This is a genomic window from Pseudomonas sp. R3-41, assembly GCF_054161485.1.
In genome coordinates, this window is sequence record NZ_CP096421.1 from 6,723,975 (window position 1) to 6,781,645 (window position 57,671).

At 61.0% G+C, this 57,671-nt stretch carries 41 protein-coding genes, 3 tRNA genes, 4 rRNA genes and 1 pseudogene (2 of these 49 cut by a window edge); 16 read left to right on the forward strand and 33 right to left on the reverse strand.

Annotated elements, in window-relative coordinates; genetic code table 11:
• Together M1D99_RS29000 and M1D99_RS29005 are read left to right on the forward strand one after the other, a co-directional pair.
• On the forward strand, positions 1 to 3,391 hold the 3' portion of the coding sequence (locus tag M1D99_RS29000; RefSeq protein ID WP_458131189.1) for an amino acid adenylation domain-containing protein. The gene continues 164 nt to the left of window position 1, outside the view; only the last 3,391 of its 3,555 coding nucleotides appear in the window; its start codon lies off the left edge, out of view; its stop codon occupies positions 3,389 to 3,391.
• A 32-nt stretch (positions 3,392 to 3,423) separates the two neighbouring features.
• Complete coding sequence (locus M1D99_RS29005; protein WP_434573159.1) at positions 3,424 to 3,888, forward strand: SRPBCC family protein; 465 nt, start codon at positions 3,424 to 3,426, stop codon at positions 3,886 to 3,888.
• A gap of 664 nt (positions 3,889 to 4,552) precedes the next feature.
• On the opposite strand, the gene M1D99_RS29010 is transcribed toward M1D99_RS29005, so the two are convergent.
• Positions 4,553 to 6,433, reverse strand: coding sequence for a methyl-accepting chemotaxis protein (locus M1D99_RS29010; protein WP_186709998.1), 1,881 nt, complete (start codon positions 6,431 to 6,433; stop codon positions 4,553 to 4,555).
• A 254-nt stretch (positions 6,434 to 6,687) separates the two neighbouring features.
• Between M1D99_RS29010 and M1D99_RS29015 the strand changes: the two genes are divergently transcribed.
• From M1D99_RS29015 to M1D99_RS29025, 3 genes are all read left to right on the forward strand, one after another.
• Positions 6,688 to 7,188, forward strand: coding sequence for a sigma-70 family RNA polymerase sigma factor (locus tag M1D99_RS29015; RefSeq protein ID WP_411387447.1), 501 nt, complete (start codon positions 6,688 to 6,690; stop codon positions 7,186 to 7,188).
• The gene (locus tag M1D99_RS29020) at positions 7,178 to 8,179 is read left to right on the forward strand and encodes a FecR domain-containing protein (protein WP_458131190.1); all 1,002 of its coding nucleotides are present in this window, start codon (positions 7,178 to 7,180) and stop codon (positions 8,177 to 8,179) included. The genes M1D99_RS29015 and M1D99_RS29020 overlap by 11 nt, the downstream gene beginning before the upstream one ends.
• A gap of 85 nt (positions 8,180 to 8,264) precedes the next feature.
• Positions 8,265 to 10,769 carry a TonB-dependent siderophore receptor gene (locus M1D99_RS29025; RefSeq protein ID WP_434573163.1) on the forward strand — a complete coding sequence of 835 codons (2,505 nt, stop codon included), beginning with the start codon at positions 8,265 to 8,267 and terminating at the stop codon, positions 10,767 to 10,769.
• 152 nt (positions 10,770 to 10,921) lie between these two features.
• Here M1D99_RS29025 and M1D99_RS29030 read toward each other — a convergent pair whose 3' ends face one another.
• Positions 10,922 to 11,995, reverse strand: a complete 1,074-nt coding sequence (locus M1D99_RS29030; RefSeq protein ID WP_458131191.1) for a fatty acid desaturase — start codon at positions 11,993 to 11,995, stop codon at positions 10,922 to 10,924.
• A gap of 100 nt (positions 11,996 to 12,095) precedes the next feature.
• Here M1D99_RS29030 and M1D99_RS29035 point away from each other — a divergent pair, with 100 nt between their 5' ends.
• On the forward strand, positions 12,096 to 13,100 hold the full coding sequence (locus M1D99_RS29035; RefSeq protein WP_458131192.1) for an AraC family transcriptional regulator: 1,005 nt from the start codon (positions 12,096 to 12,098) through the stop codon (positions 13,098 to 13,100).
• Between the two features lie 181 nt (positions 13,101 to 13,281).
• Here the strand turns inward: M1D99_RS29035 and M1D99_RS29040 are convergent, their stop codons facing one another.
• Positions 13,282 to 13,968: a Crp/Fnr family transcriptional regulator gene (locus tag M1D99_RS29040; RefSeq protein ID WP_458131193.1), complete on the reverse strand. Its 687-nt coding sequence runs from the start codon at positions 13,966 to 13,968 to the stop codon at positions 13,282 to 13,284.
• An 87-nt stretch (positions 13,969 to 14,055) separates the two neighbouring features.
• Between M1D99_RS29040 and M1D99_RS29045 the strand changes: the two genes are divergently transcribed.
• Positions 14,056 to 14,580: an Mpo1 family 2-hydroxy fatty acid dioxygenase gene (locus M1D99_RS29045; protein WP_186709988.1), complete on the forward strand. Its 525-nt coding sequence runs from the start codon at positions 14,056 to 14,058 to the stop codon at positions 14,578 to 14,580.
• Positions 14,581 to 14,871: 291 nt separating this feature from the next.
• Here M1D99_RS29045 and M1D99_RS29050 read toward each other — a convergent pair whose 3' ends face one another.
• The 5 genes from M1D99_RS29050 to oscA form a co-directional block, all read right to left on the reverse strand.
• Positions 14,872 to 15,861 (reverse strand): sulfate/molybdate ABC transporter ATP-binding protein, encoded by a 990-nt coding sequence (locus M1D99_RS29050; protein WP_047700099.1) that lies wholly within the window; start codon positions 15,859 to 15,861, stop codon positions 14,872 to 14,874.
• 3 nt (positions 15,862 to 15,864) lie between these two features.
• Positions 15,865 to 16,734: a sulfate ABC transporter permease subunit CysW gene (cysW, locus tag M1D99_RS29055; protein ID WP_024618577.1), complete on the reverse strand. Its 870-nt coding sequence runs from the start codon at positions 16,732 to 16,734 to the stop codon at positions 15,865 to 15,867.
• Positions 16,735 to 16,747: 13 nt separating this feature from the next.
• Positions 16,748 to 17,566, reverse strand: a complete 819-nt coding sequence (gene cysT, locus M1D99_RS29060) for a sulfate ABC transporter permease subunit CysT (protein WP_013692011.1) — start codon at positions 17,564 to 17,566, stop codon at positions 16,748 to 16,750.
• A 172-nt stretch (positions 17,567 to 17,738) separates the two neighbouring features.
• Positions 17,739 to 18,752, reverse strand: a complete 1,014-nt coding sequence (locus M1D99_RS29065; RefSeq protein WP_458131194.1) for a sulfate ABC transporter substrate-binding protein — start codon at positions 18,750 to 18,752, stop codon at positions 17,739 to 17,741.
• A gap of 136 nt (positions 18,753 to 18,888) precedes the next feature.
• Positions 18,889 to 19,071: a sulfur starvation response protein OscA gene (gene oscA / locus M1D99_RS29070; protein WP_003186967.1), complete on the reverse strand. Its 183-nt coding sequence runs from the start codon at positions 19,069 to 19,071 to the stop codon at positions 18,889 to 18,891.
• 481 nt (positions 19,072 to 19,552) lie between these two features.
• Between oscA and M1D99_RS29075 the strand changes: the two genes are divergently transcribed.
• Positions 19,553 to 19,936, forward strand: a complete 384-nt coding sequence (locus tag M1D99_RS29075) for a DUF6124 family protein (protein ID WP_458131195.1) — start codon at positions 19,553 to 19,555, stop codon at positions 19,934 to 19,936.
• 295 nt (positions 19,937 to 20,231) lie between these two features.
• Here M1D99_RS29075 and dibA read toward each other — a convergent pair whose 3' ends face one another.
• A complete protein-coding gene (gene dibA, locus M1D99_RS29080) occupies positions 20,232 to 22,139 on the reverse strand; it encodes a phosphodiesterase DibA (protein WP_458131196.1) in 1,908 nt (635 codons plus the stop codon).
• Positions 22,140 to 22,284: 145 nt separating this feature from the next.
• Here dibA and desA point away from each other — a divergent pair, with 145 nt between their 5' ends.
• Positions 22,285 to 23,469, forward strand: a complete 1,185-nt coding sequence (gene desA, locus M1D99_RS29085) for a delta-9 fatty acid desaturase DesA (protein WP_186709980.1) — start codon at positions 22,285 to 22,287, stop codon at positions 23,467 to 23,469.
• Positions 23,470 to 23,790: 321 nt separating this feature from the next.
• Entirely contained in the window at positions 23,791 to 24,780 is a 990-nt protein-coding gene (locus M1D99_RS29090; RefSeq protein ID WP_186709979.1) for a GGDEF domain-containing protein, read from the forward strand.
• 270 nt (positions 24,781 to 25,050) lie between these two features.
• Here the strand turns inward: M1D99_RS29090 and M1D99_RS29095 are convergent, their stop codons facing one another.
• From M1D99_RS29095 to gabD, 3 genes are all read right to left on the reverse strand, one after another.
• On the reverse strand, positions 25,051 to 26,265 hold the full coding sequence (locus M1D99_RS29095) for an HDOD domain-containing protein (RefSeq protein ID WP_434573185.1): 1,215 nt from the start codon (positions 26,263 to 26,265) through the stop codon (positions 25,051 to 25,053).
• A gap of 133 nt (positions 26,266 to 26,398) precedes the next feature.
• On the reverse strand, positions 26,399 to 27,676 hold the full coding sequence (gene gabT, locus M1D99_RS29100; RefSeq protein WP_092204970.1) for a 4-aminobutyrate--2-oxoglutarate transaminase: 1,278 nt from the start codon (positions 27,674 to 27,676) through the stop codon (positions 26,399 to 26,401).
• 171 nt (positions 27,677 to 27,847) lie between these two features.
• Positions 27,848 to 29,290, reverse strand: coding sequence for an NADP-dependent succinate-semialdehyde dehydrogenase (gene gabD / locus M1D99_RS29105; protein WP_434573187.1), 1,443 nt, complete (start codon positions 29,288 to 29,290; stop codon positions 27,848 to 27,850).
• A 349-nt stretch (positions 29,291 to 29,639) separates the two neighbouring features.
• On the opposite strand from gabD, the gene M1D99_RS29110 reads away from it, so the two are divergent.
• Positions 29,640 to 29,716, forward strand: a tRNA-Arg gene (locus tag M1D99_RS29110).
• A gap of 231 nt (positions 29,717 to 29,947) precedes the next feature.
• Here M1D99_RS29110 and M1D99_RS29115 read toward each other — a convergent pair.
• The 4 genes from M1D99_RS29115 to M1D99_RS29130 form a co-directional block, all read right to left on the reverse strand.
• Positions 29,948 to 30,565: a hypothetical protein gene (locus M1D99_RS29115; RefSeq protein ID WP_434573188.1), complete on the reverse strand. Its 618-nt coding sequence runs from the start codon at positions 30,563 to 30,565 to the stop codon at positions 29,948 to 29,950.
• Positions 30,562 to 31,134: an RNA polymerase sigma factor gene (locus M1D99_RS29120; protein ID WP_434573190.1), complete on the reverse strand. Its 573-nt coding sequence runs from the start codon at positions 31,132 to 31,134 to the stop codon at positions 30,562 to 30,564. The genes M1D99_RS29115 and M1D99_RS29120 overlap by 4 nt, the downstream gene beginning before the upstream one ends.
• Before the next feature lie 169 nt (positions 31,135 to 31,303).
• Positions 31,304 to 32,980, reverse strand: coding sequence for a vWA domain-containing protein (locus M1D99_RS29125; RefSeq protein ID WP_186709974.1), 1,677 nt, complete (start codon positions 32,978 to 32,980; stop codon positions 31,304 to 31,306).
• 155 nt (positions 32,981 to 33,135) lie between these two features.
• Positions 33,136 to 33,717, reverse strand: a complete 582-nt coding sequence (locus tag M1D99_RS29130; RefSeq protein ID WP_434573192.1) for a hypothetical protein — start codon at positions 33,715 to 33,717, stop codon at positions 33,136 to 33,138.
• Between the two features lie 388 nt (positions 33,718 to 34,105).
• On the opposite strand from M1D99_RS29130, the gene M1D99_RS29135 reads away from it, so the two are divergent.
• The 4 genes and pseudogenes from M1D99_RS29135 to M1D99_RS29150 all read left to right on the forward strand — a co-directional run.
• The gene (locus M1D99_RS29135; RefSeq protein ID WP_162493981.1) at positions 34,106 to 34,729 is read left to right on the forward strand and encodes a CsgG/HfaB family protein; all 624 of its coding nucleotides are present in this window, start codon (positions 34,106 to 34,108) and stop codon (positions 34,727 to 34,729) included.
• A gap of 29 nt (positions 34,730 to 34,758) precedes the next feature.
• Positions 34,759 to 35,118, forward strand: a complete 360-nt coding sequence (locus M1D99_RS29140; protein ID WP_077506509.1) for a DUF4810 domain-containing protein — start codon at positions 34,759 to 34,761, stop codon at positions 35,116 to 35,118.
• Complete coding sequence (locus M1D99_RS29145; protein WP_116643461.1) at positions 35,115 to 35,768, forward strand: DUF799 domain-containing protein; 654 nt, start codon at positions 35,115 to 35,117, stop codon at positions 35,766 to 35,768. The genes M1D99_RS29140 and M1D99_RS29145 overlap by 4 nt, the downstream gene beginning before the upstream one ends.
• Positions 35,769 to 35,885: 117 nt before the next feature.
• Positions 35,886 to 36,164, forward strand: a pseudogene (locus M1D99_RS29150) (LysR substrate-binding domain-containing protein); the annotation flags it as partial.
• Between the two features lie 9 nt (positions 36,165 to 36,173).
• Here the strand turns inward: M1D99_RS29150 and M1D99_RS29155 are convergent.
• The 3 genes from M1D99_RS29155 to M1D99_RS29165 form a co-directional block, all read right to left on the reverse strand.
• Positions 36,174 to 37,487, reverse strand: coding sequence for an MFS transporter (locus M1D99_RS29155; RefSeq protein WP_458131197.1), 1,314 nt, complete (start codon positions 37,485 to 37,487; stop codon positions 36,174 to 36,176).
• 38 nt (positions 37,488 to 37,525) lie between these two features.
• Positions 37,526 to 37,699 carry a hypothetical protein gene (locus M1D99_RS29160; protein WP_186709969.1) on the reverse strand — a complete coding sequence of 58 codons (174 nt, stop codon included), beginning with the start codon at positions 37,697 to 37,699 and terminating at the stop codon, positions 37,526 to 37,528.
• A 154-nt stretch (positions 37,700 to 37,853) separates the two neighbouring features.
• Entirely contained in the window at positions 37,854 to 38,414 is a 561-nt protein-coding gene (locus tag M1D99_RS29165; protein ID WP_186730674.1) for a YbhB/YbcL family Raf kinase inhibitor-like protein, read from the reverse strand.
• Between the two features lie 139 nt (positions 38,415 to 38,553).
• Here M1D99_RS29165 and M1D99_RS29170 point away from each other — a divergent pair, with 139 nt between their 5' ends.
• Complete coding sequence (locus tag M1D99_RS29170; RefSeq protein WP_186709967.1) at positions 38,554 to 40,086, forward strand: FAD-dependent oxidoreductase; 1,533 nt, start codon at positions 38,554 to 38,556, stop codon at positions 40,084 to 40,086.
• A gap of 205 nt (positions 40,087 to 40,291) precedes the next feature.
• Here M1D99_RS29170 and pgaD read toward each other — a convergent pair whose 3' ends face one another.
• From pgaD to M1D99_RS29240, 14 genes are all read right to left on the reverse strand, one after another.
• Positions 40,292 to 40,798, reverse strand: coding sequence for a poly-beta-1,6-N-acetyl-D-glucosamine biosynthesis protein PgaD (pgaD, locus tag M1D99_RS29175; RefSeq protein WP_434573199.1), 507 nt, complete (start codon positions 40,796 to 40,798; stop codon positions 40,292 to 40,294).
• Complete coding sequence (gene pgaC, locus M1D99_RS29180; protein ID WP_434573201.1) at positions 40,795 to 42,150, reverse strand: poly-beta-1,6-N-acetyl-D-glucosamine synthase; 1,356 nt, start codon at positions 42,148 to 42,150, stop codon at positions 40,795 to 40,797. The genes pgaD and pgaC overlap by 4 nt, the downstream gene beginning before the upstream one ends.
• Position 42,151: 1 nt before the next feature.
• Positions 42,152 to 44,149 carry a poly-beta-1,6-N-acetyl-D-glucosamine N-deacetylase PgaB gene (gene pgaB / locus M1D99_RS29185; RefSeq protein ID WP_186710845.1) on the reverse strand — a complete coding sequence of 666 codons (1,998 nt, stop codon included), beginning with the start codon at positions 44,147 to 44,149 and terminating at the stop codon, positions 42,152 to 42,154.
• A 12-nt stretch (positions 44,150 to 44,161) separates the two neighbouring features.
• Positions 44,162 to 46,642 carry a poly-beta-1,6 N-acetyl-D-glucosamine export porin PgaA gene (gene pgaA / locus M1D99_RS29190; RefSeq protein ID WP_458131198.1) on the reverse strand — a complete coding sequence of 827 codons (2,481 nt, stop codon included), beginning with the start codon at positions 46,640 to 46,642 and terminating at the stop codon, positions 44,162 to 44,164.
• Between the two features lie 245 nt (positions 46,643 to 46,887).
• Positions 46,888 to 48,396, reverse strand: coding sequence for a YdgA family protein (locus tag M1D99_RS29195; protein WP_458131199.1), 1,509 nt, complete (start codon positions 48,394 to 48,396; stop codon positions 46,888 to 46,890).
• A 156-nt stretch (positions 48,397 to 48,552) separates the two neighbouring features.
• The gene (locus tag M1D99_RS29200; protein WP_434573205.1) at positions 48,553 to 49,188 is read right to left on the reverse strand and encodes an NADH:ubiquinone oxidoreductase subunit N; all 636 of its coding nucleotides are present in this window, start codon (positions 49,186 to 49,188) and stop codon (positions 48,553 to 48,555) included.
• A 177-nt stretch (positions 49,189 to 49,365) separates the two neighbouring features.
• Positions 49,366 to 49,481, reverse strand: a 5S ribosomal RNA gene (rrf, locus tag M1D99_RS29205).
• Positions 49,482 to 49,587: 106 nt separating this feature from the next.
• Positions 49,588 to 49,703, reverse strand: a 5S ribosomal RNA gene (rrf, locus tag M1D99_RS29210).
• Between the two features lie 157 nt (positions 49,704 to 49,860).
• Positions 49,861 to 52,752: ribosomal RNA gene (locus M1D99_RS29215) — 23S ribosomal RNA — on the reverse strand.
• 242 nt (positions 52,753 to 52,994) lie between these two features.
• A tRNA-Ala gene (locus tag M1D99_RS29220) sits at positions 52,995 to 53,070 on the reverse strand.
• A gap of 10 nt (positions 53,071 to 53,080) precedes the next feature.
• A tRNA-Ile gene (locus M1D99_RS29225) sits at positions 53,081 to 53,157 on the reverse strand.
• 123 nt (positions 53,158 to 53,280) lie between these two features.
• Positions 53,281 to 54,817: ribosomal RNA gene (locus tag M1D99_RS29230) — 16S ribosomal RNA — on the reverse strand.
• Together the 16S, 23S and 5S rRNA genes with 2 tRNA genes alongside form the textbook arrangement of a ribosomal RNA operon.
• Positions 54,818 to 55,445: 628 nt before the next feature.
• On the reverse strand, positions 55,446 to 56,666 hold the full coding sequence (locus M1D99_RS29235) for a CaiB/BaiF CoA transferase family protein (protein WP_434573207.1): 1,221 nt from the start codon (positions 56,664 to 56,666) through the stop codon (positions 55,446 to 55,448).
• A gap of 13 nt (positions 56,667 to 56,679) precedes the next feature.
• Positions 56,680 to 57,671, reverse strand: the 3' portion of a protein-coding gene (locus tag M1D99_RS29240) for an acyl-CoA dehydrogenase (RefSeq protein WP_458131200.1). It continues 190 nt past the right edge of the window; only the last 992 of its 1,182 coding nucleotides appear in the window; the start codon falls outside the window, past its right edge; the stop codon is at positions 56,680 to 56,682.

Below are 57,671 nucleotides of genomic sequence, written 5' to 3' on the forward strand. Positions count from 1 at the left end.
TCAGGTCCGCGTGGCGCTGCGCACGCTGCCCGACGAGGCATTGCCGCAACCGGTGCTGCTCTTTCGCGACGGGGCGCAGCGGCTGTTGTGCCAGGAAGTGATCGCGCCGCAACGCGATGGCAATGGTCAATCCTTGCGCCTGCGTACGCTGGCGACGCTGGTCGAAACCGGCGCACGACTGGTCAGCCAGTTGTCCCGGGATGAGACCTGCTTCGATGATTGGCCGACGGTACACGCTGACGCCGTTGACCAACCCCTGCTCGGGCTCGATGCGCTGGAGCCGCTGGCCTTCGAGCACGGCCTCAATCGACCGTCGGTGCCCTGGCTGCTGGCCGCCGCCGACGTGCCGGTGATGCACAGCATCGAACAGCGCCTGCTCGATGACGCGACGCAACCGGCCCTGTGGGTCGATGGGCAATTGATCGACTACAAATCCTTGCGCCGCCTGGCGCTGAGGTTGCAGCAGCCGATGTTGGAAATACTGCACCGAGCAGAACATGAGAAAGGAGCTGTTGGAGAGCCTGTGGGAGCAAGAAAAGCAGAACCTGTGGGAGCAAGGCTTGCCCGCGATGAAGACGCCGAGATTCCCAACCAAACCGCGTTATCGTTCATCGGGGGCAAGCCTTCCTCCCACAGGACTTCCTCACACAAAGTAATCGGCGTGTGCCTGCCCAAATCCGCGCACCTGTACGCGGCGATCCTGGCAGTGCTCGGCTGTGGGGCGGTGTACCTGCCGCTGGACCCGCAGCATCCAGCGCAACGTCGGCGCTTTATCCTGGAAAATGCCCAGGCGGACCTGCTGCTGCACGACGGCGACAGCGACTTGGGCGACCTGATGTTGCCAACGCTGAACATCCATCAGCTGCCAGCGCCCAAGCCAGGCATTCCGGCCTCGTTGATCCGCCGCACCGTGGATGGCGACGAACCGGCCGTGGCGATCTACACCTCCGGCACCACTGGCCAGCCCAAAGGCGTGTTGCTCAGCCACCGCAACCTCAGCCATTTCTGTGCCTGGTACGGCGACTACGTCGGGTTGCAGCGCGACAGTCGGGCGTTGCAGTTTTCCACCATCAACTTTGACGCGTCGCTGCTGGATATCCTGCCGACCTTCATCCACGGCGCCCTGCTGGTGGTGCCCAGCGAAGACCAGCGCCGCGATCCGCAACAATTGGTCGCGTTGATACAGCAACAGCGGGTCAGCCACGCCTTCCTGCCGCCTGCGTTGCTGAGTGTCATGCCCCTGGAGGCGCCGTTGGGCCTGGCGCACCTGATCACCGGTGGCGATGTCTGCGAGCCGTTCGTGATCGAACAGCTCGCACCACAATGCCGGTTCCACAACATCTACGGCCCGACCGAAACCACGGTGCTGGCGACCACCCGGCGCTTCGGTGTTGGCGACAACAACCGCAACCTCGGCGTGCCCATTGCCAATGGTCGGGTGCTGATCCTGGACGAACAACTGCAACCAGTTTCCCAGGGTGTTACGGGCGAGCTGTACATCGCCGGCCCGGGCGTCGGCCTCGGCTATCTGAATGATCCGGCGCTGACCGCGGCGCGTTACCTCAACCTGACGCTGCCCACCGGGCAAGCGTTGCGGGTCTATCGCACCGGCGACATCGGCCAGTGGACCGACAACGGCATCGAACTGTGTGGCCGTCGCGATAACCAAGTGAAGATCCGTGGCTTTCGGGTCGAACCCGAGGAAATCGAACACTGCCTGCGGGAAAGCCAGTTGTTTCGCCAGGTGGCGGTGGGGGTCGATGAACGGCGGCGGATCCTGGCGTTCCTGGTTCATCCCGAACAAGAGTGCCCCGGCGCCGCTCTCCAGGCCTTGCGTGAGCATGTACAGAACAGCTTGCCCAGCTACATGCACCCGGCCGCCTACGTCGAATTGCCCAGCCTGCCCTACACCAGTAACGGCAAGGTCGATCGCCGGGCGTTGCTCGCCATGGCGGTGCAGGTGCACGTCGACGGCCAACGCCGGCAGCCGCAGAACGCCTTGGAGACACAACTGCAGCACCTGTGGGCCGAGCTGCTGGAGCTGCCGGTCGACGACATCGCCACCGATGAAAGCTTCTTCAACCTCGGCGGGCATTCGATCCTGCTGTCACGATTGCTGCTGAGCATTCGCCAGGCATTCGGCCGCAGCCTGTCGATCAACCGCTTCATCGAAGCGCCGACGCTGATGACCTTGGCGAAGTTGCTGGACGATCCCGAGCAAGGCAGTGCGTCGAGCCTCAGCCCCCAGGCCTTCATCGATGCCGAGGCCGAGCTCAACCTTGACCCGCTGCCCATCAGTCAATGCGGCGATGTGCACAAGGTGGTAGTGACTGGCGCCAACAGTTTCCTTGGCGTGCACATCGTCGAAGCGCTGCTGGCTTGGGGTGCCACCGAAGTCGCCTGCCTGGTGCGTGCCAGCCCTGAACACAGCGCGGCCGAGCGTTTCTCCCAGGCCCTGCGGGACAATCACCTGACCCACCTGGACCTGGATCGCGTCAGCGTCTATGCCGCCGACATCACCCAACCGCAATTGGGTTTACCGGACGACGTCTATGCCCGCATCGACCGCACCTTCGGCGCGCTGGTGCACAACGCCGCCCACGTCAACCATGTGCTCGACTACGAGTCGTTGGCACGGGACAACGTGGAACCGATTTTCGAGTGCCTGCGCCTGTGCGAAGGGCGCAGCAAGAAAATCTTCAATTTCGTCTCCACGCTGTCTGCCTCCAGTGCCCTGGATGCCGACGGTCAGGTGCTGGAACAGCCGGCCGCCGAGACGCCGCCGATCTACATCAAGAACGGCTACAACCTGTCCAAATGGGTTGGCGAACGGATCCTGCAACGGGCCCGGGACCGCGGCGTGTGGGTCAATCTTTTCCGCCCCGGCAACATCAGCTTCAACAGCCTGACCGGGGTCTGCCAACCCCACAAGAATCGCTTGATGCTGATGCTCAAGGGCTCGATCCAGCTCGGCCAGGTGCCGGACCTGTCGCTCAATTTCGACCTGATGCCGGTGGACTTCCTGGCCCGCTTCATCGCCTTCCACGCCAGCCGCTACCAGCCCAGCCAAGCGGTGTTCAACCTGCATAACCCGCAACCGTTGAGCTGGGACGCTTATGTGGCGTCGTTCCGTGACAGCGGCCGGGAATTTTCCCTGGTGAGCGTCGCCGAGTGGCAACGGCAATTGGCTCGGGTCGATGCCGACAACGCGTTGTTTGGCGTGCTGGGTTTCTACCTCAACGGCTTCGAGGAAGACATCGGTGACATCTCACTGATCAGCCACGACAACGCCCGCGCCGGCGTGCGGCAGATGGGCGCCAGCTACCCGGAAAAATCCCCGGCCCTGCTGCGCCGCGGCGCCGAGTACCTCAAGGCCATCGACTTCATCTGAAACACCCTCAACCCAAAGCAAGGAGCAAGACCATGAGTGCATTTCAACCCGACACCCTGATCAAAAACCCACAAGCCTGCCAGGTCGAAACCTCGGTGGAGGTCGCGGCCGATGCGGCGCGCGTCTGGGACGTGGTGGGTGATTTTGGCGGCTTCAACCGTTTCATCCCGGCCCTGGAGCGCATCGAAATGACCGGCGAAGGCGTGAGGTCCCTGCGCAAGAAGTTCTTCGTCGATGGGCAGAACCTGGTGGTGGAGCAGCTCAACAGCCGTGACGACCAGGCCATGCACATGACCTGGACGCTGATCTACAACACCCTGGGCATCGACAACCTGTGGGCGGCCATGCGCGTCGAACCCTTGGCTGGCAACCGCTGCCGCGCCACCTGGACCATCATCGCCGACCACACCGACGCCCATACACCGTCGGGCTTCAGGGATTTCCTCCAGGGCTTCGCCGATGAGGCGATGGGGAATGTGCAGGGGATGTTCAAGTAGCGCCCATCCCTTGTGAGAGCGGGCTTGCTCGCGAAAGCGGTGGGTCAGTCAATGAAGCAGTTGGTTGGGCTGCCGTCTTCGCGAGCAAGCCCGCTCCCACAATTTGGTTCTGGGGTGGACGCAAGATCCAGGCTCACCGCAAATCCCCTGTGGGAGCGAGCCTGCTCGCGAAAGCGGTGGGTCAGTCAGTGAGAAGTTGGTTGGGCTGCCGTCTTCGCGAGCAAGCCCGCTCCCACAATTTGGTTCTGGGGTGGACGCAAGATCCAGGCTCACCGCAAATCCCCTGTGGGAGCGAGCCTGCTCGCGAAAGCGGTGGGTCAGTCAGTGAGAAGTTGGTTGGGCTGCCGTCTTCGCGAGCAAGCCCGCTCCCACAGTTTTGGTTCTGGGGTGGACGCAAGATCCAGGCTCACCGCCAATCCCCTGTGGGAGCGAGCCTGCTCGCGAAAGCGGTGGGTCAGTCAGTGAGAAGTTGGCTGTACTGCCGTCATCGCGAGCAGGCTCGCTCCCACAGTTTTGGTTCTGGGGTGGACGCAAGATCCAGGCTCACCGCAAATCCCCTGTGGGAGCGAGCCTGCTCGCGATGGCGCCAGCCCAGGCAACCCGTACCCGTGGCGAGGGAGCAAGCTCTCTCGCCACAGGGGATTGGGTCGGCTTGCGACTGAGGTCAGATCTTGAAGCTGTCCACCAGTTGCTTCAGGCGATTGGCCTGTTGGGACAAGGCATCGCAGTCCTTCAGGGTTTCATTGAGGTTGGCCACGCTTTGCTGGTTCAGCAGGTTGATGTGGCTGACGTCCATGTTGAGGGTTTCAACCACGGCGGTCTGCTCTTCGGTCGCGGCTGCAACCGACTGGTTCATGCCGTCGATCTCGCCGATGCGCTGCGTCACGCTGACCAGTCGCAGGCCGGCCTGGTTGGCCACTTCCACGCTTTCTTCGCTGGAGGTCTGGCTGGCGTTCATCGTGGTCACCGCTTCACGGGAGCCGACCTGAAGCGAGGTGATCATCTTGTGGATTTCTTCCGCCGACTCCTGGGTGCGGTGCGCCAGGTTGCGCACTTCATCGGCCACCACCGCAAATCCGCGTCCGGCTTCACCGGCACGAGCCGCTTCGATGGCCGCGTTCAGCGCCAGCAAGTTGGTTTGCTGGGAGATGCCCTTGATCACATCCAGGATGTGCCCGATGTTGTCGGTGCTGGCGTTCAGGGTTTCGATCTGGGTGCACGAGAGGCTGATCTTCTGCGACAGCTCGGTCATGGCCTGGATGGTTTTTTCCACCACCTGGCGACCGTCATCGGCCTGTTCGCTGGCACCGCTGGCCTGTTGCGAGGCATCGGCGGCATTGCGGGCGATTTCCTGGGTGGCGGCGCCCAACTGGTTGATGGCCGCCGCCACACTGTTGGTGCGGGCGCTCTGCTCATCCGAGCCGACGAGCGAAGCGTTGGATGAGGTCATCACTCGCTGCGACAGGTCATGCACCTGGCGCGTGGCGGAAGACACTTCCGCGATCGAGGCGTGAATCCGCTCCACGAACTGGTTGAACGACCCCCCCAACACCGCGAACTCATCCTTGCCCTGCACCACCAGGCGCCGGGTCAAGTCGCCTTCTCCCTGGGCGATGTCCTGCATGGCTCGGCCCATGGTGGTCAACGGGCGCATCAGCACCTGGATTAACAGGCTCAGCAGCAAGGCAATCGCCGCCACCGCGACAAACATCGCGATCAGCGCCGACGTACGGAACTGGCTCAACGGCGCGTAGGCCTTGGCCTCATCAATCGACAGGCCGATGTACCACTCGGCGTTCGGCAGGCCGGTCACCGGGGTGAACGAAAGGATACGGTTCTGGCCGTTCAGCTCGACCTCCTGGATACCCTTGCCAATGCGCACCGGCGTACCTGGGTAGATGTCCTTGAGGTTTTTCATCACGTGGTCCTTGTCGGGGCTGACGATCACCTGACCGTCGCCACTGACCAGGAACGCATGGCCAATGCCACCGAAGTCCACGGAGTTGATGATTTTCACCAGGGTTTCCAGACTCAGGTCGCCGCCCACCACGCCAAGCAATTCGCCGTTGTGCTTCACCGGCAGGGCCACGGTCACCACCAGGCCACCCACCGCCGCCAGGTAAGGCGGGGTCAACATGGTTTTATCGGCGCTCACTGCCTGTTTGTACCAAGGGCGCTGACGCGGGTCGTAGCCGTCAGGCATTTTGGCGTCCGGGCGTTGGGTGAAGACACCGTTGGCCTGGCCCACATAAGTGAATTGGAAGTTCGACGTCAGCGCCGGCTGATCCACCAGCCCCGGCAGATCTGCAGCAGTGCCCTGATGCGCGATGTTTTGCGCCAGGTTTTCCAATACCAGGATCCGCCCACTCATCCAGTTCTGGATGCTGCTGGCCGTCAGGTCGCCGGACTGCTCGATGGACGACTCCAGGCTGCTGCCAATGGTGTTGCGCTGCAAATAATCGTTGTAGAGCGTGAACAGGGCAAAAGCCAGGACCACCACACCAGAGGCGGCAAGAAGGATTTTGTGGCTGAACTTTAGATTCATCGATGGGGCTTCTTATGCAAGGAGTGGGGGTGCATTCCAGGTTGCAACGTTCCATGTAACAGCGCGGGCAGTCTTGTCACTTGCTCCACTTTGGTGCACGCATACTCACTCTGTCGGCAAGCTTGTACAAATAATTAGGCATTTGTACAAATAGTCGACAGGAGGCTCGCCGGGTTGAACGGTGGTTGCAAATTCGCCGGCGGCTGATGACAATGCGACACGTTATCATTCGTAACATCCAGGCCGTCGCGTCCATGTCATCTCCCGAGTTTGCAGTACAGGCGCTCTACAGCCAGCATCACGGCTGGCTCAACACATGGCTGCGCACCCGCTTGGGCAATGCCGCCGATGCGGCCGACCTGGCCCAGGACACCTTCGTACGCCTGTTGCAGCGTAGCGAACGCCCGGAGCTTCGGGCCCCACGCGCCTTTTTACGCACCATCGCCCAAGGCCTGGTGATCGACCATTGGCGGCGGGAAGAAATCGAACGCGCCTACCTCCAAACCATAGCGCACCTGCCGGAAGCCGAAACCCCCGGCGCCGAAGCCCAGGCCTTGATCCTGGAATTGCTCGAAGCCATTGCCAGGATGCTCGAAGGCCTCAAGCCGAAAGTCCGCAAGGCCTTTCTGTTGGCTCAATGCGAAGGCCTGACGTACAAGCAGATTGCCGAACAGATGGGCATTTCGTTGCGCTCGGTGGAGCGCTACGTCGCCGATGCGCTGTACCACTGCTACGTGTTGCGCTATGAAAGCTGAGCCGGCGGATCCCTTGCAGAGCCGCCGCAACGGCCCGTCGCAACAGGTCGTGAGGCAGGCGATCAACTGGCTGCTGCGCCTGCGCAACCACGCCACTCACCCCAGCCTGCGCCAACAGTGCGACACCTGGCGTGCCGCCCACCCTGAACACGAGCTGGCCTGGCAACGGGTGCAATCGCTGCACAGCGAAATAACCTCGAACCTGCGGGCCGTGCCCGGTGCCCACATCGCCCTGGACACCCTGGAAAACAGCGCCCAGCGCCTCAGTCGTCGCCAGGCCCTGAAGGTGCTGTCGGGCGTCGCCCTGATGGGCGGCGCGGCGTGGCTGGGCAAGGACCTGGGCTGGCAGTCGTGGAATGCCGATTTCGCCACTGTCACCGGTGAACGCCGAGGGTACCAATTGCCAGATGGCACGCGACTGGAACTCAATACCCACAGCGCCGCCGACCTGGATTTCACCGCCCAGCAGCGCCTGATCACCCTGGCCCGCGGCGAAATCATGGTCATTTGTGGCCGCGACCCCGGGCGCCCACTGCTGGTGAAAAGCCGCCATGGACTGTTCGAAGGGCTGGAGGGGCGTTTCGTCGTGCGCCAGGACAGCGACTGCACACGGCTGAGCGTCACCAGCGGGCGGGTGGTTATCCGTTCGCACCCAAACAGCGATGGCTCGCCCATCCAGGTGGAAGCCGGGCAAAGCTACTTGATCACCGCAGCCACAGCGACCCTGGCGCCACCGCTGGACATGGACGCAGGGGCTTGGGCAGACGGGTTGATCGTCACGCGCAACATGCGCCTGGCAGATTTTCTCAACGAAGTAGGCCGCTACCGCCCAGGCTATTTGAACTGCGCAGCGTCGATTGCCGACCTGCGCTTGTCAGGCGTTTTCCGCTTGGAGGACACCGACAAATTGCTCGCCGTCCTGCCACGCACGCTCCCGGTGCAGATCCGCTATCGAACCCGTTGGTGGATCACGGTGGAACGCCTGGCCTGATTTTTTTTGGCGGGTTTCAGGCCGGCGTCCGGCTAGGACAGTAAGCAACCCTTATCGGCCTTCAGCGACTCCAACGGAACCTACAATGACTGAGCGCGTACTTCTCAAGAACCCCTTCGGCTTCTCTTCGCAACCGGGCCTGTTGCGCCAGGCCATTCATGCCGCGCTATTCTCCACGGCGCTGGGGGTCAGCGTGGTGCCGATGCTCGCGGTGGCCGCACAAGACGGCGTGACCGCCAGCCGCCAGAGCTACAATATTGCCCCCGGCCCGCTGAGCGATGTACTGAACCAGTTCGCCCGCCAAGCCGGGATCACCCTGGCCAGCACCCCGGCGCAAACCGGCGGCGTCCAGTCACCGGGCCTCAAGGGCGAATACTCGCCCGACCAGGCCCTGAGCCAGTTGCTCAGTGGCTCGGGACTGGTTGCCGTCAGCCGGGATGGCAGCAGCTACGTGCTGCAAACCGAGACCGCTGGCAGCACCCTGGAACTGCCGAGCACCGACATCAAGGGCTTCGCCCTGGGTAATGCGCTGGGCAGCATGGAGGGCTACAACGCCACCCACAGCCAGGTCGCCACCAAGACCAGTACCGCCCTGCGCGAAACTTCCCAGAGCGTCTCCGTGGTGACCCGCGAGCAAATGGACGACCAGGGCGCGCAAACCGTGTCCCAGGCCATGCGCTACACCCCCGGCGTGCTGACCAACCCCTACGGCGCCACCCATCGCTACGACTACGTGGCGATGCGCGGCTTCAACGACGGCTCGGTGGATAACATCTACCTCGACGGCCTCAAGTCCATGGGCGACAGCGGCACCTACAGCTCCATCCAGGTCGATCCGTATTTCCTCGAGCGAGTCGATATCCTCAAGGGGCCGTCGTCGGTGCTCTATGGCCGCAGTTCGCCCGGCGGCCTGGTGGCGCTGACCAGCAAAAAGCCCCTGTACGAGGCCTATCACCAGATCCAGGCCACGGTCGGCACCCAGGGCCAACGGGGCATGGGCTTCGATTTCAGCGGCCCGGTGGATGACGACAAACGCATCACCTATCGCCTGGTCGGCCTGGCGGACACGTCCGATACCCAGTTCGACCACAACAAGGAAAAGCGCTTCGCCCTCGCGCCCACGGTGAACATCGACTTCAGCGAAGACACCTCGCTGACGCTCCAGGCCTACCTGCAGCATGACCCCGACGGCGGCTACCACGGCGGCATGCCGGCCGACGGCACCTTGCATCAGCGCAACGGCCGGCGAATCTCCGAAAACTTCTTCGAAGGCGAGCCGGGCGTCGACGGTTACGAACGCGACCAGCAGTCGTTCGGCTACCAGTTCGAGCACCGTTTCAACGACGTCTTCACCGCCCGGCAGAACTTCCGTTACCTGGACTCCGACGTCACCAACGATCAGGTCTATGCCTACGACTGGACCACCCCCACCAGCAACGAGCTGAACCGCTATTACACGGGCGCCGAAGAAAAACTCCACGCCTTCATCGTCGACAACATGCTGCAGGCCGAATTCTTTACCGGCGCGACCAAGCACACCGTGCTGATGGGCGCCGACTACCAGCGGCGCAAAACCGTGGTCGACTGGACCAGCGGCAGCCTCGCGCCGATCAATGCCTTCGACCCGGTCTACGGTAACTCGGCCATCACCTACTACAGCCCCACCAGCTACCTGCGGCGCCTGGAGCAGACCGGCGTGTACCTGCAAGACCTGATCGAAATGGACAAATGGCGCTTCTCCCTGGGCCTGCGCCAGGACTGGGTCCAAACCTCGGATGAGAACCGCATCGCCGAGTTCGGTCGCCCGGCAGGCACCGAGATCAACGACAAACGCACCAAGCTCACTGGCCGGGTCGGTGCGCTGTACCTGTTCGACAACGGCCTGGCGCCGTACATCAGTTATTCCGAGTCGTTCAACCCGAACTCCTATGCCGACAGCGCCGGCAATCCACTGGCGCCCACCGATGGCAAGCAATGGGAACTCGGCCTGAAGTACCAACCACCCGGCACCGATGATCTCTACACCGCTTCGCTGTTCCGCATCGACCAGGAAAACCTCGCGACCAAACTGCCCCAGGAAAACTTCTACCGCGCCGTCGGTGCCGTACGCTCCCAAGGCCTGGAACTGGAAGCGCACCTGCAGTTGACCGAACAATTCAAGGTGCTGGGCAGCTACACCTTCACCGACATCGAATACTCGAAATCGATGGTCAGTACCCTCAGCACGCCCACCAACATCATCGAAAACAAAGGCAACTCACCGACCCAGGCTCCGCGCCACATGGCCTCGCTCTGGGCTGACTACAAGTTCGACAGCGGCGCTCTCGATGGCCTGCGCCTGGGCGGCGGCGTGCGCTATGTCGGCTACAGCTGGGCCGATGCGGAGAACACCATGAAGGTGCCGTCCTACACACTGTTCGATGCCTCGGTGGGGTATGACCTGGGCAAGGTCGGCTTGAAAGGCGTGGATGTGCGCCTGAACGCGAACAACCTGACCAACGAAACCTACGTCGCTTCGTGCGCCAGCCTGAGCTATTGCTACATGGGCGAAGAGCGCAATGTGGCGGCGACCGTGAGTTACCAGTTCTGACCTGTTCCCGGTCTTGACGCATACCATTGTGGCGAGGGAGCTTGCTCCCGCTGGGCTGCGCAGCAGCCCCAAAGACCTGGGCCGCTTCGCGTCCAGCGGGAGCAAGCTCCCTCGCCACAGGTTTCGCGTTTCACCGCTCGAATCCGTATCGATCAAACCCGCACCGCACCCCCTTCCTCCCGCACCACACCCTCCTCCCGCACAAACCGATTCGCCCGCCCAAACGTACCGAAATCATTGAACCGCACGCCCATCTCGCGCATCACCTTATGGGCCACCGGCACCGTCAGTTGGCGAATGTAGAACGGCTCCTTCACCGCGAAATGATGAATGCCATGGCTGCTGCCGAAGTTGAAGCAGAACGCCTGCAACGGCCACAACCACCACGGGTTGAGCACCTGGGTTTGCTGGATGACATTGCCCGGCTCGATGTCGCCGTAGTAGTGCATGTTCGAGCTGACGAAATGCAGGCAAAAGGTGCGCAATACGTTCGGCCCGATGATCACCACCGCCGCGATGTCGATCACCTGCATCGTCGCCAGCGTGCTTGCCGACCAGTCAATTGAAGCGCCCATCAGGCTCGCGACGCCGTTGACCCCGTGGAAACCGAGGAACACATACCAGGCGCTCCAGTGCAGCAGCGCCAGCGGAAAATAAACCTTCAACGTACGCTTGAGGATGCTGCGCTTGTGCGCCCAGGTCTTGGCCCGCAGCAGGCGGATGAAGGCCGACATCACGTTGTCGCCGACCATCAGCAACCGCGCCAACCCCCAAGATTCGCCGTTGGTGATGGCCCGCTCTTCCATGTCAGCCTCGCTCCCGGACACCTTGTGATGGTTGAGGTGCAGGTGGCGGCGGATCCACGGGTTGATGGTGCTCGGCCGCGCCAGCCACACCAGGCCCATCATCAAGTTGTGGGGCAGGCGCTGTTTGCGAAAATACATGCTGTGGATCAGGTCGTGTTCCAGCTCATGGGTCAGGGACGCGAAAAACGCGTTGAGCAACAGGCACGCCCAGCCTGCGAGGTCACCGTTGAGGTAGAGCAGCGCCGAACCGATCATCCCCACCAGGGCGAACGCCAGGATGCCCGCACCCAGCGCATCCTGATGACGCAGAATCGGATAGCGCTGACGCAATTCCTCACCCCGGGCCAGGACCACCTGGCGAATATGGGCCGCTCGTTGTTGTGCATTCAATCGCTCGGGGCTTGCGCAAGTGCCGTGCATGGCTTACATCCTCTGTTAGAGATGTGCTCATCCTGCCGGGCGTTGTCCCACGGGGTGGTAGCCGTAAACGCCAACCTGTTGACCGCAAGCGCCAATCGTCATGACGGAACCGACTTCCCTCGCCAGCTGGACCCGCGCCCTGCGCAAACAGCTCGATGCGCTGGGCCTGGACAGCCATGCCTTGTGCGTCGAGGCCGGCCTCGACCCGCAATGGATGGACGACCCGAACGCCCGCTACCCGCTCTCGGCCACCACGCGCCTGTGGGCATTGGCGGTGCAGGCCAGCGGCGACCCGGCCATCGGCCTGCGGGTGTCGCGCTTCGTCAGCCCCACCACCTTCCACGCATTGGGTTATGCGCTGGTGGCCAGTGGCAGCCTGCGGGAAGTGTTCGAGCGGATCGTGCGTTATCACCCGGTGGTCAGCGATGCCCTGGCCCTGCAATTGAACCGTGGCGAAGACCGCTACCGCTTCAGCCTCAATGTGCCCCCGGGCCGGCCGGCGCCGGCGTTTGAAGCCATCGATGCGTTCGCGGCGATTTACGTGCGCACCTGCCGCAACCGCCTCGGCCGAGACTACGCACCGCTGGCGGTGTACCTGCGGCGTCCGGAACCGACGGACCCGAGCCCGTGGCACAAGGTGTTCCGCTCGCCAGTGCATTTTGGCGCCGCCCAGGATTGCCTGGAATTCAACCTCAGCGACTTCGACAGCCACCTGGACGACGCCAACCCGGAACTGGCCGAACACAACGAAACGGTGCTCGAACGCACCCTCGCCCAGCTCCAGCCACTGACCTGGGAGCGCAAGGTTCGCGCGGCCATCGAGGCGCAACTGCCCGAAGGCGAGCCCAGCGCCGAACGCATCGCCCAGGCCATGCACTTGAGCCTGCGCAGCCTGCAACGGCACCTGGCCGACGAAGGCTGCCGCTTCGACGCACTGCTCAACGAATGCCGGGAAAACCTCGCATTGCTGCACCTGCGCGATCCGCAATGCTCGCTGAGCGAAGTCAGTTATCTGCTGGGCTTTGCCGACGCCAGCAGCTTCAGCCGCGCCTTCAAACGCTGGACCGGCATGACGCCGGGGCAGTTCCGGGATGGGTTGCGGTAGGGATTTGGGTTGGTTGCACTGGCCCTATCGCGAGCAGGCTCGCTCCCACATTTTATCCGGGACGCACAAAAATCCTGTGGGAGCGGGCTTGCTCGCGAAGACGGCAGCACAGTCAACATCCCAGCCAACAGACCCACCGCTTTCGCGAGCAAGCCCGCTCCCACAGATGCGGGGCGGGACCTCAGGGCGTGGTCAGGGCCCGCAACCGCTCGATGTCGACGATCTCGATCTCGCCGTAGCCCAGGTGAAGAATGCCCTGGGCCTGCAAATCCTTGAGGATCTGGTTGGTGGTCTGGCGTGACAGCGAGAGCATCAGCGCCAGTTGTTCCTGAGGCAGTTGCAGGACCCGCCGGGCCGGTTCGATTTCGCCGTAGCCTTCGGCGATCATCAGCAGGCGGTGGGCCAGGCGGGCCGGGGCGGGCATCAGGCTCAGGTGTTCGAGGTTGATGAAGGTCAGGCGCAGTTTGTGGCTCATCAACAAGGCAAGATGGCGCCAGTGGATCGGCTGCTCCTGCAGGAAAGCCAACAACGGCGCCTGGGGCACGTGCAGCAGCACGCCTTGACCCACCACGACCGCATCATGGGTCCGTGGCTGGCCATCGAACAGGCAGATTTCACCGAACCAATGAGGCGCTTCCACGACGCTCAGCAACGCCTCCTTGCCCTGTTCGTTCACCGCGCCGACGCGCACCGCGCCTTCCAGCACGGCATACAGCCCGCAGGGTGGATCGCCGCGCTGGAACAGCCGGTGGCCCGGCGGCAAATGGCGCACCCGCGCCATGCCCAGCAGACTATTCTGTAACTCAGCAGGCAGATGGCTGTACCAGTGGCCCGCCATCAGGTGTGAGTGCCAGGGATGGGAATTCATGGAAACTCCGGGACAAGTGTCGGCTAACTGACAGAACGCCTGGTGATACCCGGGCATCATGCAGGCATCACCTCAGGAGGAACAACAATGAAAAGCCTCGTCGATCATCTCAGTCAATACGCCGCGTATCATCGCGACCCGCGCAACATCGCCAGCCACTTCATCGGGATCCCGCTGATTTTCGTCGCCGTCGCCGTGCTGCTGTCACGGCCGGGATGGCCAGTGGGCCCGGTGCTGGTGTCGCCGGCGCTGCTGGTGGCGGTGGCCAGTGCCTGGTTCTATCTGCGCCTGGAGCTGCGCCTGGGTGTGCTGATGACCGTGCTGCTGGGTCTCGCCGTCTGGCTGGGCCAAGTGCTCGCCGCGCAAAGCACCTCGGTGTGGCTGGGCAGTGGCCTGGGCATGTTCGTGGTGGGCTGGGTGATCCAGTTCGTCGGCCACTATTACGAAGGCCGCAAGCCGGCGTTCGTCGACGACCTCACCGGGCTGATTGTCGGGCCGCTGTTTGTGGTGGTGGAAGCCGGCTTCCTGCTGGGGCTTCGCGGCGAACTGAAGCGCGCCATCGAAGAGCGCGCCGGGCCGGTGGCGTTGCGCAACCAGCGTTCGGCGGCCTGACAACACTGCCATACCAGCCTGCCACCCTTGTGGAGCGCGAACCTGTGGGAGCAAGGCTTGCCCGCGATGGCATCGCCTCGGTCTATCAGCTACACCGAGGTGTTTGCATCGCGGGCAAGCCTTGCTCCCACAATGGATCTGCGTCGTACACAAATCTCCTTGTGGGAGCGGGCTTGCTCGCGAAGACGGCGGCACAACCAATATCGTCGTCAATTGACCCACCGCTTTCGCGAGCAAGCCCGCTCCCACGATAGGTCTGCGCCGTTCATAAATCCCGCGCTCGGGATGCCTTTAAAGGTTGGCGACTTTCTGCCAGACCTTCGGCTTGAAGAACAGCGTCTCACCCTTCGCCAGCCCCACCAGGCTGTCATGGTCCTTCACCACTTCCGCCTCGATCAGTTCGCTCTGGCCTTCCACCTTCAGGGTCACCCGAGTGGTAGCGCCGAGCGGGCGGATGTCGCGCACTTCGGCGGCGTGGTGGTCTTCCAGCTCCGAGCGCGACAGCGAGACTTCGTGCGGGCGGAACAGCACATGCCGGTCCTCACCCAAATGCAGGCGGTTCGAGTCGCCAAGGAAGTGATACACAAAGTCGCTGGCCGGGTTTTCGTAGACATCCCCCGGCGAGCCGATCTGCTCGATCACGCCCTTGTTCATCACCACAATGCGGTCGGCGACTTCCATGGCTTCTTCCTGGTCGTGGGTCACAAACACCGACGTCAGGTTGATGTCCTCGTGCAACCGCGCCAGCCAGCGGCGCAGTTCCTTGCGGACCTTGGCGTCGAGGGCGCCAAACGGTTCGTCCAGCAGCAGCACCTTGGGCTCCACCGCCAAGGCGCGGGCCAGGGCGATACGCTGGCGCTGGCCGCCGGACAACTGCTCCGGGTAGCGGTCGGCGAGCCAGTCCAATTGCACCATGTTCAGCAGTTCATGGACCTTGGTCGCGATCTGGCTTTCGTTCGGACGCTGGCCCTTGGGCTTCATGCGCAGGCCGAAAGCAACGTTGTCGAACACCGTCATGTGGCGGAACAAGGCGTAGTGCTGGAACACGAAACCGACGTTGCGATCACGCACGTCGTGGCCGGAGACATCCTCGCCGTGGAACACAATGTTGCCTTGGTCCGGGGTCTCGAGGCCGGCGATGATCCGCAGCAAGGTGGTCTTGCCGCAACCGGATGGCCCGAGCAGCGCTACCAGCTCACCGCTCTGGATGTCCAGGCTGATGTCGTCCAGGGCCCGGAAGGCGTTGAAATTCTTGCTGACGTTACGGACTTCGATCGACATGACTTATTCCTCCGCGGCGCTGGCGCGCAGGCGGTTGATTCGGTTTTCGCTCCACTGCTTGAGCAGCAGGATGAAGAGCGCCAGGATCAGCAACAGGCTCGCCACGGCGAACGCGGCCACGTGGTTGTATTCGTTGTAGAGGATCTCGACGTGCAGCGGCAGGGTGTTGGTCACCCCGCGAATGTGCCCGGAGACCACCGACACCGCGCCGAACTCACCCATGGCCCGGGCGGTACACAGCACCACGCCATAGATCAGGCCCCACTTGATGTTCGGCACGGTGACATGCCAGAACATCTGCCAGCCATTGGCGCCCAGCAGGCGCGCGGCCTCTTCTTCCTGGGTGCCTTGTTCCTGCATCAGCGGGATCAGCTCACGGGCCACGAACGGCACGGTAACGAAGATCGTCGCCAGCACAATGCCCGGCAGCGCAAACACGATCTGGATGTCGTGATCCGACAGCCACGGCCCGAACAGGCCCTGGGCGCCGAACATCAGCACGTAGACAAGACCGGCGATCACTGGCGACACCGAGAACGGCAGGTCGATCAGCGTCACCAGCATGCTCTTGCCGCGGAACGAATATTTGCTCACGCACCACGCGGCACTGACGCCAAACACCAGGTTCAGCGGCACCGAGATCAGCACGGCAATCACCGTGAGCTTCAGCGCCGACAGCGCGTCGGGTTCGAAGATCGCGGTGAAGAACGCCCCCAGTCCGAGCTTCAGCCCTTGGGACACGACGATGAACAGTGGCAACAGCAAGAACAGCGCAAAAATCAGCCAGCCGAGGCCGATCAATACGCGCCGCGACGTCGCACTGCCCCGACGGGCAGCGTTGGTGGAGGCTGCGGAAATAGACGATTGGGACATGATTCGCGCCTCCTTATGGGGTTTCGATGCGCCGCTGCAGCAGGTTGATCAGCAGCAACAGGACGAAGGAAACCACCAGCATCAGCACGCCGATGGAAGTGGCGCCGGTGTAGTCGTATTGGTCGAGCTTGACCATGATCAGCAACGGCAGGATCTCGGTTTTCATCGGCATGTTGCCGGCGATGAAAATCACCGAACCGTACTCGCCCACGCCACGGGCAAAGGCCAGGGCGAAACCGGTCAGCCAGGCCGGCAACAGCGCCGGCACGAGGATGTGGCGGAACACCTGCCACGGCTTGGCACCGAGGCAAGCGGCGGCTTCTTCGACTTCACGGGGAATATCGGCCAACACCGGCTGCACGGTGCGCACCACGAACGGCAGCGTCACGAAGGTCAGCGCCAGGGTGATGCCCAGCGGGGTGTAGGCGATCTTGAAACCCAGGTCAGTGGCGAATTGGCCCACCAGGCCGGTCGGCGCGTATAACGCCGTCAGCGCGATACCGGCCACGGCGGTGGGCAGGGCGAACGGCAGGTCGATCATTGCGTCGATGATCTTGCGGCCGGGGAAGGTGTAGCGCACCAGCACCCAGGCCAGCAGCGTACCGATCACGCCGTTGATGATCGCGGCGTACAGGGCGGTGCCGAAGCTGAGCTTCAAGGCCGCCAGCACCCGCGGCGCTGAGATGATCGCCCAGAATTGTTCCCAGGTGAGTTGAGCGGCATGCACGAACATCGCCGCCAGGGGGATGAGCACAATCAGGCTGAGGTACACCAGGGTGTAGCCCAGCGTCAGCCCGAAGCCGGGTATGACGGGGGATATGCGACGCGACATAAAGGTCCTTGGTTGAGAACGCGCTTACCGTGGCGAGGGAGCTTGCTCCCGCTGGGCTACGAAGTAGCCCCAGAAAACTCTGGGAGCGCTTCGCACTGGAGCGCCAGCCCGGTCCAGCGGGAGCAAGCTCCCTCGCCACAATGAATTACGGCCTGAATCCGACTAGCCCAGCTTACTGCGCCTGATAGATCTGGTCGAACACGCCGCCATCGTTGAAGAACTTCGGCTGGGCAGTTTTCCAGCCGCCGAAGTCCTTGTCGATGGTCACCAGCTCCACCTTTGGAAATTGCCGGGCGTACTTGGCGGCCACATCCTTGTCACGTGGGCGATAGTAGTTTTTCGCGGCGATTTCCTGGCCGGCCGGGCTATAGAGGTGCTTGAGGTACGCTTCGGCGATCTCGGCATTGCCCTTCTTTTCGGCGTTCTTGTCCACCACCGCCACCGGCGGTTCGGCGAGGATCGACAGCGACGGCACGACGATGTCGAATTTATCGGCGCCACCGTCTTCTTTCAGCGCCAGGAAGGCTTCGTTTTCCCAGGCCAGCAACACGTCGCCCTGACCGTTGTTGACGAAAGTAATGGTCGAGCCACGAGCACCGGTGTCGAGGATCGGCACGTGCTTGAACAGCGCCTGCACGTATTCCTTGGCCTTGGCTTCGTCACCCCCATTGGCCTTCAGGCCATAGGCCCAGGCGGCGAGGAAATTCCAGCGAGCGCCGCCGGAGGTCTTCGGGTTCGGGGTGATGACCGACACGTCGTTCTTGATCAGGTCATCCCAATCCTTGATGCCCTTGGGGTTGCCCTTGCGCACCAGGAACACGATGGTCGAGGTGTAGGGCGTGCTGGCGTCCGGCAGGCGTGTTTGCCAGTCCGCCGGCAGGGACTTGCCCAGCTTGGCGATTTCATCGATGTCACCGGCCAGGGCCAGGGTCACCACGTCGGCGCGCAGACCATCGATCACCGCCCGGCCTTGTTTGCCCGAACCACCATGGGATTGCTGGATCTTCACGCTGTCGTCCGGGTGCGCCCTCTTCCAGAAATTGACGAATTCGGCGTTGTAATCCTGGTACAGCTCGCGCGTCGGGTCGTAGGACACGTTGAGCAACTCGTAATCCTTGGCGACGGCGGAACCTGCAAAAACAGCACTGGCCAGCGCGGCCAGGGCATAACGACGAATGGACGACATGGTGAAAGCTCCTGGAATTCTGGTTTTCTTATGGCTTCTGGAAATTCGTTTGGCTTTTAGAAAGAGATCGCAGCCTTCGGCAGCTCCTACGCCAAGCCCCCCGTAGGAGCTGCCGAAGGCTGCGATCTTTTGGCTTTCAAGACGGCTTATGACTGGGTTGCTGCAAGCGGAATTTTTCCTTGCGCTCGATCTGCACCACCTGGGCGTTGTGCACGGTGATTTCCACTGCCCCAAAACGCAGGTCGCGCAACGCGCTCTGGATCTCGCGCAAGATGGTTGCTTCGTCCTGGCCGTCAACGCTACGTAGAGATGCGCTCATGCTGCTGCTCCTTTGAATGAATGCCTGGCAGTGGGCGGCACTGCTTGCGGCGTGGGAGCAATACTAGATAAGTGCAGATATTCTTAAAAAGACTATTTAAGAATTTTTATATAACCAAAATTACAGAACGTAGCCGGCGTCCTACGGCAGTAGTGATTGGGGACTTTTTCCCGGCCCAATCCTCGGAGATTTCCTTCAAGACGTAGGGCTGTGCATGAACTAGGCAGCGTTTCTGAGTGCCGCTAACCTCTGTTCGTCATCGCAAAAAACGGTGACACGGACGTGCAAGTCCGGACTGGTACGCAATTGGTTATGGCTATTGACCGAGCATTTTTTTATGCTCGCGTCCGTTATGGCAATTGTGCGTGGGAGGCCTTCGGGTCTGCCGGCGGTACCGGACCGGTCTTGCACACCTACGTACAGTTGCCACCTCTTCGAATGCAAGCGAAAGGATGTCGACCCCAACTCTGGTACATAAAATATGGTCAAGCATTCACCAAATCCACCGCAAAACGGCCACAAATCCCGCGTCCAAGCGCAGGAAGAAAAAAAGCTCGATGACGCCGCCACCCGCGCCCTCGACTACTACCTCAAGCCCAAGCCCGCCTCACCGCCCGAACCCGACAAAAACCAACTCTTCATCGTGTCCCCCCACATCGACACCGAAACCCTGCTCGCCAACGCCTCCGAAGACCTGCTCTCCATCAGCACCATCGCCGCCGACCTGGCTGATGACGTGGATGACTCGCGGCGCTGCGTCGCCCTGGCGATCAGCCGCATGGCCGATGGGGTTCAGTTGCTGGTTGAGCGGGCGTTGGATCATTTGGAAACCAAGGAGGCGGTGGCGCCTGGGGCCAAGGTGTAGAGCTTTGCATTGATGCAGGCTGAACCGGCGCCATCGCGAGCAAGCTTTGCTCCCACAGGGTTCCGTGTCGGACCGAATCTCAAGTTCAACACAAAACCATTGTGGGAGCGGGCTTGCTCGCGAAAGCGGAGTATCAGGCGACATGGATACAGACTGAACAGACGCCTTCGCGAGCAAGCCCGCTCCCACAGGGGATTGGGGGTGTTGCGGATATTTCGATCACCCCAAAAACAACTGTGGGAGCAAAGCTTGCTCGCGATGGCGGTGGGTCAACCAACATCAATACCACTGACGATCAAGCAATAACCGGCGCCCGCTCCCAATCCAACTGCGCCGCCGCGACGGGCCGGCCAAACCAGTAGCCCTGCCCCAGTTCACACGCCAGTCCAAGCAAAAACGCCGCTTGCTCGCGCTGCTCGATTCCTTCGGCGTGCACTTGCATCCCCATGCTATGGGCCAAGGCAATGATCACCCGGACGATCGCGGCGTCATCCTCATCCCACGGCAACCCCACGACAAAACCCTGATCAATCTTGAGCTTCTGTACCGGCAAACGCTTGAGCCGCAGCAGCGACGAATACCCCGTGCCAAAATCGTCGATGGCCAGCCGCACGCCCAACTCCCGCAGGCGATGCATCTGCTCCAGCGCCACCTCCGGGTCTTCCATCACCGCGCTTTCCGTCACTTCCAGCTCCAGACACGCCGGATCCAGGCCCGTGTCGTGCAACACCTGGGCGACCTGGTCATACAACTCACGACGGGCAAACAACCGACTCGATACGTTGACGGCGACGAACGACAGCGCCACACCCGCGTGTTGCCACCGGCACATCTGCCGACAGGCCTGGTCCATGACCCAGGCGTCGATCTGGGCAATCAGCCCGGTGCGCTCGGCGATGGGAATGAACTCGGCCGGCGACACCAGCCCCCGCGTCGGATGCTCCCAACGCACCAGCGCCTCGACACCGATCAAACGGCTGCTCGCCAGGTCGTGTACCGGCTGGTAATGAACACGCAACTCTTGCTGTTGCAGCGCACGACGCAGTTCGAAGGCAATTTCGACCCGTTGCTGGGCGTGGGCGGTGAGCTCTTCGGTGTACAGGGCGTAGCCGTCGCGCCCGGCGCTCTTGGCCTTGAACAGCGCCGAGTCGGCGTTGCGCAGCAATTGCCCGGCGCTGAGGGCATCACCGGGGAACAGGCTGATGCCGATACTGGCGTTGATAAACAAGGACTGGTCGCCGAGCTGCACCGGCTCTTTCAGTGCATCGAGGATACGCCGGGCCAAGGCCGCCGCCTGACCTGGCTGCGAGCAGTTTTCCGCGAGCACCGCGAACTCGTCACCGCCTAGTCGCGCCAGGGTTATACCCGGCGCAAACAGCCCGAGAAAACGCTCGGCCACGCCTTTGAGCAACTCGTCACCGACGTTGTGCCCAAGGCTGTCGTTGATGTTCTTGAAATGATCCAGATCCAGCAGCAGAAGCGCACATCCGCGCTTGTGAAGCTGCGCCGACGCCACGGCTTGCTCCGCGCGATCGGAAAACAGCAGCCGGTTGGGCAAGCCTGTCAGCGGGTCGTGATGGGCCAGGTGCGCCAGCTCATGCTCCGAGTCCTTGATGGCGCTGATGTCCGAAAACACCGCGACGTAATGATTGACCTGGTCGTCATCATCGTGAATGACACGAATCGTCTGCCATTGCGGATAGATCTCACCACTTTTAGGTCGGTTCCAGATCTCACCGCTCCACTCGCCCTGGCTGGCCAGGGTGGTAAACATGTCGCGATAGAACTCCGGCCCATGGCGACCGGACTTGAACAGATTGGGGCGCTGGCCCAGTACTTCGTCCCGGGCATAACCGGTGATCGCCATGAACGCCCGGTTCACATGCACGATCAAGCCATTGCGGTCCGTCACCAACACCCCTTCGCGGGTGCAATCGAAGACGGCGGCGGCCTGGCGCAGGCGCTCGCGATCGATGCCGTGCTCACCCTTGGCGAAAAACCGCGAGATTCGCGCCCGGGCCAGGAAGATAAGCCCGGCGCTGAGCAGCACCCAGGCATAACCGTTGATCAGCAGCCAGCGCTGCCTATCGACGAATTGATCGAAGAAACTGCTCAATAAATAACCAATCAGCTGCAGCCAGGTGACTGACAGCACGAGGTAAAGCAGCGCTACGCGCATGGCACTGCGTTGATAGGCAGGCATTCGGCCATCCATGTCCCTACAAAGTGATGGGATTATAGAGGAAGAAACATTCAGCCACTCTTATCTGAAAGGCCGACTGGTTTTATCTGTGGGGCTGGTGATAATGCAACGGCGGTTTCTATCTTTATCGAGGGCCCTACAGCCTATGTGGTACGAAGGTTTTCTTGGCTTGTCGGCCTGGTCACTGGTGGCAGTCACCCTGCTGATGACCCACGTCACAATCATTGCCGTCACGGTCTACCTGCACCGTTATTCGGCGCATCGCTCCCTGGAGCTCAACGCCGGTCTCAAACATTTCTTCCGCTTCTGGCTGTGGTTGACCACGGCGCAGAACACCCGCGAGTGGACCGCCATCCACCGCAAGCACCACGCCAAATGCGAAACCGAGGATGACCCCCACAGCCCGGTCATCAAGGGCTTGTCCACGGTGTTGCGCAAAGGCGCCGAGCTGTACCGCGCCGAGGCGGAAAATCCCGAAACCCTGCGCATCTACGGCAAGAACTGCCCCGACGACTGGATCGAGCGCAACCTCTACAGCCGCTTCCCGCTGTTGGGCGTGGCGATCATGGGCGTCATCGACCTGCTGCTGTTCGGCACCATCGGTATCACCATCTGGGCCATCCAGATGATGTGGATCCCCGTCTGGGCCGCCGGCGTAGTCAATGGCCTGGGCCATGCCGTGGGCTATCGAAACTTCGAATGCCGCGACGCGGCGACCAACCTGGTGCCCTGGGGCATCCTGATTGGCGGCGAAGAACTGCACAACAACCACCACACCTACCCCAACTCGGCCAAGCTGTCGGTGCGCAAGTGGGAATTCGATTTGGGCTGGGCCTGGATCAAGGTGTTCAGTTTCCTGCGCCTGGCCAAGGTCCAGCGCGTTGCGCCTATCGCCCACCGGGTCGAAGGCAAGGGCCACCTGGACATGGACACCGCCATGGCGATTCTCAACAACCGCTTCCAGATCATGGCGCAGTACCGCCGGCTGGTCATTGCGCCGCTGGTCAAGCAGGAACTGGAGAAGGTCGATCACTCGGTGCGTCATCAGTTCCACCGCGCCAAACGCCTGCTGTCGCGGGAGACCAGCCTGCTGGACGACCGTCACCATGTGCGCATCCAGAACATGCTCGAACACAGCCAGGCGCTGAAGGTGATCTACGAGAAACGCCTGGCGTTGCAGCAGATCTGGGTCAAGACCAGCAGCAACGGCCACGACATGCTCGCCGCCATCAAGGAATGGGTCAGCGAAGCCGAGGCCAGTGGCATCCAGTCCCTGCGGGATTTTGCCGATCAGCTCAAGACCTACTCGCTGCGGCCTGCCACGGCCTGACAACCACTGTGGTGAGGGCTCCTGTGGCGAGGGAGCTTGCTCCCGCTGGGCTGCGTAGCAGCCCTGAAACCTGCTGGCTCGGTGTGTCAGGCTCACTTGAATGGACAGCCTTGGGTCTGCTCCGCAGCCCAGCGGGAGCAAGCTCCCTCGCCACAGGTTCAACACTTGGTATCTGACTCGCTAAATCCCCCGCCCTTCGTCGCCTGAAAAGGAACTTCGTCCCAAATCCCCTATCTCAAAGAGCACTTCGCCATCCTGGCGGGCTTTGGAGAAAAGTGCGTGCGAACCCACAGCAGTGCACGCTCTTTGAGATTTGTGCCGATGGTCGACAAGAACCTGCAGGATTACTCCCTACCTCATTGGCCCGAGGCGGCCCAGACGCTCATGGCGCTGATGCATGCCCAGGGTGAAGTGGCGCGACTGAGCGAGCGCGAGCAGCTGTTCAGCTCGCTGCTGGTCAGCGTCAATGCCGTGCTTTGGGCGTTCAACTGGGAAACCCGGCAAGTGCTGTATGTCAGCCCCGCCTACGAGCGCATCTTCGGCCGTCCCGCCGGCCTGGTCCTGGCGGACTACAACGAATGGCGCGACGCAATTTACCCCGACGACCTGGAGTACGCCGAACGCAGCCTGGCCGAGGTGCTGGTGAAGGGCGCCGTCGAAGACCGTGAATACCGCATCATCGCCGGCGACGGCCAGGTGCGCTGGCTGAGCGACAAGTGCTTCATCAACCGTCAGGCCGAGCCCGGGCAACCCGTGATCGTGGTCGGCATCGCCGAGGACATCACTGAAAAGAAGCTGCTGGAAAGTGAACTGCAGCGACTGGCGACCACCGATGTGCTGACCCAGAGCAGCAATCGCCGGCATTTCTTCGAATGCGCCAACCGTGAATTCGAGCAGGCGCGGCTACAAGGGACGCCCATGGCGTTCCTGTTGCTGGACATCGATGACTTCAAGGTAATCAACGACACCTACGGCCATCAGGAAGGCGATACCGTGTTGCAGAAGATCGCCGAAAGCGGCCGATCCGTGCTGCGGCGCGGTGACCTGTTCGGGCGGATTGGTGGCGAAGAGTTCGCGGCAGTGTTCCCCGGCTGCCCCCCCGACATGGCCTTGCAAGTAGCCGAGCGCTTGCAACGGGAAATCCAGCGGCTGATGTTCCGCTGCGGCGAGCAGACCTTCGGCATTACCGTCAGCCAGGGGCTCACCGCCATTACTCCCGAGGACCAGTCCCTCGACAGCCTGTTCGCCCGCGCCGACGCGGCCATGTACGAGGCCAAGCGCAAGGGGAAGAACCGCATCATCGCGGCTTGACGCCAATCGCAGCTCAATTGAATCCAGCCATGCCACAGTGGTTTCAGGATGGATGCCAAATTCCGGCCATCGCCAAGCCCCTGTGGCGAGGGAGCTTGCTCCCGCTCGGCTGCGCAGCAGTCGTAAAATCAAACAACGCGTTCTGCCTGTCAGCATGCTGGGGGCCTGCTGCGCAGGCCGGCGGGAGCAAGCTCCCTCGCCACGGGTTCTGGGTTGTCTGGACTGACGCCATCGCGAGCAAGCTCGCTCCCACAGGGTTAGGTGGTGGGGCTACTTGCGGCGCAACCGCATCAATTCCGGCAAGCCGATCTTCAGCAACCGCGCCGTGCGGCCACGGGCCAGTTCTTCAAGGCCTTCATGGGCGGGCAGATGCGCCATCTGCGCCGCCATGTTCATCACCAAGGCTTCACGGGAATAAACCCCGCCACCCAGGCCGTAGACCGCCGCGATCAGCTCTCTGAGCTCCAACGGCAAACGCCAGCGGGCACGCAATGCCGAGCCGAAACTGGCACCGAATTTTTCCAGCGAATCGCCGACTTCCTCCGGCTCATCCAGCTCGCCACCGGCCTGCTTCCATTCCTCCAGGCAGCGCAATAACGCCAGGTCACCCAGGCGATGCAATAACCCGGCGCAGTAACAGCGCTCCTGCTCCAGGTCCAGCAAGCGGGCCATCGTCCGGGCGTACTCGGCGGTGTGCAGCGACAGTTCCCAGTAACGCTCAGCATAGTCCGCCAGGCACGGAACGCTGAGCCGGGCGCAACGCTTGAGGGTCAGGCCGAGGATCAGGTTCATGCTTTGCCCGGTGCCGAGCTGGTGCAGCGCCTGGGCCACGGTCTGCACCGGACCGCCGCCCTGATGCTGGGCAGCGCTGTTGGCCGCAGCGATCAGCACCGCGGTGATCTGCGGGTCGGTGCGCAGTTCTTCTTCGAGCAGTTTCAGATCCAGGCCGCCGGGGTTGAGGCTGCGCTTGATCGCCACTTGCACATCGGTCATCAAGGGCGCGCCTTCGGACAGGTCACGCCGACGCTCCAGAAAGGTGGGCAAAGTCAGTCCCGGCCCTGGAATCGGCGCGGCGTTGGAAGTGTCTTCACCACTCAGAAGCAGCCCCAGCAAACGTTGGGCCAGGCTCTCCCGGTTCAAGGGCTTGGTCAGATAGGCCGTCGGCGCCAGCGGCAAGACCTCGCGCACGCTGGCGCTGTCGTTACGCTGGCTCACAAGGATGAACGGCAACGCCGGCGTACGATGCTGTTGGCGCAAGCCACGCAGAATGCTCAGGCCATCGACACCTGACAGCTCCCAGTCGGCGATCACCAGGTCGTAAGGATTATGGGCCAACAGCTCAAGGGCCTGCCGCCCTTCGCCGCACGTGTCTATCCGGGCATCACAGCGCACACCTGACAACACCTGTTCAAGCAACTCCCTGGACGCCGGATCGGCCTCGGCGATCAGCACACGCGGTACAGCGGGTAAATCCACAGCAGTCATGCCGCATCGCTCCCTTGCAATACATGCACCTTAGACAATAACCGCCGTTCCAGACAGCTCGAAACGCCAGGGAGCGGAGGCCGGATATGAAAAAACCCGCCGAAGCGGGTTTTTTGTGGGTCAGCGCACAAACTCAGAGCTCGGAGAAGCACTCTTCGATAATCGCCAGGCCCTTGTCCAATTGCTCGTCCGGCGAGGTTAGCGGCACCAGCACCCGCAGGACGTTGCCGTAGGTGCCGCAGGACAGCAGGATCAGGCCCTTGTCACGGGCCTTGGCCACCACCTGGGCCACAGCTGCGGCGTTCGGTTTGTGGGTGTCGCCGTTTTCGAACAGTTCCACGGCGATCATCGCGCCCAGGGCACGCACTTCACCGATGACCGGGTACTTCTTCTGGATCGCCTTGAGGCCAGTCACCAGGCGCTCGCCCACGGCCTTGCAACGATCCAGCAGGTGTTCTTCTTCGAACACGTCCATTACCGCCAGCGCCGCCGCACAGGCGATCGGGCTACCGGCATAGGTGCCGCCCAGGCCACCCGGTGCGATGGCGTCCATGTACTCGGCCTTGCCGCACACACCGGCCAACGGGAAGCCGCCGGCGATGGATTTGGCGAAGGTGGTCAGGTCGGCGGCAACGCCCATCTGTTCCATGGCGAAGAACGTGCCGGTACGGCCGGCACCGGTCTGCACTTCGTCAGCGATCAGCAGGATGCCGTGCTGGTCGCACAAGGCGCGCAGGCGCTGCATGAATGCTTTCGGCGCCACATAGAAACCACCCTCGCCCTGGACCGGCTCGATGATGATGGCGGCGATATCACGGGGCTCGGCGTCGTTCTTGAAAATGCGCTCGATGCTGGCGATGGAATCGTCGATGCTCACGCCGTGCAGTTCGTTCGGGTACAGGGCGCGGAAGATGCCACCGGGCATCAGGCCCATGCCGGCCGAGTACGGCACGACTTTACCGGTCAGGCCCAGGGTCATCATGGTACGACCGTGGTACGCGCCGGTAAACGCGATCACACCGGCACGGCCAGTGGCGGCACGGGCGATTTTCACGGCGTTTTCCACCGCTTCCGAACCGGTAGTCACGAGCAGGGTTTTCTTGGCGAAATCACCTGGGACCTTGGCGTTGATTTTTTCGCACAGTTCCACGTACGGCTCATAGGCCAGGACCTGGAAGCAGGTGTGGGTCAGCTTGTTCAGCTGTGCGGTCACGGCGGCGATGATTTTCGGGTGCACGTGGCCGGTGTTCAGCACGGCGATACCGCCGGCGAAGTCGATGAATTCACGACCTTCAACGTCGGTCACCGTGGCGTTCTTCGCCGATTCGGCAAAGATCGGGTGAATCTGGCCGACGCCACGGGGAACAGCGGCGGTACGGCGGGCCATCAAGTCAGCGTTAGTCTTGCTCATTACAGTCCTCATTCGCCGCTCATCGGTCGGCGTAGCTCAAGGCGTACATGGCGGGGAGGCGACTGCGACAGCATGCGATGATCGACTGCCGCAGCGTTCCGGCCACAAGAAACAGAACGGGTGAAACGCGCAAGGGGACAGCGCTCTCGTGCCCTTTGCGCTTGAAGCAGATCAGATACCCAGGCAGAGGTATTTGATTTCCAGGTAATCCTCGATGCCGTATTTGGAACCCTCACGGCCCAGGCCCGAAGCCTTGATGCCGCCAAACGGCGCGACTTCGTTGGAAATCAACCCGGTATTGACGCCAACCATGCCATATTCCAGGGCCTCGGCCACACGGAACACACGGCCCAGGTCGCGGGCATAGAAGTACGAGGCCAGGCCGAACTCGGTGTCGTTGGACATCGCGATCACTTCGGCTTCGTCTTTGAAGCGGAACAGCGGCGCCAGCGGGCCGAAGGTTTCTTCCTTCGCCACGGCGGCATTTTTCGGTACGTTGGTCAGGATGGTCGGCTCGAAGAAGTTGCCTTCCATCGCCTTGCCGCCCGACAGCACGGTCGCGCCTTTGCTGACGGCATCGGCGATGTGTTCCTGCACCTTGGCGACTGCCTTGCCGTCGATCAACGGACCGGTGGTAGTGCCATCGTCCAGGCCGTTGCCGATCTTGAGCTTGGCCACCGCCACCTTGAGTTTTTCAGCGAACGCGTCGTACACCGAATCCTGGATGTACAGGCGGTTGGCGCAGACGCAGGTCTGGCCGTTGTTGCGGTACTTGGAAATGATCGCGCCTTCGACGGCCTTATCCAGGTCCGCGTCGTCGAACACGATGAACGGCGCGTTGCCGCCCAGTTCCAGGGAAACTTTCTTGATGTCCTTGGCACATTCGGCCATCAGTTGGCGACCGATCTCGGTCGAACCGGTGAAGGACAGTTTGCGCACGATCGGGTTGCTGGTCAGCTCGCCGCCAATGTCGCCGGCGCTGCCGGTGACCACGCTCAGCACGCCTTGCGGGATGCCGGCACGGTGCGCCAGTTCCACCAGGGCCAGGGCCGAGAACGGGGTTTGCGAAGCCGGCTTGATGACCATGGTGCAACCGGCAGCCAGGGCCGGGCCAGCCTTGCGGGTGATCATCGCGGCCGGGAAGTTCCATGGGGTAATGGCTGCGGTCACGCCGATTGGCTGCTTGATCACGATCAGGCGCTTGTCGGGCTGGTGGCCGGGAATCACGTCACCGTAGATGCGCTTGGCTTCTTCGGCGAACCATTCGATGAACGAGGCGGCATAGACGATTTCGCCCTTGGCTTCGGCCAGCGGCTTGCCTTGTTCGAGGGTCATCAGGCGACCGAGGTCGTCCTGGTTTTCAATCAGCAATTCATACCAGCGGCGCAGCTTGTTGGCGCGCTCCTTGGCAGTCAGCGCACGCCAGGCCGGCAGCGCCTTGTCGGCGGCTTCGATCGCGCGACGGGTTTCGGTGGCGCCCATCTTCGGCACAGTGCCCAGTACTTCGCCCGTCGCCGGGTTGGTGACCTTGATCGTCTGACCATTGTCCGCATCGACCCAAGCGCCATCGATAAAGGCTTGCTGGCGGAACAACTGGGTGTCTTTAAGCTGCATGTCGGCTTTCCTTAACAGCACCGCGCGCACGCGGAGCGAATTAGAGTTGTAGAAAGGCGCCTCGGGGGCTGCCGTCAGGGAAATCATTCACCGGGCTGAAGCACAGAAATAACGCACATAAGCACAGACGTGCGGTTCAGCACCCAGACAAGAGCGTTTGAAATCTCAAACGAATCCTAGGGCCGATAGGGGTTAAGGACAATAGCCTGTTCGAAAAAAAGAACGAAAAAGCCGCATTTGCCCGTTTTTTCTGATCAGCGTAGCCAACAGCCGCCGAGCTGCCCAAAAACGCAGGCGATTCAGCAGCATGGACGCCCGCCATGCATATGAGTATCATGGCGCCCGCGCTGCACCAGTAGCTCAGCTGGATAGAGTACTGCCCTCCGAAGGCAGGGGTCGTGGGTTCGAATCCCGCCTGGTGCACCATATCGAAAAAGCTAGACCTGTCCCGGACAGTCTACGAGTCTCTCCAAAAAACCCGCCCTGTGCGGGTTTTCTTGTTTTTGCTGCCTTGTGGCGAGGGAGCTTGCTCCCGCTCGGCTGCGCAGCAGTCGTAAAAACCTGACAGCCGTTTCCTGATGCTCCCCTGTTGAATGGTTCTGGAGCTGCTGCGCAGCCCAGCGGGAGCAAGCTCCCTCGCCACGGACGTTGCCAACTTCAAGGCTTGCGCAACGCCTCCAACCGCGCCGGCAAGTCTTCCTTGGGAAAACGTTTATGCAGCGCCAACAGTTTTTCATCTGCGGCCTTGGTATCCCCCGCCTGCCGCAAACGCAGGATTTCCATCAAGCCTTGCTCCAGTGACGGCAGTGCAGCGGGCGCGGATTTGCTCATTTTCGCCGCTGGCTTTTCCGCCAACGATTGCATCGGGCTTGCCGGGGCTCGGGCCAGTTCGCCCTGGGGCGCCATGCGGGTGATCGGGGCGGGGGCGGGCATGGCCGGCGGCGGTGCCGCGGCAACGGCGGGCGCTTGCCGATCGGCGGAAAACTCCATCGACGCGGGTGCGGCCAGCTCGTCGTGGGGCACTGGGGTGCGCACCACCAGGCCGATCATCAGTGCCACACCGGCGACCGTGGCGAATGCCATCTGCCAGCGCGGCTGTTGGCACATCTGCAGCCAGCGTTGCCACAGGCTGGGCGCAGGCGCGGGGGCTTCGCGACGGGCGGTGGCGAGGATGAAGGCGTCCAGGGAGGCCGGCGGCTCGCCGCTGGCGTGTTGGCGGAAATGCTCGACAAGCCTTTCGTCGTCGAGGTCCGGGGTGTGTTTGGGGTCGATCATGCGGGTACCTCCTCGGCCAGCAGTCGCTGCAGTTTCTGCTGGGCGTAACGCAAGCGGCTCTTGACCGTTTCCAGCGGGGCACCGGTCAGGGCGGCAATCTGTGGCAGCTCCAGGTCGCCGTGCAGGCGCAGCAGGAAGACTTCGCGCTGGTCTTCGGGCAAGGCCTGCAACGCGGCGTCGAGACGCGCCTGGTCGCGACTCAGGCTCAGCTGTTGCTCGGGGCCGCTGGTGTCGTCGGGCTGGACGTGCAGTTGCTCGTCGTAGCTGTCGTGCAACGGGTTATGGACGCCGTGTTTGCGCCAGTGGTCGATCAAGCGGTTGCGGGCGATCTGGAACAGCCATGTGCGAAAACTCGCCCGGCCTTGTGGTTGGGTGGTGCTGCGGATCAGGCTGAGCCAGGTGTCCTGGAACACTTCCTCGGCCAGTTCGGCTTTGTTGCTCAAGGACACGAGAAAGCGGTAAAGCCCTTGTCGATGGCGGGCGTACAGGACTTCGAAAGAAGCCCCGTCGCCGCTGCGGTAGCGGGCCAGCAGCGATTCGTCGCTGGGAGGATCAAGCGCAGCGGGCATGTGGGGGGCGAACTCCTTTCGATGTAGAACACGGTCTTGCCAATTGCACAGGACCTTGTGGGAGCCGGGCTTGCCCGCGAAGGCGGCGCGCCAGGCGAAACTTCTGTGCCTGACACCCCGCCTTCGCAGGCAAGCCAGCTCCCACATTTGATCCGCGTTGTAGCCAGGATCAGCGCTTGGCCGCAGGCTCAAGGCTCTGGGCCAGCTCCACCAACTGCACAAACTCGCCACGCAGCCCGAACGGATCGTCACCGCGGGCCGAGCGCGCCAATTGCGCGGTGTCCTTCAAGGTCATCGTCCCAGTGTAGCGCCCATCGCCCTTGAGCTGTTGGGCGAAGGCCGCCACGGCGGCGGAGAAGCGCAGGTCATCGCTGGGCTTGCGGTCGTTCTGTACGCTGGCGATGGGATGCTCGATCAATCGGCTGCTGCCGCCCTCGGCCGGCTTGTAGCGTACGCGCAACATGGCCAATTCACCCGAGGTGCCCTCCGACTTAGGGGTACTGCCATAGCGCAGCGGCTCCAACCAGCCCGGCGCACCCTTCGGAACGATTTCATACAAGGCCGTCACCGTATGTCCGGCACCGATCTCGCCCGCGTCGACCTTGTCATTGTTGAAGTCTTCACGCTTCAATGCGCGATTCTCATAGCCCAACAGGCGATATTCGCTGACCTGGGCGGGGTTGAATTCCACCTGCAACTTCACGTCCCGCGCCACCACCGCCAGGGTGGAACTGAGTTGGTCCACCAGGACCTTGCGCGCTTCGAGCAGGTTGTCGATGTAGGCGTAGTTACCGTCACCGGCGTCGGCCAATTGTTCCATCAGGTGTTCGTTGTAGTTATCCACACCGAAGCCCAGCGTCGTCAGGGATACCCCGCTTTTGCGCTGGTCCACCGCCATCTGCTTGAGGCTGTCGAAATCACTGACCCCGACGTTGAAGTCGCCATCGGTGGCCAGCAGGATGCGGTTGATGCCTTTGTCGATGAAGCTCTCCCGCGCCATCTGATAGGCCAGCTCGATACCCGAAGCGCCCGCCGTGGAACCACCGGCGTCGAGTTGATCGATGGCGTTGCGGATTGTCGCCTTGTCGCGACCCGACGTGGGCTTGAGCACCACCCGGGATTCACCGGCATAAACCACCAGCGACACTCGGTCCTGGTCGCGCAATTGGTCCACCAGCAGTTTCAGCGTGCTCTTGACCAGCGGCAGGCCTTCGCGACGGTCCATGGAGCCGGACACGTCCACCAGGAAGACCAGGTTGGCCGGCGCCAGGTCCGCCACGGCGCGGTCGCTGGCCTTGATGCCGATGCGCAGCAAGCGGGTGTGGGGGTTCCACGGTGACGGGGCCACTTCGGTGGTCACGCCAAAGGGTGAACCGTCGGTGGGCAGGGCGTAGCTATACGGAAAATAATTGACCATTTCCTCCAGCCGCACCGCCCCTTCGGGTGGCAGGCTGCCTTGGTTGAGCAGACGTCGCACATTGGCATAGCTGCCGGTATCGACATCCACGCTAAAGGTCGAGACCGGTGTTTCGGCCACGCTGTGAATCGGGTTGTCCGGGAGCTTTTCGTACTGTTCACGCGGCTCGGCGCGATAACCCGCAGCGATGGCATCGCTCGCTACGCTGGGGGCCGGCATCGCTGCCGGCTTCATGAGCATGCGCTTGACCGTCGACTGACGCACTTCGGCGATCTCGCCTTGCGGTACGACGCTGGGCGCCACGGACACCGGTTCGGATGGAATGGCCGTCTCCCGGGAGGAAGACAACCCACAACCGGCCAACGCCACCAGCAAAGTCACGGCGAAACCTTGGGCAGCAGGACGCATAAAAAGAAGTGGACGGGACATGGGCTGAACCTCGTGAATGAATGATCCGTTCACAGCGTCAGACGCAGGGCACACGCGGTTCGGGTTAACGACCAGGAAATATTTTTTCCAGCGCTGCAAAGGCGGGGCTGGCCACCTAGAACGTGGCCAGCCCGGTGCCCGCTACGCAGGCATTGCTAGCGGGACGGAATGTCCCGCAGGTCGTCGTCGATGAATCCGCTCAAATGACCGGTGTAATAGTCTTCGACATCGGAGTTGCCCCTGTTCGTCAGGGCGCCCGCAATGCCTCTCATGGCCTCAAGTTGGCCGACCGCCCCTCCCGGCATCAGCCCCTGGCGGGCCTGGGCAAAGTGCAACACCTCGACACCGGCCTTCTTCACCTTGACCTGATAATTGAAATCGACACTGGCCAGATACGTACCGTCGGCAACGATATTGCTCATGAAGCCACCTTGGGTATCTTGAATACGGCGCGCATAGACGGCATTGATATCCAACAGATAGTCCGCGGTTTCCTTGCTGGAGGCATAACGATTGCCGTCGAGCAGGCGGACGATCAGGTCGGTGTGCAACTTGTCGCGAACTTTTTCGTCAGGCAGGAAGCGTTCGTTTTTGCCGACGACTTCAACGTTGAACGTGTCGATCCAATAGGTGGCGGTCTCGGGGATCGCCACCGGCGCAGGGGAAATGTAGTAATCGGGCTTGGAAGCGCAGCCTGCCATAAGGCAGAGGGCCAGGAAGAGGCTAAATACTCGCATGTTTGAATTCGTCCTTGAGGGGTAGCGGCGTGAATGGCGGCTGCATTCTACGGGGTTTGAACGCGCGCTCAAGTTGTTTGGCCTTACGGCATGCGCTCGGCCCAGTGATATCCAGAAAGCGGAACTCTATAGCCTTGAGGGTGGCATCGCTAAAACCCGGGCTTTCAAGAACGGATGTTGCCGGGACAAGTCAGTTGCGGCAAACCTCGCTGAAGCGAAAACAGTTTGAGAAGCGATGTGAACCTCGTAAAATGCCGCCGCCATTGTGCTATCACGTCTTCAAGGACGACCTCTGCTGCAATTTGTTGACTCTTCACTTCAGGAGCATCACGTGAAACTACCGTCCCCCATCCTGCTGTCGGGCCTGATCGCCGCAGCGCTGCTGACCATGGCCGGTTGTGCCTCGGAAAGCTCCCGGGCACTGCCGGTGGAAAAAGTCGCCAGCGCCAGTATTGCCTATGCCGGCCAGCGCGTACCGATCGCCGTGGGCAAGTTCGATAACCGCTCCAGTTACATGCGCGGGATCTTTTCCGACGGCGTTGATCGTCTTGGCGGTCAGGCCAAGACTATCTTGATCACCCACCTGCAGCAGACCAACCGCTTCAGCGTGTTGGACCGCGACAACATGAGTGAGATCTCCCAGGAAGCCGCGATCAAGGGTACAGCTCAGAAGCTCAAGGGCGCTGACTACGTAGTGACCGGCGATGTGACCGAGTTCGGCCGCAAAGAGACCGGCGACCGCCAGTTGTTCGGCATCCTCGGTCGCGGCAAGACCCAGGTGGCCTACGCCAAGGTCAACCTGAACGTGGTCAACATCAGTACTTCCGAAGTGGTGTATTCCACTCAGGGCGCCGGTGAGTACGCCCTGTCCAACCGTGAAGTCATTGGTTTCGGCGGCACCGCCAGCTACGACTCCACCCTCAATGGCAAAGTCCTGGACCTGGCCATGCGCGAAGCGATCAACCGCCTGGTGGATGGCATCAATGCCGGCGCCTGGAATCCGCGCAACTGAATAACTCGTACCCAAGGAGCTGTACACGGATGAATAAGGCAGTGAAGTTGGCGCTGATGCTGACAGCAGTCGCGACGGTCGCCGGGTGCCAGACGGCGCCTCAGGGTTTGTATCAATGGGAAAGCTATCAGCCGCAGGTCTACGAATATTTCAAGGGTGAGCCCAAGGAAGCCCAGGTCGAAGCATTGGAGCGGGACCTGCAAAAGATCAACGCCAGTGGCCGAAAAGCGCCGCCGGGTTACCACGCCCACTTGGGCATGCTGTACCTGAGCATGGGCAAGGATGACCAGATGGTGCAGGAGTTACGCACCGAGAAGGCGCTGTTCCCGGAGTCTGCCGCATACATGGACATGCTGCTCAAGAACGCCAAGACCGGAGACGTCAAATGAGCCTTTTGAAACTGACGGGCGCCCTGCTGGCCCTGGCGTTGCTGGGCGGCTGTGCCGCCCCCAAGACCATTGACTATTCGGCCTTCAAACAGGCACGACCCAAGTCGATCCTGGTGTTGCCGCCGATCAATGAATCACCTGAGGTGCAAGCGTCCTACAGCCTCGTGTCTCAAGTCACTTACCCGTTGGCCGAAGCCGGCTACTACGTGTTACCGATTGCACTGGTGGACGAAACCTTCCGCCAGAATGGCCTGACGACGGCAAATGACATCCAAGGCGTGGCTCCGGCCAAACTGCATGAGATTTTCGGCGCCGACGCGGCGCTGTACATCACTATCACGGAGTACGGCACCCGCTACATGCTGATCTCCAGTGAAACGGCGGTCACCGCTTCGGCCAAGCTGGTGGACCTGCGCACAGGCATCACCCTGTGGACCGGCTCGGCTCGCGCCTCCAGTGAAGAGGGCGGAAACAACAGCGGTGGCGGGCTGGTTGGTATGTTGATCACTGCGGCGGTCAAGCAAATCATCAACAGTTCCACTGACGCTGGCCACCCGATTGCCGGTATTACCAGTGCGCGTCTGCTGTCGGCGGGCCAGCGCACCGGGATCCTGTACGGGCCGCGTTCGCCAAAATATGGTTCGGATTGATCAATCTGCGATAAACCGCCTGGCCACCATGGGGTGGCCAGGTAATGTCTTTTCAGTGCTCAAGGATTCGCTCGATGCGATTCTGGTGTTCGTGCGGCTGGTAGCGATTTCCCTCGGCGACAGCCCGACCAGGATGGCCGACAGCACAGCGTAACGATCAAGGGCAACGTCCCCTGCAACAGCAGCGAGGCGATCCGGGAAATGGTGCTGTCGGGGCTGGGCGTTTCGCTGTCACCGCAGTGGTTGTTCGCGGCCGATGTTCGCCAGGGCACCGTCTGCACCGTGCTTGCCGATTACCGGCCACTGGCGCTGCCCATCAGCACCGTGTTCAGTCAAGACCGACGTCGCTCGGCACGGACTCGGGCCTTTGTGGATTTTTTGCGCGAGCGTCTTTGAACAGCCGGATCAGGATTCACAGGCCAATGACGGCTGCGCAGCCTTCCCATGCCGCCCGGGAAAATACGCCGCCGCAGCCACGCCCACCGCGCCCATCACCACGCAATACCCCACGCACACCCACGGGCTCCACGGCACCAGGGCAATCAGCATCAACGGGGTCATGCTCGCCCACAGGGCATAGGCGATGTTGTAGGTGAGCGAGATGCCGGACACGCGGATCTTCGGCGGAAACAGGCTGACCATCACCGATGGCACCGCGCCGACCACGCCACAGCCCAGGCCGGCCACGGCGTAGGCCAGGCCCAGCCAGGCGCTGCCGCTGATCAGGCTGGCGTAGAGCACGGCGATGCCCAGGGGCAGCAGCAGGCTGTAGAGCATGACGGTGCGCCAGGCGCCGATGCGGTCGACGATCAGGCCGGCGAGGACGCAGCCGATGTTCAGGAAGACGATGCCCAGGCTGCTCAGGGCGAAGGTGTGGCTTGGGGTCATGCCGAAGCTTTTTTGCATCACGGTCGGGGTGATGACCACGAACACCACCACGGCCGAGGTCAGCACGCAGGTCAGGATGGCGGCGGGCAGCAAGGCCTGGCGGTGGTCGCGCAGGACCGTGCGCAACGGCAGTTCCGCAGCGCCTTCGCGATTGGCTTGCAGGGCCACGAAGATCGGCGTTTCGCTCAACCAACGGCGCAACCAGACGCCGATCACCCCGAAGACGCCCCCCAGCAGGAACGGCAGACGCCAGGCGTAATCGAGAATCTCCGCCGGCGTGTAGATCCGCGCCAGCGCCGTTGCGGTCAAGGCACCCAGCAAGTAGCCGAAGGTCAGGCCGGCCTGGAGGAAACCCAGGGCATAGCCGCGATGATGCAACGGCGCATGTTCGGCCACGAACACCCAGGCGCTGGGCACCTCGCCGCCCACCGCCGCGCCCTGCAAAATACGCAGCGCCAGCAACAGCAACGGAGCGAAATAACCGATTTGCGCGTAGGTCGGCATCACCCCGATGAGCAGGCACGGCAAGGCCATCATCAGGATGCTCAGGCTGAACACGCGCTTGCGCCCCAGGCGATCGGCAAAGTGCGCCATGAGGATGCCGCCCAGGGGCCGGGCCAGGTAACCGGTGGCGAAAATCCCGAAGCTTTGCAGCAAGCGCAGCCAATCGGGCATTTCCGGCGGGAAGAACAACTGGCTGAGGGTCAGGGCGAAAAAGACGAAGATGATGAAATCGTAGATTTCCAGCGCGCCGCCCAAGGCGGCCAGGCCCAGGGTTTTGTAATCGGAGCGGCTGAATCGATCACCGGTTAGAACAGTGGCAGCAGTCATAGGCAGATTTGAACAAGTCGGTTGAAAGAGGCGACGGCTCAGTCGTCGCGATCATTGTCCACCGGTTCAACCGGTGGCTGGCCTGGCTCGGCGTCTTCGGCCTCGTCGACAGGCAGGAAATCCTTGCGGCTCTGGGCAATGGCCCGGCGTATTTCGTCGCCCTTGGTGGGGCAGTTCAAGAGGCGGGCGATGCCGTCGGGTTTCTGCGTCATCGCCATCCTCCGGCATGAGTGAACAGGGGCTCGATAGTGCTCGTTTTTGGCGCGCGATGCCAATGTTGTGTCGGGGCATCAGCGCCTCTGTGGGGGGCTGCTTCAGCCCAGCGGGAGCAAGCTCCCTCGCCACAGGGGTTTTGTGCTGTTCGAGTCAGCGGTGGTAGCGGCGCACGACGCTGCTGTTGCGCAGGACGTGGCCTTTGATTTTTTCCATCAGTTGGGCCCGTGTGAGGCCGGCGGGCAAGGCTTCCGGCGGCAGGTCGAGGGCGAAGAGCTGGATCAGGTAATGGTGAGCGCTGTCGCCGATAGGCGGGCATGGGCCGATGTAGCCGTGGGTGTTCTTGCTGTTGATACCGCTCATGCCTTCCAACGAGGACTTGGTTCCGGCGCCCGTCGGAATCTGCCGCGTGGAGGCCTTGATGCCGTAGTGGATCCAGTGGTCGACACCCTGGCCCCGTTGGCCGTCCGGGTCCAACATGACAATGGCGTAGCTGAGGGTGCCTGGCGGGCCGGCGTTCCAGCTCAGCGCCGGGGAAATGTTCTTGCCACCGCAGGTGTTGGCGTCACTGGCCTGCGCGGCAGTGAAGAGACGGTCGTCCGACACGCCGGGAATACTGAGGGTAAAACGCTCCTCGGCCTGGGCAGCCCCTTGTGCGCACAGCACCAGGGCGACGGCCGCCAGCCAAGGGGTGAGAATCTTCAATCGGGTCATACCGGGGCACCTTGTGCGTGTCAGGCCATGGACGGCTTGCGAACTATAGCCGCAGCTTCGCCAAGGGTGCAGTGACAATTGCGCTGAACCTCGTTCCGGCCCTGCGACTCCAACGGGAAACGCCAGCCGGAGAACGATCATGTCTCTGCATCAAGTCGCCCGTTTTGCCGACGTTCGCGAAGACCGCGGCCTCGAAGTCAAGATCAACGACACCCCTATCCTGCTGCTGCGTGCAGGCGATCAGGTGCGCGCCTTCCAAGGCAAATGCCCCCATGCCGGCGCCCCTCTGGCCAAGGGCGCGGTGTGTCATGGACGGCTGATATGCCCATGGCACAAGGCGGCGTTCCGGGCTGAAGACGGCGCCCTGTGCGAGCCGCCGGCCCTCGACAGCCTGACGCGCTATCACGTCGAGGTGCGGGACGGTGACGTCTGGGTCGATGACCAGCCACTGCCGGCCGATAAAGTCCCGCCGGCCGATGACGCGCGCACGTTCGTCATTATCGGTGCCGGTGCGGCCGGCACGGCTTGCGCGGCGGCGTTGCGGGAGAGGGGCTTTGGCGGACGCATCCTGATGATCGACCGCGAAGCCGAAGCCGGCTACGACCGCACGGTGCTGAGCAAATATGTGTTGGCCGGCGACATGGCGGTCAACGAGACGGCGCCGCTGCGCGATGAAACTTACTTCACCCAGCAACGCATCGAAAGGCTCCATGGCGAGGCCACCCATTTGGACCCTGGTGCCCGGCAAATCCACCTCGCCGATGGCCGGCGCCTGGACTACGACGCCGCGCTCATCGCCACGGGCGGGGAGCCGAAGACGCTAGCGTTGCCTGGCATCGATTTGCCGCAGGTCTTCGTGCTGCGTTCCATCGCCCACGCCCGCCAGATTCTCGACGCGGTCCGGCCAGGGCAACGGACGGTGGTCATCGGCGACAGTTTCATTGCCCTGGAAGTCGCTTCGTCCCTGCGCAAGCGCGAGCTGAGCGTCACTGTCCTGGCCCGGCACCCGGTGCCGTTCGCCGCGCAGTTGGGGGAAAGCGTCGGCCAGGCCATCCTTGCCCGGCATCGGGCCAACGGCGTGGTGTACCACACCGACGGCGAAGCGGCGCGGATCGAGGGCTCGCACAAGGTCGAAGCCGTGGTGCTGGATAACGGCCAGCGTTTTGCCGCGGACCTGGTGGTCATCGGCGTCGGCGTGCGCCCGGCCACCGAGCCGTTTGCACAGCTGCCACGGGAACAGGACGAGTCGCTGTCGGTTGACGCGGGCATGCGTGTGGCGGATGGCGTATGGGCCGTGGGTGATATCGCGACCTTCCCCCTGAACGGCGCGCCTGTGCGCATCGAACATTGGCGCCTGGCCCAGCAACAGGCGCGCATCGCCGCCGCAAATATGCTCGGGGGCGACGAGCACTATCTGGACGTGCCGTTTTTCTGGACGTATCACTTTGGCAAACGCTACGACTACCTCGGTCACGCCGAGCATTGGGACGAAGTGGAATTCAAGGGTACGCCCGAGCATCCGCCCTTTATCGCCTTGCTGGGCAAGAACGGCCTAGTCGCCGCCGCCGTGGCCTGCGATGAAGGCCGGGCGATGGCGGCGCTGGCCCAGCGCATGAAACAACCGTTGCCGGTGGACGAGGCGTGGCGGCTGATCCGGGATTTTTCGTCCTAGCCCCAAATCCCCCGTGGGGGCGGGCTTGCTCGCGAAAGCGGTGTGTCAGCCGGCATCAATATTGACTGACACGCAGCATTCGCGAGCAAGCCCGCTCCCACAGTTTTGTTCTGTGTGGACCGAACTATCCGCCACAACCCCAAGCCCCTGTGGGAGCGAGCTTGCTCCGGGCGGCGATCCGACGAAAGCGTCGGCACAGCTTGCATCAATGCACGGACTGATCCGCCGGTAAGTGAATCACCCGTGGCCGCTCCAACGGCGCCAGGGGCGGAGGTTGCAACTCCGGACTGAGCAGATGGAAATGCGGCACGATGTGGCTGATGTCGCCTTCCTGGTTGTTGTGGATGATCTTCGAGCCAGGCTGGCGCAAGGTGTCCAGACGCTCGTCGGTCAACTTGAAACTGGCGCTCAAGCCTTGGTCATCCACCGCCGGCACCGGCAGTCGACGCTGGGCGAAGCTGCGGCTTTTGCGCTGTTGATAACGCGCCCAGGTAATCAACAGCACCGCGTTGACCAACGCAATCCAACCATAGACCTGCAAGGTCGCCAGGGTGTCGAACAGCGACCCGCCCAGGCGCGGACCTGCCTGGCTGTCGAGCAGCGGCCATAGCCCATTGACCAGCAAATACAAAAGCCCCACCCACGCCAGCACGGTGAAAAACGCATCGATGACCACCAGAAAAGGCCGTTGCCGGGTCCTGATAATTTTCATCGGATCACTTCCTCTTCCTGATCGTCGAACGGTTTGATGCCGCGATCCGGACTGATCCAGCGCGCACGCTTCTGATGCTGCCCGAACAGCACTTTGGGAAAGCTCACCAAGGTGGTGAACAGGCTGATCAGCCAGAACACCAACGGGTACCAGACCACCCAGAACATGATGTGCCACAGGCCTTTTTCGTAGCGCCGGTCGATCAGGATGCTCACCGCGAATTGCAGCAGGCACACCACCGCCAGCAACAGGCCGGTGAACGCCGGCGGCATCAGGTGATCCACAGCAATGGCGGCTGGCATCTCGACGAATTTACCGACGCCCCAGAAGATCACCGACAGCAGGAAGGTGAACGCCCAACCGGTGGACAGGCAGTATTCGAACAGCAACGGCCACAGGTAGCGGTGGCGGTATTGCCAGATGCCACGGATGTTCTTGAACAGCACCTCGGCGCCGCCCTGGGCCCAGCGTAGCCGTTGCCGCCAAAGGCCGCGCAGGGTTTCAGGCATGAGAATCCAGCACAGCGCACGGGGCTCGTAGAAGATGCTCCAGTGATCCAACTGCAGCTTCCAACTGATGTCGATGTCTTCGGTGATCATGTCCGGGCTCCAGTAGCCCACCCGGTGCAGGGCCGTGCGACGGAACGCGACGATCACGCCGGACACGGTGAAGATTCGCCCGAAGACCCGCTGGGTGCGCTTGATCAGGCCGATGATCGAGGAAAACTCACCGACCTGGACCCGACCGATCAACGTTGACCGGGTGCGGATGCGCGGGTTGCCCGTCACCGCGCCGAGGCGGGCGTTGTCCAGCATCGGCGCCACCAGGTAGGCACAGGTGTTCGGCGCCAGCAGCGCATCACCGTCGATGCACACCAGGTATTCGCTGCGCGCCGCGATGGCCCCCATGCGCAGGGCCACAGCCTTGCCCTGGTTTTCCGCCAGGTGCAGGACGCGCAGGCGCGGGTCTTCGGCCGCCAGTTGATCGAGCATCTGGGCGGTATTGTCTTTGGAGCCGTCGTTGATGGCGATGACTTCGATGTTCGGATAATGCTGGCCCAGCGCCGCGTGAATGGTGTCGGCGACGTTGTCGCCTTCGTTGAAGCACGGGATCAGGATGCTGATCAGCGGCTCGCCTGCCAGGGCCGGTGGCAAGGTGTCGTCCTTCCAAGGCCAGTGGCGCTCCCAGTGCAGCCAGAAATACAGGCCGCCGGCGATCCACAGCCCGGACATGAACAGCGGGTAAAAGAACACGAAGTCCATCAGGAATTGCCCGGTGACCAGGAAGATCAGGCCCAGGGGCACCCCAAGGACGATCGCCAGCACCAGCAGGGCGAGCAGTCTGTCGAGCATGTCAAGGATTCCACTTGTTGGAGAGCGCCGGCCGCACGGTTTTCACCGCCGGCTGGTCTTCGATGAAGTTGTCCGGGTAGTAGCCGAAACTGGTCACGCCTTTGCGCTTGAGACGTCCCATCCAGTCGGCCAGTTGTTTGCCGTCGATGTCGCTGGCCGGCTTGCTATGCCAGTCACGGGCCTGCAATTCGAACACCGTGCGCTTGAGCGCGCCGGGACGAGCCTTGACGGTGTCCACCAGGCGCTCGAGCCAGGGGCCGGATTGTTCGGGGGTCTGCTTTTCCATCAGTGGCATGGCCATCGGTGCCGTCCAGTCGTAGGCGCCGAGGAAGTCGTCGAGGTTTTGGGCGAACCAGGCTTCGCTTTCCGGATTGAGCATCGGTTCGGCAAAGATGTTGCGCGCCGTCAGGATCTGCGGGCCGCGAATCGCCCGCACCTTGGCGGTCAGCTCATGGGTGAAGTCGATCAGGTAGCGGCTCTTGAAGCGGGTCCAGCGCTGCATCGCCGCAGGATCGTCCCGCAGGGCGGCGATGGACGTCGGCAAGCCGTGGGCGGCATAGACTTTCAGGGCCGCGGGGCTGGCATCCTCGAAATCGGAGAACACCGCGTCGTCATGGTACAGAACGCCATCCAACGAACTCATCCGCGCCAGGTCCTGGTAAATTTCGCCGATGATCTGGCGCACCTTCGGATCAAATGGCGACAGGCGCACGTATTGGTCCGGGGCGACGCCGATCTTGCCGGTTTCCGGGTCCCAGCGCTGGACCCGTGGCAGTTTCGCGTCCAGGGCGAAACTGAGCACCGGCATCCAGGCATAAACGTTGGCATTGGCCCGGGTACGCAACTGCCAGGCAACCCGGTCAAACAGGTCAGCGCGTACCGGCAGGTGACGGTTGGGGAAGTACAACGAATGCACGAGGCCGTCGCCTTTCGGATCGGCGAAGGCTTGGAGAAATACGGTATTGGCGCCCAGGTCGGAAATGCGCTGGACGAGCTTGCCGACGTTGGCTTCCTGCTGCACCGGGTCCGCGTCATAGACGTAATCCAGGTCGACATGCACCACGCGCATCGGGTCCATCGTCTGCACGGACACGATGCTTTCGGCGAAATGAGCGCCATCGGGATCGGACGCCACCAGGAAGCGTGGGCCGCTCATCAGGTTATCCAGGCTGTCGAGGCCGTCCTCCAAGGTCAGGGCCATTTGATAACCCTCGCTGCCAATCACCTGCAACGCCGTGCCGTCGGCTTCACCGTAAGGCCAGACCCAGACGCGCGGGCTGTAGCCGGCGACCTTGCGGATCTTCTCGGATATGGCCGCCACGTCCTTGCGCAGGCGGGCCTGGAAATCGGCCTCGGTCTCATAACGACCGGTGGCAGGGTCGTACCGCCGGGTGGTCGCGGCGGGTTGCTGGTTACCTTGCGGGTTGGCGAGGATGCCCTTGTGATTGGCGTCGGTATGGGCGGCGATTTCCACCAGGCCCGATTTGGACACCTCGCGGATCTGCTCCCAGGTCAGGAACTCGGAACGCTTGCGCGGCACTCCGGCGAAATCCACGGTTTGGTTCAGCGGCGTATCCACCCAACTGCCGACCGGGGCGAGAATCGCCGGCCAGTTATAGGCACGCAGGATAGGCATGACACGGGTATAGAAGCTCGAATAGCCATCGTCGAAACTCAGCAGCACCGCACGCGGCGGCAGTTCCGGGCCGCCATTGCGGGCGGTGATGATCTGGTCCACCGTGACCGGCTGGTAGTTGTTTTCTCGCAGCCACGCCAGCTGTTCGATCAAGCGCTCAGTGCGCACGGCCACCAGCGCCTGGTCCGGGTCTCGGTCGTCGACATCGTGGTAGGCGATGCCAAGCACATGGTTCTTCGGCCACGGGGCGTCATTGGCCGCCAGCGGACGCTGCGAAGGTGGCGCGAAGGCCGGGGCTTGCTGGGCACAAGCGCTGATCAGCAAGGCCCCCAGCAGAAGGATGAATCGCGAAATGACAGGCATCTTCAAACTCTTCTAGAAGCGATAGGTGAGGTCGACAAGCAGGCGCAGATCGCTTTCACGATCGCCGTCGTAGGGGCGGTTGAGCCAGCTCAGCGCGGCACCGGCTTCCAGTACGTCGTTCCAGATGAAACGCTGACCGTAGCTGAGCAATCCCATGGCCCCCGTGCCGTAGTCGCGCTGGCTGTAGGTACCCGCGCCGGCCTGGAACTGCTGGCTCCACGTGGTTTCGTAGCGGCGGTACAACACGTGGTTGGCGCTCACGGTCGGCATGACGCTGAAATCCGATTTCGGATTGAAATACGGCACTTCGTTGGAGTCGCTGTTGCGGCTGGCGCCCACTTCCAGGCCCAGTTCCACCTGCAGGCGCGGCGCGCTGTAGATGCCCTCGCGCCCCGTCAGCATGGCTTCGAGGCGATTGTTGCCGTCGCTGAAATGGGACGGGCTGACAGCCAGCCGCCACTCACGGCTTTCATGGGCACGCCACCGGACGAAGCCGCTCCCGCCATTGGCGCGAATACCGCTGTTGAGGGCCCGCAGCGGGGTATTGGCCGAGAGATAATCCAAACTGCCGCCGTACTGCCAGTGATCGTCGATGTCCCGAGCCACCGCCACGCGCGCGCCCTGTTTGTCACCGGAACCATAAGAGTGATTGGACACCTCGGCCTCCAGCGTCATGTCGCGGGTGCGACGTTCCACACCCAGGCGCTGCCAACGGTGATGGCCGGTGCCTTCCTCGAAATCACCGGTGGCGTAGCCGGCACCGCCGAACAACCGCCAGTCTTCATCGATGGGTGGGCTGTAGAGCAGCGTTTCGATGCCAAAGTCCCGGCTGCCAGTGACTGCACCGGCGTCACCGCTACCACCGCCATAGCTCTTGCCGGTATAGGCCTCGATGCGCAGCTCGGCCATGTCGTGGACCTGACGCTGGCGTTGCAGGCGTTTGACGTGGGCATTTTCCGGGTAGCGGGCGACCACGTCGTCGGTCAGCGCATCCATCTGCCGCCATTCCTGCAAATCCATGGCGGCACGCGCCTGGGCGACTTCCAGATCACGGTTGCGCGGGATCGTCGCCTCGACTTCCTTGAGCAGGCTTTCCGAACGGCGCGGCCAGTCACGGGCCTGGTACAGATCGGCCCGGGCCAGGCGCATCCCGGTGTTGCCGGGGCCTTGGCTGACCAGGGTTTCCAGGCGGGCTTCGGCGGAAGGCAGGTCGGCGCCGTAGGTGCCGGCCTGGGCAGCGAGTTGCTGGGCGTCCATCCATTCATCGTTGGGGTTGCCGATCGGCAGCCCCTTGAGCTCGACGCGTGGACGCTGGGCTTTCGCCATGTCTTCGGCCAGGGCACGGGCCTCTTCGGACTTTTCACTTTCCAACAACGCGTAGTAGAGCGCGGTGCTGTCTTCAAAGCGCTCCGCAGGATCGGCATCCGGCGCGATCAGGACCCGGCGATACAGGTCGACGGCGATCTCCGGCTCTCGCTGTTCCAGATAGGAAGAAGCCACCCAGCGCAGGGCGTAGGTAGGAATACTCACACCCTCGGCGAGCAACTTTTGATACTCGGTAATCACTTCGGCCCGACGGGCACGGGCATTGAGGGCGCCCATGCGATCGATGCGCCAACGGAGCACGTCGTCTTTGGCTTCGGCTACCGGAGTCCATGTGGCGAGCAACTTGTCGTAGTCGGCCAGGGCGCGGTCGGCAATGACGAAGCGCTCCTGTTCGCTGCGGCTGGCCATGTCCGCCAGGCGCACCCGTTCGGCCGCGACGTCACCCTCCAGGCGCCGCTGCACGCCACGGTCGATCAACCCCGGCTGCAGACGCGCCAGGCGCAGCGCCGGCTCCGGCAGCCGCGCGCGTTGCAGGGCGTAGATGTATTCGCGTGCCACCTCTGGGCTGTTGCCGGCGCGGGTGAAGGCTTGGTCGTATTCAAACAGCGCTTCGTGGGGGCTGTCGGCGCGGGTCAAGGCATAACCCAAGGCCAGCCGACGCATCGGATCTGTCGGCTTGGCAGCCACCAGGGCCTTGGCGCGCGTGACAGCTTCGTCGGGCCGGCCTGCATCGGCCTGGGTCAACGCCAGGCCGAGTTGCAAATCAGGATTCTGAGGGTCGATCACCAAGGCCTGGCGGTACAGCTCGGCCGCCGAATCCCAGCGCTTGAGGTTGCGATAGGCACGGGCCGTTGCAGTCAACGCCTGGACGGGCAGCGTTCGATAACGGCCCTGGGCCTCATAGACGTTCACCACCTCGGCGTCGAGACCGGCCCAACTGGCGATTTGCAGGTGGTCACTGATCTGCGCGGCGCTGGCCCGGTCGGCCGGCACCTGGCGCAGCGCGGTCAGCGCAGGCGTGTAATGGCCCGCACGGGCATCGAGCACCATTTGGTCATAGGCGGTATCGGCAAGCACCAGCATCGGCCAGCACAATTGGCTGCACAGCGCGACGCGAAACAACGGGCGCAAACCACGATGAATAAAAGGACCCACAGTACGCGGCATTCGTCAGCATCCTTACATGGCCAGCCGGGTCGCAGTGCCCCCTTGCCCATCAAACAGGAAGCCGGATCAAGGAATCCAGCCAAGCTCTAATGGGCCTAGTCTTGCACCCTCGGACGGGGCATATTCAGGAACGCCACAATTCTTCAGAATCGATACAGATTTCGGCGCAGGGCAGATCGGTGGGCATAAAAAAACCCGGCCCATGCGTCATGCACGGGCCGGGCTTGGGGTATTGCTCGAACGCGTTACTGGACGGCGACGCCACCACCACCCAGCTTGCTCATCACAAATGCCGTGAATTGCTCAACGGTCATTTTCTGGCCGTTGAAGTCGACCTGATTGTTGGCATAGTGCAGCTTGGTGACCACATCGTTGCCTTCAAGGGTCGCCAGCTGAGTACCCACTGCCATCGCACTGAACATGTCGCTGGTGGCGGTGGCTTGATCGGCGATCAGCTTGGCATCCGTCTGGCCTTCCATCTGTGCCTGCACGGTCATCAGGTCCACCAGCATCGGCTTGGAAACCTTGAGATTGAAATCCAGCAGGGCGAGCAACTGACGGCCCAATTCATCTGGTGGCAAGTCCATGGACTGCGGCTTGGCCAGATCAACGATCAGGCTGGCACGGCTTTCACCGTTGGCGGTGTTGAACGACAGGTTTTCCAAGGCCACTTGCGGAGCACCGGCCAGGAGTTTTTCCAGGTCGGCCTTGACCTGGGCTTCCTCGGCTTCGGTCAGGCTCAACTCTGGCGCTGGCTCACCGGCCGCCGCAGCCTCGGCAGCGGCTTTTTCATAGGGTTGCAGCTTGGTCTGGTAAATCTGCATCAGCGACATGGTGGCCGGGATGTCCAGGTTCTTCAGGCTGACCGCCATCTGCGCCGAACCAATGGTCTTGTCGTTGAACGACAACTCACCGATCTTGTAATCGGCACGCCCCGAAGCGCTGGTGCCGTTCTCGCTGCTGCTGTTCTTCATTTCGAAGTTCTTCAGGCCCAGCACTGACTTCGGCTCGCCAAAGGTGGCCTTGGTGCTGCTCATCAGCAGGGTGTTGTCACCCATGTAGTAACCGTAGGTGCTTTTGCTCAGGTTACTGGCCAATGTCAGGCCGTTCAGATCGACCTGCACTGGTGTCTGGTCTTCGGCGACGGTGGTCAACTTGAAGCTGTCCATGTAGCCGTCAGCCTTGACCTTCTGTCCCTGGGCGCTGGCGGCCACGTCGATCTTCAGGCCGGAGAAGGTGAGCTGGGACTGCTCATCCAGCTTCGTCTCCAATGGCAGCAGCTCATAGGTGCCGTTGATGGACTCGTCGTAACCCAGGTTGACCACACCTTTGAGCGGGGACTGGTCCTTGGTGGCAGCGAACCACTTGTCTGTCAGTGGATTGCGCTCGAGAGCGGTGTGACTGGTGGCCATGACCGGCAGCCACTTGAGCGTAATCAAACGCGAGAATGGTAGTGGGCCGTGCTCGATCCGGTCGACGAAGAGCAGCTCGACCGACTCGCCGCCGAATATCTCGCCTTCGCCTTTGAGGCGGTAGTGGGCGGTGCTGCTGAATGTGCCACGGTCCATGGAAACCAGCTCCAGGGCGGCAGTGCTGTTGGATCCGGACAAGGCTGTCTGCATCTGCTTATTGCTATCGGCAATAGCATTTTTCAACACGCCTTCGAGTTTGGTTCCGGTGTACCAGGCGCCACCTGCGCTGATAGCTCCGACAGCCACAACGATTCCCAGAAGTACGCTTGCTGATTTATTCATGAGTGACCCGATCGATATCCATGGTTGAAGAAGCCGTCGTCTTCCCTGACCCGCGAAGGGTGTGGCTCGACGCCGTAAAGAGGAGGGGAGATTACCATCAGGCACCCTTGCGGGCCCAATGTTTATAGGGGCAAAAACGTTTTCTTGAGAGGTGGTCTACGAATATTGGACTTCGATCTCGTCGAGCTGATGATCGAAAGTCTTGAGCCGGGCCGTCCAAGTGTACACCAGCACTTCAAAATCGCGATTGATCACCGCCGCACCCGATGACTCTGCGCGTGAATCGCAAAAGTCCAGTTGATAGCGCTCCCTGGCCATGGCGCTAGCCACGTCACACAATTCACGGGCGTTGTTGAGCCAGTGCCAACCTTCTTGGGTGACTTGCTTGTCCAGGGCTGCGCATTGGGTTTTCAGGGCCTCCAGGCTTTTCTCCAGCGGGGTGCCGGTGAGCTCGCCCATGACTTCCTGGAAAGTGCGGCCTGGCTGCCAATAGCTGCCCCAGAAATAACGGTCAAACACCGTTTCGACACGGCGCAGCGCCACTTTGGTGTCCCAAATCAGCACCAGGGTCTTGCCTTGCTCGAGGTGTTTTTTCTTGATGCGTTGGCCCTGAAGCGATGCCCAGGCCACGATTGCAATGGATATCACGCCAATCAACGCCGCAGCGCTATCGAGGAACAAGAGCGCCTTGTCGATCTGGTGAGTGAGCATGACGCCATAGAAATAAGTGGCTGAAAGCAGCAGCAATGCCGCAGTCGCACACCAAAAGCCGGGAGCATAAGGGTTTTTCATTATTGGAATCCCCATGACCAGTGACCGTCGCGGGCTTTTGGGTCGCCAAAGCCCGACTACAACAGCATAGCAACGGCATTGGGGGTTTGCCGGGGCATCAGAGGCTCGATCCGATTACCGGCCCAAAAACGACAAAACCCCTGTCTGCATCAGCAGACAGGGGTCCTGGGAATTCAATCTTGACGATGACCTACTCTCACATGGGGAAACCCCACACTACCATCGGCGATGCATCGTTTCACTGCTGAGTTCGGGATGGGATCAGGTGGTTCCAATGCTCTATGGTCGTCAAGAAATTCGGTGTCCAACCCGTTCAACAGCAACGTGTCGGTAAAATCGATGACTCTTACTAAAACAAAACCCCTACCTGCATCAGCAGATAGGGGTTTCGGAATTTAATCTTGACGATGACCTACTCTCACATGGGGAAACCCCACACTACCATCGGCGATGCATCGTTTCACTGCTGAGTTCGGGATGGGATCAGGTGGTTCCAATGCTCTATTGTCGTCAAGAAATTCGGGTACCGAGTCGTGGCCTGATGGCCGCGCTTCAGCAAATTGGGTATGTGATAGCTTTCGGTGTTTTGTGAAATTCGAACTTTCGGTTCGTTTCGTCTTCACACACCGCAATCTGGCGCTCTTTCGAGTCAGCAAATTGCTTGGGTGTTATATGGTCAAGCCTCACGGGCAATTAGTACAGGTTAGCTCAACGCCTCACAGCGCTTACACACCCTGCCTATCAACGTCGTAGTCTTCGACGGCCCTTCAGGGGACTCAAGGTCCCAGTGAGATCTCATCTTGAGGCAAGTTTCCCGCTTAGATGCTTTCAGCGGTTATCTTTCCCGAACATAGCTACCCGGCAATGCCACTGGCGTGACAACCGGAACACCAGAGGTTCGTCCACTCCGGTCCTCTCGTACTAGGAGCAGCCCCTCTCAAATCTCAAACGTCCACGGCAGATAGGGACCGAACTGTCTCACGACGTTCTAAACCCAGCTCGCGTACCACTTTAAATGGCGAACAGCCATACCCTTGGGACCGGCTTCAGCCCCAGGATGTGATGAGCCGACATCGAGGTGCCAAACACCGCCGTCGATATGAACTCTTGGGCGGTATCAGCCTGTTATCCCCGGAGTACCTTTTATCCGTTGAGCGATGGCCCTTCCATACAGAACCACCGGATCACTAAGACCTACTTTCGTACCTGCTCGACGTGTCTGTCTCGCAGTCAAGCGCGCTTTTGCCTTTATACTCTACGACCGATTTCCGACCGGTCTGAGCGCACCTTCGTACTCCTCCGTTACTCTTTAGGAGGAGACCGCCCCAGTCAAACTACCCACCATACACTGTCCTCGATCCGGATAACGGACCTGAGTTAGAACCTCAAAGTTGCCAGGGTGGTATTTCAAGGATGGCTCCACGCAGACTGGCGTCCACGCTTCAAAGCCTCCCACCTATCCTACACAAGCAAATTCAAAGTCCAGTGCAAAGCTATAGTAAAGGTTCACGGGGTCTTTCCGTCTAGCCGCGGATACACTGCATCTTCACAGCGATTTCAATTTCACTGAGTCTCGGGTGGAGACAGCGCCGCCATCGTTACGCCATTCGTGCAGGTCGGAACTTACCCGACAAGGAATTTCGCTACCTTAGGACCGTTATAGTTACGGCCGCCGTTTACCGGGGCTTCGATCAAGAGCTTCGCGTTAGCTAACCCCATCAATTAACCTTCCGGCACCGGGCAGGCGTCACACCCTATACGTCCACTTTCGTGTTTGCAGAGTGCTGTGTTTTTAATAAACAGTCGCAGCGGCCTGGTATCTTCGACCGGCGTGGGCTTACGCAGCAAGTGCTTCACCCTCACCGGCGCACCTTCTCCCGAAGTTACGGTGCCATTTTGCCTAGTTCCTTCACCCGAGTTCTCTCAAGCGCCTTGGTATTCTCTACCCAACCACCTGTGTCGGTTTGGGGTACGGTTCCTGGTTACCTGAAGCTTAGAAGCTTTTCTTGGAAGCATGGCATCAACCACTTCGTCACCCAAAGGGTAACTCGTCATCAGCTCTCGGCCTTGGAATCCCGGATTTACCTAAGATTCCAGCCTACCACCTTAAACTTGGACAACCAACGCCAAGCTGGCCTAGCCTTCTCCGTCCCTCCATCGCAATAACCAGAAGTACAGGAATATTAACCTGTTTTCCATCGACTACGCTTTTCAGCCTCGCCTTAGGGACCGACTAACCCTGCGTCGATTAACGTTGCGCAGGAAACCTTGGTCTTTCGGCGTGGGTGTTTTTCACACCCATTGTCGTTACTCATGTCAGCATTCGCACTTCTGATACCTCCAGCAAGCTTCTCAACTCACCTTCACAGGCTTACAGAACGCTCCTCTACCGCATCACTTACGTGATACCCGTAGCTTCGGTGTATGGTTTGAGCCCCGTTACATCTTCCGCGCAGGCCGACTCGACTAGTGAGCTATTACGCTTTCTTTAAAGGGTGGCTGCTTCTAAGCCAACCTCCTAGCTGTCTAAGCCTTCCCACATCGTTTCCCACTTAACCATAACTTTGGGACCTTAGCTGACGGTCTGGGTTGTTTCCCTTTTCACGACGGACGTTAGCACCCGCCGTGTGTCTCCCATGCTCGGCACTTGTAGGTATTCGGAGTTTGCATCGGTTTGGTAAGTCGGGATGACCCCCTAGCCGAAACAGTGCTCTACCCCCTACAGTGATACATGAGGCGCTACCTAAATAGCTTTCGAGGAGAACCAGCTATCTCCGAGCTTGATTAGCCTTTCACTCCGATCCACAGGTCATCCGCTAACTTTTCAACGGTAGTCGGTTCGGTCCTCCAGTTAGTGTTACCCAACCTTCAACCTGCCCATGGATAGATCGCCCGGTTTCGGGTCTATTCCCAGCGACTAGACGCCCTATTAAGACTCGCTTTCGCTACGCCTCCCCTATTCGGTTAAGCTCGCCACTGAAAATAAGTCGCTGACCCATTATACAAAAGGTACGCAGTCACCCAACAAAGTGGGCTCCCACTGCTTGTACGCATACGGTTTCAGGATCTATTTCACTCCCCTCTCCGGGGTTCTTTTCGCCTTTCCCTCACGGTACTAGTTCACTATCGGTCAGTCAGTAGTATTTAGCCTTGGAGGATGGTCCCCCCATATTCAGACAAAGTTTCTCGTGCTCCGTCCTACTCGATTTCACTTCTAAGATCCTTTCGCGTACAGGGCTATCACCCACTATGGCCGCACTTTCCAGAGCGTTCCGCTAAAATCAAAGAAGCTTAAGGGCTAGTCCCCGTTCGCTCGCCACTACTAAGGGAATCTCGGTTGATTTCTTTTCCTCAGGGTACTTAGATGTTTCAGTTCCCCTGGTTCGCCTCTTGCACCTATGTATTCAGTACAAGATAACCATCTTATGATGGCTGGGTTCCCCCATTCAGACATCTCCGGATCAAAGTCTGTTTGCCGACTCCCCGAAGCTTTTCGCAGGCTACCACGTCTTTCATCGCCTCTGACTGCCAAGGCATCCACCGTATGCGCTTCTTCACTTGACCATATAACCCCAAGCAATCTGGTTATACTGTGAAGACGACATTCGCCGAAAATTCGAATTTCTCAACTAAGAGAACTCACAAATTTTACCTTAGCCTGATCCGTTACCAGTGAAAGTAACGTTCAGTCTATCTTTCTATCACATACCCAAATTTTTAAAGAACGATCTAATCAAAAGACTAGAAATCAACATTCACCATCACCTTGATGGAATGCTCATTTCTAAGCTTTCAGAAGCAGTTTATGGTGGAGCCAAGCGGGATCGAACCGCTGACCTCCTGCGTGCAAGGCAGGCGCTCTCCCAGCTGAGCTATGGCCCCATAACAAAATTGGTGGGTCTGGGCAGATTCGAACTGCCGACCTCACCCTTATCAGGGGTGCGCTCTAACCAACTGAGCTACAGACCCAATTTCGAGCTTGTAACTGTTAGCTGTGAGCTATCAGCTTGGAGCTTAAAGCTGCTTCTATCGTCTTCTTCAATGAATCAAGCAATTCGTGTGGGAGCTCATGAAGCAGCTGCGGTCGTCGATTAAGGAGGTGATCCAGCCGCAGGTTCCCCTACGGCTACCTTGTTACGACTTCACCCCAGTCATGAATCACACCGTGGTAACCGTCCTCCCGAAGGTTAGACTAGCTACTTCTGGTGCAACCCACTCCCATGGTGTGACGGGCGGTGTGTACAAGGCCCGGGAACGTATTCACCGCGACATTCTGATTCGCGATTACTAGCGATTCCGACTTCACGCAGTCGAGTTGCAGACTGCGATCCGGACTACGATCGGTTTTGTGGGATTAGCTCCACCTCGCGGCTTGGCAACCCTCTGTACCGACCATTGTAGCACGTGTGTAGCCCAGGCCGTAAGGGCCATGATGACTTGACGTCATCCCCACCTTCCTCCGGTTTGTCACCGGCAGTCTCCTTAGAGTGCCCACCATAACGTGCTGGTAACTAAGGACAAGGGTTGCGCTCGTTACGGGACTTAACCCAACATCTCACGACACGAGCTGACGACAGCCATGCAGCACCTGTCTCAATGTTCCCGAAGGCACCAATCCATCTCTGGAAAGTTCATTGGATGTCAAGGCCTGGTAAGGTTCTTCGCGTTGCTTCGAATTAAACCACATGCTCCACCGCTTGTGCGGGCCCCCGTCAATTCATTTGAGTTTTAACCTTGCGGCCGTACTCCCCAGGCGGTCAACTTAATGCGTTAGCTGCGCCACTAAGAGCTCAAGGCTCCCAACGGCTAGTTGACATCGTTTACGGCGTGGACTACCAGGGTATCTAATCCTGTTTGCTCCCCACGCTTTCGCACCTCAGTGTCAGTATCAGTCCAGGTGGTCGCCTTCGCCACTGGTGTTCCTTCCTATATCTACGCATTTCACCGCTACACAGGAAATTCCACCACCCTCTACCATACTCTAGCTCGACAGTTTTGAATGCAGTTCCCAGGTTGAGCCCGGGGCTTTCACATCCAACTTAACGAACCACCTACGCGCGCTTTACGCCCAGTAATTCCGATTAACGCTTGCACCCTCTGTATTACCGCGGCTGCTGGCACAGAGTTAGCCGGTGCTTATTCTGTCGGTAACGTCAAAACACTAACGTATTAGGTTAATGCCCTTCCTCCCAACTTAAAGTGCTTTACAATCCGAAGACCTTCTTCACACACGCGGCATGGCTGGATCAGGCTTTCGCCCATTGTCCAATATTCCCCACTGCTGCCTCCCGTAGGAGTCTGGACCGTGTCTCAGTTCCAGTGTGACTGATCATCCTCTCAGACCAGTTACGGATCGTCGCCTTGGTGAGCCATTACCCCACCAACTAGCTAATCCGACCTAGGCTCATCTGATAGCGCAAGGCCCGAAGGTCCCCTGCTTTCTCCCGTAGGACGTATGCGGTATTAGCGTCCGTTTCCGAGCGTTATCCCCCACTACCAGGCAGATTCCTAGGCATTACTCACCCGTCCGCCGCTCTCAAGAGGTGCAAGCACCTCTCTACCGCTCGACTTGCATGTGTTAGGCCTGCCGCCAGCGTTCAATCTGAGCCATGATCAAACTCTTCAGTTCAAACATCTTTGGGTTTTGAGAAAACCCTAAACTTGGCTCAGCAATCGTTGGTTACATCTTTGATTTCTCGCGGAGTAACTTGTGATGCTGATAATCTGTTGACTAGCAGTCTGACTCCACAAGCACCCACACGAATTGCTTGATTCAGTTGTTAAAGAGCGGTTGGCTGAGCCTTTCGTCTCAACCGAGGCGCGCATTCTACAGCGCCCCGTGCATCTGTCAAGCGGTTATTTTAAGAAGTTTTCAAAGTTTCGCTTCGGAAACATCAACAACTTCAACCACTTGCGCTTCCGATCTCTCGTTAGCGGGAGGCGAATTCTACAGCGTTACTCGCTGCTGTCAACACCTCTTTTTCACCGCTTTCGACCGAGAAGATCGAACCGCCGATAGAGCCAAACATCACCGCTCTATCTGCTCCTTCCAAGCTTCGATGAACTGAAGCCCTGCATCTTCGAAACCTACTTAACTCATTGAATCTTAAGGAGTTTTCCGTTTCGACTGCGCCGGAAGTGGGGCGAATTATAGACTTCCAGAATCTGCCGTCAACCCCTAATTTCGCTTTTCTATCAATAAGTTGCGCAGCACCGGAAATCCCCCTTTAAAAACCCCTCTATATAGAAGAGAACGCTCAAAGAACCCCAGCCTGCCTGAATGCCGCCACTGCCGCTTCATCCAACCCCAACACTCGCTGCAATACCTCCAGCGTATGCTCCCCTAATAAAGGGGGCGCATTGCGATACTCCACCGGCGTCTCGGACAGTCGAATCGGGCTGGCCACCTGCGGCACGCTACCGGCCAATAGATGAGGCAATTCCATTGCCAATCCACGCGCTTGCACCTGAGGGTCGGCAAACACTTGGGCAAGGTCGTTGATTGGCCCGCACGGTACACCTGCCTGCTCCAACTGGACCACCCACTCAGCGGTGGTCTTGAACACCGTGGCCTGGCGGATCAACGGAATCAATACCGCACGGTTTGCGACCCGCAGCTTGTTCGTGGCAAAACGCGGATCATCAGCCCACTGCGGCTGCCCGGCCACCTCAGCGAACTTGCGGAACTGGCCGTCATTACCCACAGTAAGGATGAAGTCGCCGTCAGCCGTAGGAAAATCCTGATAAGGCACGATGTTCGGATGAGCATTGCCCAGCCGCTTCGGCGCATTGCCCGTAGTCAGGTAGTTCATCGCCTGGTTAGCCAGGCAAGCCACTTGGACATCCAGCAAGGCCATGTCGATGTGCTGCCCTGCGCCGGCATGATCCCGATGAGCCAGCGCCGCCAAAATGGCAGCCGTCGAGTACAACCCCGTGAGGATATCCGTCAGCGCAACCCCCACCTTCACCGGCCCCGCGCCCTCATCCCCCTCTGGGCGGCCGGTCAAGCTCATCAAGCCCCCCAGCCCCTGGATCATGAAGTCATACCCGGCGCGCTTGGCATAAGGGCCGGTCTGTCCGAACCCGGTGATCGAGCAGTAGATCAATTGCGGATTGATCGCCTTCAGCGAGTCATAGTCCAGGCCATACGCGGCCAGGCCGCCCACCTTGAAATTCTCGATCAGGATATCGGACTTGGCCGCCAGCTCCCGCACCAGCCGCTGACCCTCTGGCCGCGTAAAATCGATGGTCACCGACTGCTTGTTGCGATTGGCCGACAGATAATAGGCAGCTTCGGTCGTGTTCTCGCCTCTGGCATCCTTCAGGAAGGGCGGCCCCCAGGCGCGCGTATCGTCACCATTGCCGGGACGCTCGACCTTGATGACGTCAGCCCCCAGGTCCGCCAGGATCTGTCCGGCCCACGGCCCGGCCAAGACCCTCGATAAATCCAATACCCGCAGATGCGAAAGCGCGCCCATGACCGTTCTCCTATTAATAGAACGCCTGGATACCGGTTTGCGCACGCCCCAGGATCAGCGCATGAACGTCGTGCGTGCCTTCGTAGGTGTTCACGACTTCCAGGTTCACGAGATGACGAGCGATACCGAATTCATCGGAAATACCGTTGCCGCCCAGCATGTCCCGCGCCATCCGAGCAATATCCAAGGACTTGCCGCAGGAGTTTCGCTTCATGATCGAGGTAATCTCGACTGCCGCCGTGCCCTCATCTTTCATACGCCCCAAACGCAGGCACCCCTGCAGCGCAAGCGTGATTTCAGTCTGCATGTCGGCCAGTTTCTTCTGGATCAACTGATTGGCCGCGAGCGGACGACCGAACTGCTGGCGATCCAGCGTGTACTGGCGAGCGGTGTGCCAGCAGAATTCAGCGGCTCCCAAAGCGCCCCAGGAGATCCCGTAGCGCGCTGAGTTCAGGCAAGTAAACGGGCCCTTCAGGCCACGGACATCGGGGAAAATGTTCTCTTCCGGGACGAATACATTGTCCATGACGATTTCGCCGGTGATCGAAGCGCGCAGCCCGACCTTGCCATGGATCGCCGGCGCGCTCAGCCCCTTCCAGCCTTTTTCAAGAACGAAACCGCGGATATCGCCAGCATCGTCCCTGCCCCAGACGACAAAGACATCAGCGATCGGACTGTTGGTGATCCACATCTTGCTGCCCGTCAGGCTGTAGCCACCTTCCACTTTGCGTGCACGAGTAATCATCGCGCCTGGGTCTGACCCATGGTTCGGCTCGGTCAGACCAAAGCAGCCGATCCATTCGCCAGACGCCAGCTTCGGCAAATACTTCTGCTTTTGTGCTTCAGTCCCGAATTCATTGATCGGCACCATGACCAGCGAGGACTGCACACTCATCATCGAGCGATAACCGGAGTCGACGCGCTCCACTTCGCGAGCGATCAGGCCGTAGCTGACGTAGTTCAGCCCGCTGCCGCCGTACTGCTCAGGAATGGTTGCCCCCAGCA

What these genes read in the sequence shown, in the direction of transcription:
- M1D99_RS29165 (WP_186730674.1), bottom strand. Translation starts at nt 38,414, where the DNA reads ATGACCCGATTGAAGATTCTCACCCCTTGGCTGGCGGCCGTCGCCCTG.
- gabD (WP_434573187.1), bottom strand. Translation starts at nt 29,290, where the DNA reads ATGCAGCTTAAAGACACCCAGTTGTTCCGCCAGCAAGCCTTTATCGAT.
- M1D99_RS29010 (WP_186709998.1), bottom strand. Translation starts at nt 6,433, where the DNA reads ATGAATCTAAAGTTCAGCCACAAAATCCTTCTTGCCGCCTCTGGTGTG.
- M1D99_RS29170 (WP_186709967.1), top strand. Translation starts at nt 38,554, where the DNA reads ATGTCTCTGCATCAAGTCGCCCGTTTTGCCGACGTTCGCGAAGACCGC.
- M1D99_RS29015 (WP_411387447.1), top strand. Translation starts at nt 6,688, where the DNA reads ATGTCATCTCCCGAGTTTGCAGTACAGGCGCTCTACAGCCAGCATCAC.
- M1D99_RS29045 (WP_186709988.1), top strand. Translation starts at nt 14,056, where the DNA reads ATGAAAAGCCTCGTCGATCATCTCAGTCAATACGCCGCGTATCATCGC.
- M1D99_RS29115 (WP_434573188.1), bottom strand. Translation starts at nt 30,565, where the DNA reads ATGATCGACCCCAAACACACCCCGGACCTCGACGACGAAAGGCTTGTC.
- M1D99_RS29125 (WP_186709974.1), bottom strand. Translation starts at nt 32,980, where the DNA reads ATGTCCCGTCCACTTCTTTTTATGCGTCCTGCTGCCCAAGGTTTCGCC.
- M1D99_RS29025 (WP_434573163.1), top strand. Translation starts at nt 8,265, where the DNA reads ATGACTGAGCGCGTACTTCTCAAGAACCCCTTCGGCTTCTCTTCGCAA.
- M1D99_RS29140 (WP_077506509.1), top strand. Translation starts at nt 34,759, where the DNA reads ATGAATAAGGCAGTGAAGTTGGCGCTGATGCTGACAGCAGTCGCGACG.
- M1D99_RS29005 (WP_434573159.1), top strand. Translation starts at nt 3,424, where the DNA reads ATGAGTGCATTTCAACCCGACACCCTGATCAAAAACCCACAAGCCTGC.
- M1D99_RS29090 (WP_186709979.1), top strand. Translation starts at nt 23,791, where the DNA reads ATGGTCGACAAGAACCTGCAGGATTACTCCCTACCTCATTGGCCCGAG.
- M1D99_RS29195 (WP_458131199.1), bottom strand. Translation starts at nt 48,396, where the DNA reads ATGAATAAATCAGCAAGCGTACTTCTGGGAATCGTTGTGGCTGTCGGA.
- pgaC (WP_434573201.1), bottom strand. Translation starts at nt 42,150, where the DNA reads ATGCTCGACAGACTGCTCGCCCTGCTGGTGCTGGCGATCGTCCTTGGG.
- M1D99_RS29145 (WP_116643461.1), top strand. Translation starts at nt 35,115, where the DNA reads ATGAGCCTTTTGAAACTGACGGGCGCCCTGCTGGCCCTGGCGTTGCTG.
- cysW (WP_024618577.1), bottom strand. Translation starts at nt 16,734, where the DNA reads ATGTCCCAATCGTCTATTTCCGCAGCCTCCACCAACGCTGCCCGTCGG.
- gabT (WP_092204970.1), bottom strand. Translation starts at nt 27,676, where the DNA reads ATGAGCAAGACTAACGCTGACTTGATGGCCCGCCGTACCGCCGCTGTT.
- pgaB (WP_186710845.1), bottom strand. Translation starts at nt 44,149, where the DNA reads ATGCCTGTCATTTCGCGATTCATCCTTCTGCTGGGGGCCTTGCTGATC.
- M1D99_RS29135 (WP_162493981.1), top strand. Translation starts at nt 34,106, where the DNA reads ATGGCCGGTTGTGCCTCGGAAAGCTCCCGGGCACTGCCGGTGGAAAAA.
- M1D99_RS29050 (WP_047700099.1), bottom strand. Translation starts at nt 15,861, where the DNA reads ATGTCGATCGAAGTCCGTAACGTCAGCAAGAATTTCAACGCCTTCCGG.
- M1D99_RS29235 (WP_434573207.1), bottom strand. Translation starts at nt 56,666, where the DNA reads ATGGGCGCGCTTTCGCATCTGCGGGTATTGGATTTATCGAGGGTCTTG.
- M1D99_RS29095 (WP_434573185.1), bottom strand. Translation starts at nt 26,265, where the DNA reads ATGACTGCTGTGGATTTACCCGCTGTACCGCGTGTGCTGATCGCCGAG.
- M1D99_RS29160 (WP_186709969.1), bottom strand. Translation starts at nt 37,699, where the DNA reads ATGACGCAGAAACCCGACGGCATCGCCCGCCTCTTGAACTGCCCCACC.
- M1D99_RS29065 (WP_458131194.1), bottom strand. Translation starts at nt 18,752, where the DNA reads ATGTCGTCCATTCGTCGTTATGCCCTGGCCGCGCTGGCCAGTGCTGTT.
- M1D99_RS29130 (WP_434573192.1), bottom strand. Translation starts at nt 33,717, where the DNA reads ATGCGAGTATTTAGCCTCTTCCTGGCCCTCTGCCTTATGGCAGGCTGC.
- M1D99_RS29035 (WP_458131192.1), top strand. Translation starts at nt 12,096, where the DNA reads ATGACGGAACCGACTTCCCTCGCCAGCTGGACCCGCGCCCTGCGCAAA.
- M1D99_RS29200 (WP_434573205.1), bottom strand. Translation starts at nt 49,188, where the DNA reads ATGAAAAACCCTTATGCTCCCGGCTTTTGGTGTGCGACTGCGGCATTG.
- M1D99_RS29120 (WP_434573190.1), bottom strand. Translation starts at nt 31,134, where the DNA reads ATGCCCGCTGCGCTTGATCCTCCCAGCGACGAATCGCTGCTGGCCCGC.
- oscA (WP_003186967.1), bottom strand. Translation starts at nt 19,071, where the DNA reads ATGAGCGCATCTCTACGTAGCGTTGACGGCCAGGACGAAGCAACCATC.
- M1D99_RS29075 (WP_458131195.1), top strand. Translation starts at nt 19,553, where the DNA reads ATGGTCAAGCATTCACCAAATCCACCGCAAAACGGCCACAAATCCCGC.
- cysT (WP_013692011.1), bottom strand. Translation starts at nt 17,566, where the DNA reads ATGTCGCGTCGCATATCCCCCGTCATACCCGGCTTCGGGCTGACGCTG.
- M1D99_RS29030 (WP_458131191.1), bottom strand. Translation starts at nt 11,995, where the DNA reads ATGCACGGCACTTGCGCAAGCCCCGAGCGATTGAATGCACAACAACGA.
- M1D99_RS29155 (WP_458131197.1), bottom strand. Translation starts at nt 37,487, where the DNA reads ATGACTGCTGCCACTGTTCTAACCGGTGATCGATTCAGCCGCTCCGAT.
- dibA (WP_458131196.1), bottom strand. Translation starts at nt 22,139, where the DNA reads ATGCCTGCCTATCAACGCAGTGCCATGCGCGTAGCGCTGCTTTACCTC.
- M1D99_RS29020 (WP_458131190.1), top strand. Translation starts at nt 7,178, where the DNA reads ATGAAAGCTGAGCCGGCGGATCCCTTGCAGAGCCGCCGCAACGGCCCG.
- pgaD (WP_434573199.1), bottom strand. Translation starts at nt 40,798, where the DNA reads ATGAAAATTATCAGGACCCGGCAACGGCCTTTTCTGGTGGTCATCGAT.
- pgaA (WP_458131198.1), bottom strand. Translation starts at nt 46,642, where the DNA reads ATGCCGCGTACTGTGGGTCCTTTTATTCATCGTGGTTTGCGCCCGTTG.
- desA (WP_186709980.1), top strand. Translation starts at nt 22,285, where the DNA reads ATGTGGTACGAAGGTTTTCTTGGCTTGTCGGCCTGGTCACTGGTGGCA.
- M1D99_RS29040 (WP_458131193.1), bottom strand. Translation starts at nt 13,968, where the DNA reads ATGAATTCCCATCCCTGGCACTCACACCTGATGGCGGGCCACTGGTAC.